This window comes from Neobacillus solisequens, assembly GCF_051233465.1.
In the GTDB taxonomy this organism is placed as follows: domain Bacteria; phylum Bacillota; class Bacilli; order Bacillales; family Cytobacillaceae; genus Neobacillus.
The window spans coordinates 1-57671 of record NZ_JBKFGJ010000011.1; the positions used below are offsets into that span (position 1 = coordinate 1).

Sequence of the window (57671 nt, forward strand, 5' to 3'; positions counted from 1 at the left end):
GTGTGGCCGATCACCCTCTCAGGTCGGCTACGCATCGTCGCCTTGGTGAGCCGTTACCTCACCAACTAGCTAATGCGCCGCGGGCCCATCTGTAAGTGTCAGCCGAAACCGACTTTCAATTTACCAACATGTGTTGGTAAGAGTTATCCGGTATTAGCACCGGTTTCCCGGTGTTATCCCAGTCTTACAGGCAGGTTGCCCACGTGTTACTCACCCGTCCGCCGCTAATCAACAGGAGCAAGCTCCTATTGATTCGCTCGACTTGCATGTATTAGGCACGCCGCCAGCGTTCGTCCTGAGCCAGGATCAAACTCTCCAAAAAGAGTGATTAGCTCATAAAATAAAACGTTGGCTTCATTTCGCTAGAAATGAATATTATTGTTTGTTGACGTTCTTGTTTGTTTAGTTTTCAAAGATCAATTGTTACCGCTTCTCAAAAGCGACTTTATTAATATAACATAAGGTATTTTCTCTGTCAACACCTTTTTTAAACCGTCACTTACGAACATTTAATGCTTTGTTTCGCAGCGACGGTTATAAATATAACAAGGATTAATAAAAAGGTCAATAGTTTTTTAAGATATTCTTTTATAAACCCGATAGCATCTATGAAAGATACCCTGTCCCTTTGTCTCTACATTCACTACTTCAATTAAATGTTTTTCAATTAAATACTCTAAAAGTATGGGCATATCAACAGAATATAAAGTAAGTTCTGTTTCCGACATAATCTCATTGAACTGCCAATATTCCTTGTCTTGAAGGATTTCTAATAAATGTGCGGAACCAATTTTCGTTCTTGAATAGATCATAAATTCACTGGCAAGGAATAAAAGTTCTAATCTTTTCTCTAAAGTTTCCTCACTGTTCACTAATTCTTCGTACAATTTATAAATTTCTGGTTCAATAAGTTTAACCTGCTGCCAAACTGTCAATTCCGGATGAAGACCATTGTCGATCACCGCAAGCCTTGCCAGATGATGGAGAGAATGAACCACGTGATTATAAGCATCCAAATATTGCTTTTGTTCAAATAATGCTTTTCCGTCTGTATATCTGCGAATTAGTTTTGCAAATTCGAGTCCCATTTTAATTTTCCGACCGTTAAATGGAAACTCTCTTAATTCTGTTTTCAAATGAGCAATATATTCATTCCGGTCAAAAATTATTTTTGCTTGGTGAAGCCACTCAAAAATTTTTCGGTTAGAACCAAATAAAATCCATTCCTGCAATTGGGCTTCTGTAACAATATGCATGGCTGCTTTTTTATTATCATATGAATAGTGTTTTATAAATACCGGCTGGTCTGCTTCCTTTACAATCACAAATAATACAACATCAAAAGAATCTGTAGTTTGATCTGTGTTTTGTTTTTTTTCAACCAATAAAATACCTAATGTATTTAATTGACTTGCCCTCTCTTGATATATAGGCCGAAGAATGTCTTCCATTCTCTTCCCTCCAATTTTCTCGATAGCAATAAAGTTCGACAGTAATGATAAATCTCCTTCTATATTTTGAGACAAAATTCGACATTCTTCCATTCCTCTTTTTTCTCAATTACGTAAAATTATGGTATAGTTGCTCTAGGAGGGAGTTTCATGGTGAAATATTCAAGTAAAATAAATAAAATTAGAACTTTTGCACTAACACTTATTTTCGTCGGTTTTATTGTGATGTATGGAGGAATTTACTTCCGGACTTCTCCGCTTATTATGACCATTTTTATGATTTTAGGTCTACTTTTTATTATAGCGAGTACTGTAGTTTATTTTTGGATTGGAATGTTATCGACGCGAACAGTCCAAGTAAAATGTCCAGGTTGTGGAAAAACAACTAAAATGCTTGGAAAAGTGGACATGTGTATGTATTGTAATGAACCGTTAACTCTAGATCCGAATCTTGAAGGTAAATTGTTCGATGAATCTTATAATAAAAAAATAAAAAAATAAAAAAAGATGGCTAAGCTTCTTGTAAGTACCAGAAGCAATTGCCATCTTTTTCATACAACCAAAGGGCTGATTTCTTCCTGAACTCAGCCTTTATCATTAATGAACCTGTTCTTTGTTTTCACAGTCCGGGCATGTACCATAGATTTCCATGCGATGGTTTGCGACTTTAAAACCAGTAACGTGTGTCGCCAGTTGTTCAACTTCATCCAAACCTGGATAATGGAAATCAACAATTTTACCACATTCTTCACAAATCACATGATAATGATGGGAGGTGAAGAAATCAAATCGACTTGATGCATCTCCATAAGTAAGCTCTTTAACGAGTCCAACTTCACGAAATACTCGTAAATTATTGTAAACTGTTGCCACACTCATATTCGGGAACTTTCCTTCTAATGCTTTATAAATTTCGTCTGCAGTAGGATGTGACATTGAGTTTATTAAATATTCAAGTATCGCATGACGTTGAGGAGTAATACGAACTCCCGTTTCCTTCAAAGTATCCAACGCTTCTTTTAATTGATTCATCGCCATGCACCTCTTTTCTAAAAAGAATTATTAAATTATAATTGTTATAATTAGTTTACTAGGTAATTTGTACTTTTGTCAATATTGTAATACCACTTACACCTATATTAGCTGTGTAATGTCTTTTCTGCGAATCCCAACTTGGCATTTACATATCTCGCCGTTACAAACAATAAATCAGAAAGCCGATTCAAATATACTAACACTAATGGATTAATCTCATCTCCCAATGCTACCGCACAACGTTCGGCCCTGCGAGTGATAGTTCGTGCTACATGAAACGCTGCTCCTGCAGGATGACCTCCCGGGAGGATAAAATTCTTTAATGGTTCTAGTGCTGCATCCCATTCATCAATATATTTTTCCATTTCCTCTATACCTTCTGACGCAAGTGACCACTTCACTTCCTTACCTTTAGGTGTGGCCAGTTCTGCACCGACATGAAAAAGATTTGTTTGTATTTTATGATATAACTCTTCAATTATTTCTTTCCCTTGAAAATTTTCCTTATTTAAATAACTAAGTGCTAAGCCGATCATGGAATTAGTTTCATCACAAGTTCCGTATGCTTCAACCCGCAAATCGTTTTTAGCAACTCTTTGTCCGTAAATTAAGGAAGTGGTTCCCTTATCACCGGTTTTTGTATATATTTTCATTTTTTAGCCCCCCCATTATTTATGATCGTAAAGAAAGTTTTATTTCATCATAACACCTTAGTAGATAGTAAGAATACTCAGGTCATAAAAAAAGGGACCGCGAACGGTCCAAAAAATTTATCTGAGGAGGTATGCCCTAATAAAATGATATTCATCTAAACCAGAATTGCATTGGACAAATGCCTTTACTCAGTAAAATAGGCGAAGAAGCTCCCTAAAGGTTTCCTTTAATAAAGTTTAATGCTTCTTCTACATGACCTTTAACTTGAACCTTTCTATATACCTTCACTATTTTTCCATTCTGATCAATAATGAATGTGGACCTTTCGATTCCCATATATTCTTTGCCAAAGTTTTTCTTAAGAGTCCAAACTCCATAATTCTCGGCTACCATGTGGTCGGCATCAGCTAGCAGCAAAAACGGCAAACCATATTTCTCTACAAATTTTTGATGGCGATCGACCGGGTCGGGACTAACACCTAAGATGACTGCATTCACATCACTAAACGCTTGATGCTGATCCCTAAAATCGCACGCTTCCGTAGTACACCCAGGTGTCATATCTTTTGGATAAAAATATAGAACCACATTTTTTCCTTTTAAAGCTGATAAAGTAATTTGCTCACCTGTTTGGGCCTCAAGGGTAAAATCAGGCGCCTGCATTCCTATTTCTACTGTCATTTTATTCACTCCACTTTGCAAAATATTCCTATTCATAGGGTAACCAAAGTTTCAGAACAAAACAACTTTCCTGCACATAAGATTATTTTTCACGATCAAACATAAACTTTGCTACGAAGGCGGCTGGCAAAGTGTAACCGATTAATGCTTCTGTAATAGCGATTAATCGACCAATTCCCAGCGGTATGACATCCCCATTTCCTACGGAGAAAAGCATCATCGCACTAAAATAAAAGCTTGTTTCAAAAATGTTGGTTTTGTGTTGATCGTTCACTTCTTTTAATAAGGAATAGCCCATTAATTCAAACAGCAAATATAGCAAACCAAATCCAATAATTACGGTCAAATAGCAAATTCCCAAATAAAAAAAATTATCAAATGACACTAATTTCCCTTTTATGGTATTAGGCATAAAAATAGTTCTGATGCTCATAAAAATACAAAAAACAACTACTGGCAATAAAAAATAGAACACCTAAAGGTCACCTCAAATTCAACGTTGAGTTATTCTATTTCTATGCTAGCTTGGCCAATTAAAGTATATAAAAAAACGGACGACACGCGTCCGGATTCATGCTGCTTCTTAATTTCCTGCCCCACGGTATTTCTTCACTCCTTGATTCCATAACAGTATGGCAAGTGAAAAAAAGACCACACCCATTATAGGTGTTAAAAACGAATACCAATACCATCCTCTTTTTTCAAGGAAAAAGGCAGCTGGATATACCCCGACAAATGCAAATGGTAATATCCAAGTTAATACAAAGCGAATTAACTTGTTATAAATATTAATTGGATAGCGGCCGTAGTTGCTAATATTATACATCATTGGCATGATTGATGTTCTCGCATCTGCCCAAAAGCTTATACAGGCGAGTAAAACAAAAACTCCTCCATAAACAAGGGCACCGCCTATAACAAAAATAATAAATAAAATGGGATCATACCAATCTACATCTAAACCAATCCTGCTCCCGGCATAAATCATGACAACCAGTCCAGTAATGGCTCCTAACAAAGATTCCAACTCAATCCGCTCCAAAATAATTTGAAACAGACTATGAATCGGCCGAGTTAAGATTCGATCGAGCTCCCCTTTTACAATATATCGTTCATTAAAATCCCATATATTAAAAAAGGCAGAAAACACAGCAAAAGGAATTAAAAAGAAGCCATAAATAAAAATGATTTCATCTCTGGTCCACCCACCTAGCAAATTTGTGTGACCAAATACTACTAAAATAAAGATTAAGTTAATACCCTGCGACATAAGATCGGAGAAAAATTCCACAAATAAATCGGCACGGTATTGCATTCTCGTTTTTAAATATTGTGACAGATATTGAAAAAACATAGAAACATAAAACAATGTGGTTATCCCCCTTGAATGATCAGCTGTTTTTTCGCCAAATACCATAGAAGTTGGATTGGCATAATTAGGAATATCACCCAAATCAACTGCTGACCAATGGCGGCAATTGCCTGCTGATGTGTAAAACCATTGGTAAAAATCATGCTTGGTACATAGCTAATTCCTTGGAATGGTAGGAATTTCATGATGTCCTGCGCCCAAACAGGAAAGAAACTGATTGGCAATAGCAAGCCTGAAAACAGATCAATTACGACTCGTTTTGCCCGAATCAGACCCGCATTATTATATAAGAAGAAAGTCGTAATTCCAGTTAACAAATTAAGTTCCGTATTAATGAAAAAACTAAGGAGAATGGAAATGGAAAATAACCCCCATACACTTAAATCCCATGCGAAATGAATAGGGAAAATAAAATAAACAATGATCAATCCTGGAGTCGAAAATAAAAATAAACGGAAGATCCCTTCACCCAACCCTTGCATTGTCTTCATTGCCAAGTAATTATAAGGACGGATTAATTCTACTGCCACTTTCCCTTCCATGATTTCCAAGGCCATTTCACGATCAAGATTATTGAAATAAAAAGCCCGCGCCATCCAGGAAATGGCTATATAGGTTGTCATTTGTGTAACGGAAAGCCCTTGGATATTCTCCTTTGCACCGTAGATCGCCTTCCACAAAAAATAATAAGCTCCAATATTAATACTATAAATGAGGATACCAGTATAGTAATTTGTTCGGTAGGCGAGCATCATTAAAAAACGGATTCGAATCATCTCCAAATATTTATCCAACCTCTACCGCACCCTTTTCATAGATATTTCGTACAATTTCTTCTGTAGAAATTTCGTTAATTTTTATATCCTTTATTTTATACGAAGCGATTACTCTAGCAATCAATTGGGAAATGAGCTCATCACTTTCATCAATATTGGCAATAAAAATTTGCTCCTTTTCATCCAATTCCCATTTCACCGGAAACTCCTTGGTTAACGCACGAACCGAAGTAAGATCGACGTTTTCCAAAAATTGAAACCTCAGTTCTTTGCCTTCTGCCCAGGTTTCTTTCAAATCATTTAGTGCTCCATCATATATAACTTTACCTTCATCAAGCATGATCACCCGCTCACATAATGCTTCGATATCAGCTAGATCATGTGTTGTCAGCAGGATGGTGGTATTATATTTTTCATTGATTTCTTTAAGAAATTCACGAATTTTTAGTTTGACCAGTACATCAAGACCAATTGTTGGCTCATCCAAAAATAATAATGGTGGATTGTGTATTAATGCTGCAGCCAACTCACATCTCATCCTCTGACCGAGCGATAACTTTCGAACCGGCTTATCTAAGAGTGGTTCAATATCTAATGTTCTAATTACATGATTCATATGATCGTCATATTGCTCATCCGTTACCTTGTAAACTTTTTTCAACAAACGAAATGACTCTTGAACAGCAATATCCCACCAAAGTTGAGAACGTTGACCAAACACCACTCCTATTGTGCGTACAAATCTCTCCCGCTCCTTGTGAGGATTCATCCCATTTACGGTAATTTGACCTGCCGTTGGCGTTAAAATTCCTGTCAGCATTTTAATGGTGGTTGATTTACCAGCCCCATTTTCGCCTATATATCCAACCATTTCACCTTGCTTAACAGTGAAACTAATATCATTTACAGCAGGCATGATTTTGTAATTTCGTGTAAATAAATCCCTAAATGCACCCTTTAGACCTGTACGGCTTGAATAGGCTTTAAATTCTTTACGTAAGTTGTTTACTTCTATTGCGTATTTCATCTATGTTCCCTCCCGAAGCTACCCTAATGGTTTAGTTTAGCCAAATAATCATTTTACCACAACTGTCCTGCATTTTTTCCTGACTTGAATTGTTTAAAAGGTTTATGATAGCAAAAAGTGGTAGAATAAAATGGATTACGTTTAAGGGGGAAAAAATAATGCAATTTACTAATTCAGAACGACTACATAATGAAGGGTTAGAACATATTGTCGGAGGAGTAAACAGCCCGTCCCGTTCTTATAAAGCGGTAGGCGGTGGTGCACCGGTTGTCATGGAGCGTGGTCAGGGTGCTTATTTTTGGGATGTGGATGGCAATCAATATATCGATTATTTAGCAGCATATGGACCGATTATTACAGGTCATGCCCATCCTCATATTACAGAAGCCATTATAAAAGCAGCTGAAACAGGCGTTTTATACGGAACTCCAACACCTCATGAGGTGAAGTTCGCCAAAATGTTAAAGGAAGCGATCCCATCTTTAGATAAGGTTCGCTTTGTAAACTCCGGCACCGAAGCTGTTATGACTACCATTCGGGTAGCCCGTGCTTATACTGGTCGTGACAAAATCATTAAATTTGCCGGATGCTACCACGGTCATTCTGACCTGGTCCTTGTTGCTGCTGGTTCCGGCCCATCAACCCTTGGCACACCCGATTCAGCTGGTGTTCCAAAAAGTATCGCTCAAGAAGTTATCACCGTTCCTTTTAATAATATCGGACCTTTTAAACAGGCATTAGAAAAATGGGGTGATCAAATTGCTGCTGTCCTTGTAGAGCCAATTGTCGGCAATTTTGGAATTGTGGAACCTAAACCTGGATTTCTGGAGCAGGTGAATGAATTAACTCACGCTGCCGGGGCTTTAGTTATTTACGATGAAGTCATTACAGCCTTCCGATTTATGTATGGCGGTGCTCAGAATTTATTAGGAATTAGTCCGGACTTAACCGCTATGGGAAAAATAATCGGTGGAGGTCTGCCTATCGGCGCCTATGGTGGCCGTAAAGAAATCATGGAAACAGTTGCTCCGCTTGGACCAGCATACCAAGCAGGGACAATGGCCGGTAACCCTGCCTCCATTCTTGCTGGAATTGCCTGCCTCGAGGTCTTAAAACAAGATGGCGTGTATGAATACTTAGATCGTTTAGGTGCTATGCTGGAAGAAGGAATATTATCCGCGGCAAAAGAGTATGATATTCAACTTACCATCAACCGATTAAAAGGTGCATTAACTGTGTACTTTACAAATGAAAAAATTGAAAACTATGAGCAAGCTGAATATACAAATGGAGAAATGTTTGCGAAATTTTTCAAATTGATGCTTCATCAAGGAATCAATCTTGCACCTTCTAAATATGAAGCATGGTTTCTCACGATCGCCCATACAACGGAAGATGTTGAGGCCACATTGCATGCAGTTAGAAATGCATTTTCGACACTAAAATCAGAATAATTATGCATTTTTTATGCAATAACGGGAGCATTTTGTGCTCCCGTTATTATTTAAATAATAATGAAAACGTTTACAGTTATGCTTTTACCCCCATTTTTTACCTTAATTTTCATATCCAGAAACTTGTATATTTATTTGATTTCTGAAAATTCTTATGATACTATTAGATTATTATTTTTGTTTTTCACCCTTTAACTAGATACCTCGTTAAAGCAAGAAAACATGCCATTCTTTCAATATTACGTTTCATAGGAGGTGAAGCGGCTTACTGAGGTTTTCCGAAGAAGCCCGACAAAAATGACTCAAAGATGGACCCCTTCCCAATTTAAAGATTTCCACAAACATGAACATGATGCTTGTGGTATAGTCGCTTGCCTTGAGAAGAAAAAAACCCCTACTAGAAAAAACATTTTTGATTGTATTAACGCATTAGTAACCATGAACCACCGTGCAGGTTTTATTAACGGTGAAGGAGATGGCGTTGGAATTCACTTAGATATTCCCGTTGAACTCTGGAAAGAAAAACTTACTAATGTCAATCTCGATCCTTCCCTTGTAGATAATGAGAGCTTTGCGGTTGGTCACCTTTTTATTAGTCAAAAGGTTAACTGGGAATCTACTAAGCTAGAAATTGCAGAGAAGCTGAAAAAACATGAGTTAGACCTGATTTTTGAAACCGATCAAGTAACTAACCCATCTGCTTTAGGCCCAATCGCCATCCAAGAAAACCCAGTTTTTTGGCAATTCGCTTGTATTTCCGATGAAAAAGGGTCAGAGCTTACTAAAGCTTTATTTAATGCACTAATCGATATTGAAAAAAATGAGCATATCCATGTTGCGTCCCTAAGTCAAAATCATGTTGTCTACAAAGTAATGGGTGCCGGAGATATTCTTCCCCGCTATTATCAAGATCTTGCCAACCCACTGGTTGCATCAACCATTACCCTTGGACATAACCGTTATTCTACCAATACACTTTCAAGCTTTTTCCGCGTTCAGCCTTTTAGTGTTCTCGGACATAATGGGGAGATTAATACCATTGCCAAACTTCGCGATGAAGCAAGAATGATTGGAGTACCACTTGTAAAAGACGGAAGTGATTCACAAGATTTAAGCAGAACCCTTGAAACACTTATATGTCGTGAAGGGTATTCTCTGTTTGAAGCGATGGATTTGTTATTCCCTCCTATTATTAATGAAATTAAAGCTTATCCTGAGCATTTACAGGACTTATATACTTATTTACGTGAAGGTTGGGGCCATTTCGCCCAAGGACCTGCTGGTATTATTTCACGTTACGGTGAGGAAGCAGTGTTTAGTGTTGACGCATTAGGACTTCGCCCGCTTTGGATGCTTGAAACAGAAAGTTCCTTTCATTTCTCTTCTGAGCCAGGGATTATTCCCGCAAGTGAATATGTTAACGACCCTAAACCTCTAGCACCAGGTGAAAAAGTAGGTTTTAAATGGAATGAAGATGTTTTAGATGTATACGAATCTAGCCGCTTCCAAAACGAAGTCTACAATCGTTTTTCAACTAGATTAAATTTAAGTGAAGCAAGATTCCGCCTCCAGCCACCTGTTTTCGGAAAAACTGTCACGATGAGTTATCCAGAAAAAATTCATAATGGGCAATATAAAGCGTTTGGTTGGGAACGTGACCATATCCAATTGATTGAACAAATGGCTGAAAAAGGAATTGAACCGATTCGTTCACTAGGTCATGACGCCCCGCTTGCGGCTTTAAATCCCGAGCGAGTAAACATTGCTGACTATATTAAGGAAAGTGTTGCGGTTGTAACGAATCCTGCCATCGACCGTGATCGTGAAACAGAGCATTTCTCTACCCGTGTCATTATCGGGAAACGCCCTAATTTATTTGCCAACAATGAAGCAGAGACCGTTATTGAATTAACGACCCCGCTATTATTGGAAGGAAAAGCCGGTTATACATGCTCTGAAAGCCTTGGTCAACCAAGCTTTGACCAAATTATACAGCATTTTCATGAACAAAAACTGGCAGCGTTTATATCTGCTACATTCCAAAAGAATGAAAATCTTGATCAGGCGCTGGAAAGATTAGCAAGTGAAGCTGTTGAGGCGGTTAAAGCCGGAAAAACTTTGCTTGTCCTAGATGATGCAAAAGCACACCAAGAAGATTCATACTGGATTGATCCGCATTTAGTCACTTCGGCGATTGATCAGGCTTTAGTTAAAGCAGAATTACGAAGAGATTGTTCATTGGTTTTACGTTCAGCAGCGATTCGATCCTTACATGATATCATTACTGTGTTTGGATTAGGTGCTGATTTAATCAGTCCATATTATATGTTCTTAACTGTACTTGGTGATTCAGCAACACCATTGCTTAACTTATACAGTGCTCTTACAAAAGGGTTAGAAAAAGTAATCTCTACAATTGGAATTCATGAGCTGCGTGGCTACGGTCGCTTGTTCTCCAGTATCGGTGTACATGAATCCGTTGCCGAAGTTTTGAATATCGTCAACTTCTTCGGATCTAAAGATATTGAATCTAATTTTGAAGCTTTAAAGCTTGATTCTTTTAAAAGAGCAGAAGATTATCAAAATGAAAAAGAAAGAGTAGGAAAAACATTCCACCTCTTCCCTCGGATTTGGAAATCCATTGGTGAAGTTGCGGCAACAGGTGACTACGGCGTTTACCGCGACAAAATTACTGAGCAGGAATCCGAGAACCCAACAACCATTCGCCATTTGGTCGATTTAAAGAAAAGCGATAAACCGGTATCTTCTACAGAAGTAGATCTTCGTGTTGGTGATCATGATTTACCGTTTGTCATTTCATCAATGTCATTTGGTTCACAAAACGAAATTGCCTTCCGAGCATATGCAGAAGGTGCTGATCGTTTAAATATGGTGAGTTTGAACGGTGAAGGTGGAGAAATCAAGGATATGCTTGGAAAATATCCAAAAACCCGCGGCCAGCAGATTGCATCAGGACGCTTCGGTGTCAATGCAGAGCTCTTAAACTCTTCTAATCTGTTAGAGATTAAAATCGGTCAAGGGGCAAAGCCTGGTGAAGGTGGTCACTTGCCGGGTTCAAAGGTCACGGCAAAAGTTGCTGCAGCACGTAATGCAACGCTCGGATCGGATTTAATCTCTCCATCCAATAACCATGACATCTATTCAATTGAAGACCTTGCCCAAATGATCCAAGAATTAAAGACAGCTAATGATCAGGCCAAAATCGCTGTAAAAGTTCCGGTTGTTCCAAATATCGGTACTATTGCAGTTGGAGTTGCCAAAGCTGGAGCAGATATTATTACCTTAAGTGGATTTGACGGTGGCACAGGTGCAGCCAGAATTCATGCCCTGCAATTCGTGGGTCTCCCAGTTGAAATTGGTGTAAAAGCAGCCCACAACGCATTGTTGGAAAGCGGTTTGCGTCATAAAGTGGAACTTTGGGCAGACGGCGGAATGAAGAGTGCAAAAGACGTCTTAAAAATCATGCTCCTCGGTGCAAACCGTGTCGGCTTTGGTACACTGGCCATGCTTTCCATTGGTTGTACTACTTGCCGTGGCTGTCATTTAGACACCTGCCATGTGGGAATTGCTACTCAAATTGAATCAGAAGCACAGGCAAAAGAACATGGTCTAAGACGCTTCGTACCACGCCAATTTGATTTAGCCGTTCAAGGAATCATGAATCTCTTCACTGCATTTGGAAGTGAGTTAAAGGAGCTTGCCGGCTCGTTAGGAATTCGTAATCTTCAAGATGCTGTAGGTCAATCTGAATTATTAGAGCAAGTAAAAGGTGAGAATCAACTTAATCTTTCTTACTTATTAAAAACGCTTGAAATCAGTCAATTTGCTAAAGTTGAGGCTTCTAAATCAATAGAAGATGTTCAAATGCAAGTTGCTGCTGGAGCGGAATACCTGGATGCAAGTGTTGATCAATTGCATTCTTCAAGGGAATTTGTTAGCGTCACATCTGAACAGCGAGTATTAGGAAGTCGTGTTTCCTGCCATCGTGTTCGCGGACGCCTTGACGGCTCTTACAAGCAACTACCACCAGTTCAGCTTAAATATAAGGAAGGCTCTATCCCTGGTAACGGGTTAGGTGCTTATAACAGTGAAGGTATTGAAATTACTGTAAACGGCGGCGGTCAAGACGGGGTTGGTAAAACTTCCTTTGGTGGAAATATCCTTGTGCTTAAGTCAAAAGGGAAAAATGGCAAATTTGTAAATGGTTCTGTTGGTAAAGGCTTTGGCTACGGAGCTCAGAAAGGTCTTCTTGTTGCTCAAGGAAACGCTGATGCCCGTGCCGGAATCCGACTCTCCGGGGCAGATTTAATTATTGGCGGGCAAGTGAAAAAGCCAATCCCTGTAACTGAAAACGGCAATATTGGCTCTAATGCTAATATTAAAGGCTTTGCCTTCGAATACATGACAAACGGCCGTGGCCTTGTTCTTGGTGACCCAGGTCCATGGATTTGTGCCGGTATGACTGGGGGCGTAATCTATGTTCGCCATCAACCAGAAATCGGTCTAACCAAAGAAGCCATTCAACGCCGTGTCGCAAAAGGTGCGAAGGTTACAGTTACTGCTTTAAATGAAAAAGGCAAACAAGATGTAAATGAGCTTTTAGCAAAATACACAGACATCTTGGAGCAAAACGGTCAAGCGGAGGAAGCTAACCAACTCCGTGAGCTATTAGCTAAGCCAGAACAAAACTTTGTACAGATAGTACCTGTTAAAGAACAGGCAGATCCTTCTGTATCAACTGAATAAAACTTATTAATAAGGGCATCCGCTACTGTTAGCGGGTGCTGTTTTTTTTGTTCATTTTGTGAGAAGGGATCGGCTATATATGGTCTATTACACTGAAATTAAAAAAGTAACTATCAAACCAAATAGGTCGCCAATTATACTTCATAACGAACATCGAACATCACCTCCTCCTTCTTATCCATACAGTCGTTATGAACCTCTCTTAACGACCGACAACCCTTACTTCTCTTCCAAACAGTCGTTATGAACCTCTCTTAACGACCTCCGCCCCTTACTCCTCTTCCAAACAGTCGTTATGAACCTCACTTAACGACCGCTTCCCCTTTCTTCTCACCCAAACGGTCGTTATGAACCTCTCTTAACGACTCCCACCCCCTTCTTTTTATCCATACAATCTTTATGAACATCACTTAACTACCTGTCCACCTTTTTCATTCACATAAAGGCTTTATGAATCGTTCCCCAAAGCAAACCCGCCAAATCAAATTCCATAACAATTCGCATAACTACCATTCTTTTTAGCAACAAATTGTAAAGAAAATCATATACTTTCTCTTGATTAAATGTTTTAATCCATGTATAGTACAATATTGTTTATATGGGAAGTTACAGAAATAGACTATTATTTTTGAGAGGAATCTAAAACAAATGAAGTTAGGTGCCCGCATTTTAAAAACGGGAATTGCTATTGTTTTATCACTATACTTAGCGCAAATTTTACATTCACCTTCTCCGGTGTTTGCGGCGATTGCGGCGATTTTTGCAATCCAGCCAACCATCTATCGTTCCTATCTGACAATTATTGAACAAGTACAGGGGAATATTATTGGAGCAGTTTTCGCCGTTATTTTTGTTCTGCTGCTGGGGAATCATTTTATCGTCATTGGAATGGCTGCCATTATGGTTATTCTGTTAAATTTAAAACTTAAGCTTGAAAATACAATAGGACTTTCGCTTGTAACACTGATTTCCATTATGGAAACTCCAAGCGGTAACTTTATTCAGTTTGCAGGAATACGTTTTTCAACAATCATGATCGGTGTTTTTTCGGCTTTCATTGTTAACCTCGTGTTTATGCCACCAAAGTATGAAAATAAGCTTTATAACAAAATTGCCGGAACCACAGAAGAAATTATCAGATGGATTCGTTTAAGCTCCCGCCATGACTATGATCATCAACAACTTAAAACAGATATTGAAAAGTTAAAAAACAACATTAAAGCAATGGAACAGTTTTTTTCCATGTATAAGGAAGAGCGAAGTTATTTTAAAAAGAACCTTTTGGAAAAAACTCGTAAGCTGGTGATTTATCGACAAATGAATGTCACTGCTAAAAAAGGGCTCGATACATTAAAAAGGCTTCATCGGTTTGAAAATGAATTACTTCAGCTGCCCGAGGATTTTATACAAGCCATCCAAGAGCATCTCGATTACCTGATTTATCGTCATGAGCAGCTCATGCTCCGCTTTATCGGGAAAGTACCGACTCCGGATTCAGAGACTGAAAATGATGTTGAAGCCAATAATAAGCAACTATTTCAGCTCTTTTTAGCACATCAGAGGGAATCTACTGAAGATACGAACATGCATCTCTACCACACCATGCAAATAGTCGCAACGATTATTGATTATAGTGAACAGGTGGAGCATCTTGATATTCTCATTACCAGCTTTCATGCCTTTCACGATAATGAGGTTCAAATTGAAGATACGAACAATAATTATTAGAAAACTCGCCGACTGACAAGTCTTTAGGCGAAGACAGAGGCGTAGTTACACTTATGCCTGAGTATATACTTTATATCGGCAAAAAGGCCGGAGCAGCTATGAATCTGCTTCGGCCTCTGTTTTTTCGAGTTGTTGGACTTGAAATAATTTATAATAATTTCCCTGTTTTCTCATTAACTCATCATGTGTACCAATTTCTACAATTTTTCCATGTTCGATTAAAATAATTCTGTCAGCATGTGTAATCGTTGATAAACGATGGGCAACGATAAAGGTGGTTCGATCCTTTGCCAACTCATTCAGCGACTCTTGGATTAAGTGCTCGCTTTCTAGATCTAGGGCAGAGGTGGCCTCATCTAGAATCAAGATTGGCGGATTCTTCAAAAAGACCCTGGCGATCGCAATCCGCTGCTTCTGCCCACCGGATAGTTTGACGCCTCTTTCTCCAACCTTTGTGTCATATCCTTCAGTTAAATGCTCGATAAAGTCATGGGCATTTGCCGCTTTTGCAGCAGCAAAAACCTCTTCTTCAGTGGCAAATGGTTTCCCCAATAGAATATTATCCTTGACTGATTCACTAAATAAGATATTATCCTGAAATACGACTCCGATTTTATCCCGCAACGATTGAACCTTAAATTTGCGAATATCCGTACCATCAAGGGTAATCCTGCCTTCACTAACATCATAGAAGCGTGGAATCAGACTGACCAGTGTAGATTTCCCACCACCGCTCATGCCAACTAGGGCAATGGTCTCGCCTTTTTTCACATCAAGACAAATGTTTTTTAACACATATTCATCGTCGTCATGATAGGAGAAAGAAACGTTTTCAAAGGAAATATCCCCTTTTACCTCCTCACATAGCAATGCATCCGGTTCATCCACAATATCGTACTTCTCGTCCAAAAATTCAAATACCCGATCCATGGAAGCAAACGATTGGGTTACCGTCGTAGAGGAATTTACCAATCTCCGTAAAGGATTATAGAGTTTATCAATGTAAGCAAAGAAAGCTACCATCGTCCCTAATGAGAGTTGGTTTTCAATCACGAGGTAGGCTGAATAACCGATTACGATTAACGGGGCAATATCCGTGATCGTATTTACGACAGAATACGATTTTGCATTCCAGCTTGTATGTTTTAAGGCCTTGTCTAAAAAATTGGCATTTTGCCGGTTAAACTGGGTTTGCTCAAATTCTTCAATGGCAAAACTCTTGATGACCGGCATGCCTTGCACCCGTTCGTGCAAATAGCTTTGAACCTCTGCAAGGGCTTGGGATCTCATTCTTGTTAAGTTTCGTAATTGGCCAAAAAAGTATTTAATGGAGAAAGCATAAAGTGGAAACATCAAAACAGATATTATGGTTAGTTTAGCACTCATAGAGAACATAAGAACGATTGCGATGATAATAGTGGCAATATCGAGCCAAATATTCATTAAACCGGTCATAACGAAGGTTTTGGTTTGCTCGACATCGTTAATAACCCGTGAAATAATTTCACCGGCACGGTTATTCGTATAATATTTAAAGCTTAGCTTTTGAATATGCTGATACATCGAATCCCGTAAATCAAATAAAATTTTATTTGACGTCCATTGCGCAAAATATTGGCGGTAATATTCAACAGGGGGTCTTAACACGACAAAAATAATGATCATCACCGATAATATAAACAGGAGTTTGTGAATTTTGACAACATTGGTCAAATGAGTATTGCCCACAATATCATCGACCACATATTTAATTAACATTGGAATAACGAGAGGAATCGAAAATTTAATGATTCCAATAAAAATGGTAGCAATAATTTGCCATTTATATGGTTTAACAAATTGCAGGTATCTGATAATACTATTCAAACCCGCTCCCCCTTTAATTAGGACTACAGATAAAAACCTGTTGATTACTCAACAGGCGTTCTCTTACAAACTCCATTTAACGTCTGTATGTTAAATAACGTTCATACCAAATATCAATAAAATCGGGGGCAAATGGACCGCTTCGCTGTCTAATCCATTGAATGAGCTTATCGACATTTCTTTTTAAAATTTGATCTATGACATCTGGATAATTCATTTCCCTGCGATGACGCTCATACTCATCTTCATCAAGCAAATTAAAGGTCATATCTGGGTACACCTTGATATCTAAATCATAATCAATGTATTTTAGTGCTTCGCCATCAAAAATAAATGGGGAACTGATATTGCAGTAATAATAAATCCCGTCTTCACGAATCATCCCAATCACATTAAACCAGTATTGAGAATGAAAATAACAAATTGCTGGTTCTCTTGTAATCCATGTTCTGCCATCTGATTCTGTTACAAGTGTTCGATCATTGCCGCCAATGACCAGGTTCTGTGACCCTTTTAAAACAGTTGTCTCTTCCCAGACGCGATGGATGTGCCCATTGTGTTTATAGCTATGTATTTGTATTGGTTCACCTTCGATGGGTACGCCCAAGTTTCTCCCCTACTTTCATTTCCGAACGCTTTGTTGGTCTGATCATTCACATCTAGAAGACGACAAAAGACAACAAAGTTAATTCCTGTTTTCTATTATTATAACGGTTGAGAGCAGAATTTAAAACAAAAGAGCCATATTTCCCATGGCTCTTTGTAAAAAATTGCGTATTTTTTTATAAAGTTGGGGTCAAATTTGTAGCCCGATAAGAATTAATAACCTCTTCGGTTTGTTTTTCAAATACCAATTGAATCTCCTTCAATTCCTTTTTCATGAGGTGTATATCGGTTTGGATGCTCTCCAGGTCTGTTTCTTTTTGCAGAGCCAGTAGTTCTGCTTCAATTTCCTGACATCTTTCCAGTTCAGCTTGCAGGTATAGCAATTTATCCATGGTTGCCATTTGTTCGGAAACTAATCTGTTAAACTGATCCATTTCCCTCACCGCCTTAAAATTAATACTTACTATGTATTCTGTAGAAATCCCCTTTTCCCTTTGACAAGTTATGTTGACAGATTGGAACTTTTGTCGATTCCATGGAAGAAGGCACTCTCAGCGATTAGAGAGTGCCTTCTTCGTTAAGTATTTTTTAGCTTTGGCCAAATGAGCCTTGGTTTTTACGAGCTTGAGATTGTTGGTTTTGTTGTCTTACTTCTTGTGCATTTGTTTCGCTTGCAAATTCAGATCCAAATGAACCTGCAGCTCCTGCACTAGCAGATTGAGCATTTTGGCGTCTTACTTCTTGTGCATTTGTTTCGCTTGCAAATTCAGTTCCAAAAGAACCTGCAGCTCCTGCACCAGCAGACTGCGCATTTTGTTGTTTCACTTCCTGGATGTTAGTTCCAGCAGAAGTTTTGTTTGGTTGTTGATTGAAGTTTGCCATTGTTATCACCTCCACAAAGATTAATTTACCCAGCTTTGTGGAGATTATCCGAAAAAAATTAAACGAGTAATGAAATTCCTCCATCAACAATAATCGTTTGTCCTCTGATCATGCTGGAATCACCGGAAATCAAGAACATCACACAATTGACAATATCCTCAATTTCAACCATCTTTCCGGCAGGGGTTTTTTCAGCTGCCTCCCGCAGCATCTCCTCACGATTTGGAAAATGCTTTAATGCTTCTGTGTCAACCGCTCCACCAGAAACAGCATTCACAATAATATTTTTAGGAGCTAACTCAACAGCTAGATATCTGGTTAAAGCCTCAAGTGCCGCCTTTGATACCCCTACTGCCGTATAATTTTCTAAATAGCGGATGGATCCAAGGGAACTAATGCTGACAATTTTACCGCCGCCGTTTTTTTCCATTAATTTTGCCGCTTCCTGTGCACAAAACAATAATGCTTTACTGTTAATATTTAAAGTCCAATCCCAATGTGACTCCTCGAGCTCCATTGCTGGCCGTTGTACTCCTGACGCCGCGTTATTAACAAACACATCTAATCGTCCAAATTCCTGTTCAATTTGTAAAAACATATCCTTGATTTTGCTTACATCACCAACGTTAGCTTTCACTACTAGGGCTTTTCGACCTAACGCTTCTACCTGCTCAGCCGTTTCCAATGCACCCTTTTTGGATCTTGCATAATTGATAACAATATCGTAACCTGCCTCTGCAAGTCTGACGGCCGTCGCTTTACCAATTCCTTTGCTACTGCCGGTAATTAGTGCTACTTTTTGAATCATAATCTTTTACCATCCTATCTTTGTAACTTTATTATTTTATTTTAGCTTTTCCATGATGGGAAGACAATGAATAAGGGCAAAATAGAAAAGAAAGGAGTGAATCTATATGTATAATGGAAGAGATATGACTGAGCTTACCATGATGGCAAAATCGGATTGGAATAATGAAGAACTTACCTTTTTCCATCACGCCCTGCAGCAAATGACCCCTTACCTAAATAGCGAAGGACAATCCATACACCGACAAATCATCGAAGAAATTGAGCACCGCGGTGGTTTGAAACCGTAGTGTAAAAAGAACGCCGCTAAAACGGCGTTCCATTCTCCTTATATAGCTTCATAGTCTTTTGGTATGGAACTGGAAAGGCATACTCCGCCATTTCCTCAAAAGAAACCAACTTCCATTCTTCATTCTCTTCTATTTCCGAATTGATTGTACCGGCATACACTTTTATATTCCAGATTAAATGAGAAAAAACATGCTCAATTTGCCCGATTAATTTATCTAACTGAACCTGTAACTGTAATGTTTCATGAATTAAGTCTTCTAGCCTTTCCCGTTCAAACTGTATAGGATGCCCAATTTCTATATTAGGGAATTCCCAAAGGTTAGCCAACAATCCGTTTGCGGGGCGTTTATGAATTAAAATTTTCCCGTTGTGATCCTTCAAGACAGCGGCTACTAGTTCCACACTGCGGGTCTTTGTTTTTTTCGTCTTTATGGGAAGGTCCTGTTGTACACCCTCTTCAAAGGCATGACAATGATCACGAACAGGACATAACAAACAGGACGGTGAAGTAGGAGTACAAATAAGGGCTCCCAGTTCCATTAATGCCTGATTAAAAGCGGATGGGTCTTCGTGTGAAATCAGCTCTCTAACTGCAGCTTCAAATACCTTGCGAGTTGAAGGCTTGGCTATATCCTCCCAAATGGAAAGGATCCTAGATAAAACCCTCATCACATTGCCATCTACTGCCGGTTCAGGTTTTCCGTAAGCAATGCTTAAAATAGCCCCAGCCGTATACGGTCCTACCCCCCTCAAAAGGGAAATTTCTTCAGGAGTATTGGGAACTTTACCATTATATTTTTCCTTCACTTCTCTGACAGCTGATTGCAGATTTCTCACTCTGGAATAATACCCCAAACCTTCCCAGGCTTTCAGCACTTTTTCCTCATCTGCATCGGCTAAATCTCCAATAGTCGGAAACCATTCAATAAAGCGATTAAAATACGGAATAACAGTATCTACTCTAGTTTGCTGCAACATAATCTCCGAGACCCAAACCTTATAAGGATCCCTATCCTTTCTCCAAGGAAGATTACGCTGTTCAGCGTAGAACCATGAAATTAAATCATTTTGGAAATCATATATGTTGATTTTTTCGATATTTTTTAGTTCAATGAACATAACCTATTTTCCTCCTGCTAGTAAACAACACATAAAAAGGGAATAGTATAATAAGACAGTCTTGTTTTACGATAATTCAATTGGATGTGTTTTTCAAGAAATAATTTAAAGGAGGAGCTTCCTTGTGGATACAGGAACTCACGTTGTGATGGGCATTGCATTAGGTGGCCTGGCAACATTGGACCCCGTTGTAGCAGCTGATCATGCTACTGCGACTAGTGTGTTAATAGGAACCATTGCAGGTTCGCAAATTCCAGATATTGACACAGTTTTAAAACTAAGAAATAACGCGATTTATATCCGTAATCATCGTGGAGTTACTCACTCCATTCCAGCTGTTTTATTATGGCCGATTGCACTATTGGCGGTTATTTACCCATTTTTCACCAATGCTAATTTACTTCATTTATGGGCCTGGACTTTTGCAGCTGTTTTTATCCATGTTTTTGTTGATATTTTTAATGCCTATGGAACTCAAGCGCTTAGACCGTTTTCGACTAAATGGGTTGCACTTGGAGTAATTAATACATTTGACCCGTACATTTTTGGAATTCACGTAGTGGGGATATTTATATGGATTGCGGGGGCCAACCCTGGAGTAACCTTCCTAACTATGTACGGAATTATCATTGGTTATTATTTCTTACGCTATGCAGCGAAAAAGCGGGTACTGGTTAAAGTAAGGACCCTCATACCGGATGCAACTGAAATTATCATCGCTCCGACGATGAGATTCCATCAATGGCGTATAGCAGCGATGAATAATGAATTATTTTTCGTTGGCCGTGGGAACGATGGAAAGGTTGAAATTTTAGATCGTTTCAAACGGATCCCCGTTCCAAATACTCCGGTTATTGAAGCCGCTAAAAAAGATTCTAACATCTCTGCATTCCTGTCGTTTTCACCGGTATATCGCTGGGAAGTGGATGAGTTTGATGATTATTATGAAGTACGATTTATAGATTTACGTTACCGCAGCAATGGTCACTATCCTTTTGTTGCCGTGGTACAGCTAGATCAACAATTAAAACCAATCACGTCTTACACCGGCTGGGTATTTAGCGAAAAAAAACTGCGAAAAAAATTGGGAGTCATCCCAAGTTAAAAAGCGGTGACTTTTGGTCACCGCTTTTTTTAATGCAACGTATGCTTAGATTGCTGTAAATATTTATCATATTTAGGATTAGTGCCCGCAAATTCATGTAACTTATCCCCATAATTTTCAATCCACTGTTTGACAATCCGCTCGGTCATTTCACTCCCCATATAGCCTTGTCCAGCTTTGGCATAAGATGTTTCAAAATCCTCCCATAGTAATTCAATCCAAGTTCTCGCTTGATTATAGGATAGGTATTCATTTATTTCCAATAATAACTTTGTTAATTTTTCATGATAGTCATTCATACATGCTCACCCTTTGGCAATTTCTTATAAACATAACTGAAAATATATAAGTTCATACTATGATTACGTGATCAGCATTGCATAAAAATCTTTGCTTTTCATGTTTCTCATTCCCTTTACTATGGAGGTATACCATGAGAAATAAAGCACGCAATTTCCCAAATCAAAATAACAACAAACTTGAGGGCGAGCCGCGGGCAAAAGCCGAATATGCTTCAAGAAGAGCAGACGGCACCATTAATACCCACCCTCAAGAACGAATGAGAGCTTCCGGACAACGCGATGACGAATCACCTAATGTATGGAAATAAAGATGGTGACACAAACCAGAGATGCCCTCTGGTTTGTGTTTATTTTAACCACTTTAATAACGCGATGGGCAGGGCTTCCTCTTCACCGTTTCCTTTCAGACGGTACCCCCAAGCAAATACACCGTTCATATAGTCAATTTTAAAATACTCACCAGGAGATCCTTCCAGTTCATAAATTTCTCCTGGTTGGAACACAGTCGGGTCCATTAGATACGAACGGGCCATTTGCACCTTCCTTTCTAACACTGCAAACTCATTTACCATTCCTAGTTGTTCCGCTTTTCTTGCTTTCTCCTGGAGTGTTGAAATTTCTTGCCTTAATTCATACTCAGTCATTTGGCTGTATCGTTTCTCCTGCTCCATTTTTTTCCTCCCATGTTCCTTTTTATTTTAGTATAGTTATTATGTTGTAAATAATAAAGGTAAAACTATTGAGTTGGAGGTAAATTCAATGAAAACCATATTAATCACAGGCGCAGGATCTGGATTAGGAAAAGAATTAGCTTTCCTTTTTTCCAAAAAGGGTTATCACATTTTACTATCTGGGAGATCAGCAGAAAAATTATTGTCGGTTAAAAACGAAATTGAAGAAGCTGGTGGAAAAGCCGATACCCTACCATTAGATATTCGAAATCCTGAAGAGATTTCAAAAAAAATCGAAGAAATAAGCAAAAACTTTCAAATTTATGGGTTGGTGAATAATGCAGGCGTTGGCCATTTTGGTCCGTTCCTTGAAACGTCAGTAGCACAAATCCTAGAAATGTGTGAGACAAATATTCTCGGTACACTCTTCATAACTAAGGCCATTTTGCCGATCTTGCAATCTAATGGGGAAGGGCAGATCATGAATATCATTTCGACTGCCGGTTTACGTGGCAAGGTCAATGAAAGTGTATACGCGGCTAGTAAATTTGCTATTCGAGGCTTTACAGAGAGCCTTCAAAAAGAATTAGAAGGTAGTGGCATTAAAATCAATGCAGTTTACATGGGTGGTATGAATACCCCCTTCTGGGAAGGAAGTGACCATATAAAAGATTTCTCCCGATTCCGTTCAGCACAAGAGGTTGCCGAAACCATTATGGATCAAATAGATCAGGATTCTATCATCATTGGAAGTAAAAAATCATGACAATTTCGTCATGATTCTTTACTTTCAGATAAATACCGCTCGATTAGTTCAATTGGAAAGCCTTTTCGGTATAAGGCTTGTTTGACCTTTTGCTCGTATTCAAATCCACTGTACCCCGAATATTTTCTTTGGATTTTTTCTCCTTGATACCTAATTGCTTCAAATTCTTCATCCTTATTCGAGTCTTCCGTTTCCCTCAAGGCCAGTTGGATGACTTCAAAAGAATAACCCTTTCTTAACAGCATCTGTTCAAACTTTTGTTTCTGGATTCTAAAAGAATCCTTGGAATTTTTGTTAAAAAACTTTTGACTGAGCTTCATTGCTTTTTCAATCTGCTGTTCAATAGAATATTCCTCTAAAGCCAAAGAGCCGATTTTTTCAGCAATTCCTTTCTCCTTCAACTCCTGCTTAATGACCCCAGGACCTTTATCCGTTGTATTAGCTTGTGTTCTAACATACGCAAAGGCGTATTCTTCATCATTAATGTATTTTTGCTCGGTTAATTTATGTAAGACTTCATTAATTACGGGTTCTTCCATTTCTTTTTTCAAAAGATAGTCCTTGATTTCTTTTTCCGATCTGATTCTTCTAGCCAAAAAATGAACAGCTAGGTTATAGGCTTTACGTATGTCATCTTGATATTGAATCTCTAAAAGTGAAAACTCATCAAGTTCCATGCCTTTTTTTAGCTGAAATTTTATTAAAACATCACTATCGACACTAAAGGCAAATTCCTCGCCTTTCCCCTTGTCCATAAAAATATTAAACCGATCAGCGTTGTTTTTTTGCGTGGTGATTTTTGTTATAATGGCCATTTTCTTCACCTCTCCCTTACTTTACCATAACTTGATTTGAAAAATATATTTAAAAAATCCGTATCAATCCCCCCTTTAAAGGTAAAAATGGAAGTGGGTACAAATTGTACCACTTTTACATAAAACTACAGTTAAGTTTGAAAGGAATGAGAAAAATGGGAGATAAGAAAAAGGATAAAAATCGCTTCAAGTATACTTTATCAAGCACACAGGAAGTTCTGTATCAACGTGAATTTAAAATGGCTGATAAGGCTGGAGGATTTACTGACCGGAAAACTAAATTATAAGCATTAAATTTTTTTCCATTAATGACCCCCTTCGCTTTTGTAAAAGCTAGTAAAGGGAGCTGATGATGCTCCCACCACTGCTTACAATTGAAAGGGGTTTTTATAATGGGTCGCGCACATGGACATAAAACTCGCGATAAAAACAAAGCATCACTTCCACAGGTGCCAAAAAACATGAAATCTGACGGCAATGACGTAGAATTTTCAAAAGAAATGGCTGATGGAGCAGATCTAGAAGCACTTGCTCGGGCTAATGCAGCTAACCAACGTGTTCAAAATCGCGGTCGAAAGTAAAAAAATAGAAGCAGGCACGCCCTGCTTCTTTCCAATTATTTATAAGGGGGAATAAATGTTATTTCAACAGGTTCCAAGGGGGAGGTAGTTTAGAACCTGGTAAAACCGTTAGTGTGTGTTACCATTTTTAACTGGTTCCTTTTTTAATACATTTTTAACATATGGTACGGCGAATCGGTCAAGACCGAAGTAATAAGCTCCCGCGCCTGCGAATAATAGAATCATGGCTGCTGTATAAAGAATAGGATTAGTGCTAGTTGTTCCGGCTAACATAAAGTTTAAGTTCATGAATGCACCTGCGATTAAAGCTGGAATAGTTGCCAAACCTACGACTAAGCCAATACCTACAAGTAACTCACCCCATGGAATTAATACGTTGAAGATATGCACATTTGGAATGGCAAAGCTTTGTAAGAAGTCAGCATACCAAGCTTGAACGGCTGGGTGTTCACCTGTTGCATTTGCTAGTGCCCCTTTTAAGAAGCCTCCAGCATCAAATCCACCTACTAGTTTATGATAACCAGCCTCGATCCATTGGAATCCAAGCCAAATCCTTAACACTGTCCAAACAACTGCTGCGATAGGGGTTTTATACCATCTCATCACAATCATCTCCTATTAACTTTTGAGTTCATACCCAATTTTTGTAAATCAAATGATAGGAAGTATTCAGCTAGCTGTCGACTGTAGTGGAGTTTGTGATTGCTTTCACTATCTCCTCTACACTTTTAATATACTCTGCAGCTACTAAAATGACAACGGTTTTCACAGTTTCTTAACATATTTATAGTGTATATATGAATACACTGTGAACTAGATTACCTTCCTGTTATCAATCATAACTGTGGATAATGTTGATAATGTGGATATCGATCGAAATGTATTGTCAAGCCTGATTATCGGGGAATTCTAATTTGTGAATAGTTAAATACTGAACCTGAACCTATTTTTTGTGGATAATGTGGATAATCTTGTGGAACACTCTCCTCGCAGGACTCCTGCTGTGGATAAATCCCTGGATAATTAAACGGGAGCACCTTTTCTATTTCGGTGCTCCTGCTTATAAGACTTTTACTGGTTTTTTTATTGGCTCATATTCTCCAAGAATGGTGAAATAACGTAGGGATTGTTCCTGTTGATTCAACTGATCGACATCACGTTTTGTAGCTTCAACTATAAAAGTTGTCTCGTTAATTTGCTCTAACCATGTAATCGAAGGGTGGATATAATTTTTCACATGACCATGAATCAACCACTGTTGTTTCGTTTCATTATTTTTATCTGAAATGGTGGCAGTGCCAGATTTTTCAGGTCGAGGTCCAGATGAGTTCGTTTGACAAACATATACTAAATCCTCAATCATGGCACTGGCGGTAGGAAACATTCCAGCTCCAGGGCCCTGCAATGTAATCCTGCCGACGATATCTGAATGGACATTAACTGCATTTTCCACCCCTTCCACATGGTAAAAAGGATGTTCTTTCCCAACAACAACTGGTTTTACAATGGCAGTTAGATTATCTCCCGCCTTATGAATGCTGGCAACATGTTTAAACCTTAATCCTGCAAGTTCAGCTGTTTCAATTAACTCACTCGTAATCGAAGTAATCCCTTCCCGTTCCACTTCCTGCCAATTCGGCTGCTCGCCAAATGCAATTCTGCTAAGAATCATGCTTTTATAGAAGGCATCGAAGCCTTCGACATCATTGGTAGGGTCTGCTTCTGCATAACCATTTTCTTGTGCTTGAGTCAGTGCCTCTTGGAAGGACAGCTTTTTCTCACGCATTTCCGTTAAGATAAAATTGGATGTACCATTTAATATGCCCTGAATATACTGTACACGATTAATCTTTAATAACTGACCCAGTGTTTGAATCACCGGTATCCCACCGGCCACTGTAGCTTCAAATCCAACTGATACGTGATGTTCCTCTGCTAATTTCAACAGCTCTTCTCCGTGGTGGGCAAACATTTCTTTATTGGCTGTAATGATGTGGCAGCCCTTTTGAATGGCTTGTTTTAAATAAGTGAAAGTCGGTTCCTTTTCAACGATTGCTTCAAACACAATATCTAACTGCGGAAACTGCAGGATTTCTTCAAAGTCTGTCGTTACCAGAACCTCTTCTCTAATATCCCTTGACTTCTGTTTATTGCGGACGAGTATGGAAGCAACTTCTACGCGTTTTCCCAATGTAGCCTGCAACTCATCCCCATGTGTTTGAATTGTCCGATATACCCCTTCCCCTACCGTTCCAAAACCTAGTATCGCCACCTTAATAACATCCATTTTCTGTTCACCCTTTCCACGTATTTTTTTTAAAGAAGACTCGGTTAAACTTGTCTGTTGATTTCCACTCTAGATGCAAGCGGTTCGTGGGCGTTTCGGCGAGCCTCCTCGGCGTTTGCACCTGTGGGGTCTCTCCAGTACCGTACTCCCACAGGACATTGAATTTCTTCCTTGAATCTGCCCACGCACGAAGGAAATGCGATAGCGTTTTCGAGGAGTCTTCGCATCTTCCGCTACAATCAACAGAGTGTAAAAAATCAACACTGACCTTTAACACAGCCTAAAAGAAAAGCCCTCTTCATAAGAAGAGGGCTAGTTCCTCCTCTTATCTTTCAGGTAATAATACCTGCAGGAATTAGCACCTTTTCAAGGAATACCTTGAAGGTTGCCGGGCTTCATAGGGCCTAGTCCCTCCGCCGCTCTGGATAAGAGATATGTATTTGACTTTTCACTAAATTTCCAATATTTAAATGAAATATTATCTGAATTTACTTGAAATGTCAATATTAAAGTGATTTATGATCAACCATTCTTTTCCTTCCAATTGATGAACCTGTTTTGTGCCCCTGTGGTTTAGTGTTAAGAACTTCAGTTATTCGCCTAAAAAAATATGAACCTATCGTATATTTCCTTCTTTATATTGATAGACCCCCATTCTCGTTGATAAGATCCTCTTTTGCGTTGATATAGCCCAATTCTCGTTGATAAGACCTTCTTTTACTTTGATATACTTCGTTTTCAAGTCGATAAAGTTATGCACTTATGAGTTTAGGATAATATTCACATTTCAAGTAGATAAAACGGCTATATTATAAAAAAAACACCACCCGCATCACACAAGCGGGTGGCATTCTTTCAACTTATTTTTCCAATTTCGCCTCGGCCAGTTTAATTTGCTCAAGTACCTGGGACGGCGAGGTTCCGCCAAAGCTATTACGGACAGCTACAACATGCTCTGGAGCAAGAACCTCGTATATGTCTGATTCAAACAACGGACTAAATTGTTCGTATTCTTCCATGCTTAAGTCCAGCAAAAACTTGCCAGATTGAATGGCATATAAAACAATTTTCCCAATTACTTCATGTGCGTCGCGGAACGGAAGCCCTTTGCGAACCAAATAATCGGCGATATCGGTCGCATTGGAGAAATCATTATTGATCGCTTTGCGCATCACGTCTTTTTTCACAGTCATCGTTTCAATCATCGGAGCAAGCAGCTTCAAAGAGCCTTCTAGTGTTTCTACCGTATCAAACATGCCCTCTTTGTCTTCCTGTAAATCCTTATTATAAGCTAGCGGCAAGCCTTTCAATACCGTCAATAACCCAATCAAATTGCCATATGCACGGCCTGTTTTCCCACGCAGTAATTCTGGCACATCCGGGTTCTTTTTCTGCGGCATGATACTTGAACCGGTACAAAAGGAATCATCCAGTTCGACAAATTGAAACTCTTGGCTTGACCAAATGACCAATTCCTCCGACAGGCGGGAAATATGGGTCATGATAATCGAGCCGATGGACAGAAATTCCAGAATAAAGTCACGGTCGCTTACGGCATCCATGCTATTGGGATAAATCGTTTCAAATCCTAGTAATCCCGCAACGAGTTCTCGGTCGATCGGGAAGGTGGTGCCTGCTAATGCCCCTGAACCAAGCGGAAGCCAGTTAATCCGTTTCAAGGAATCTGTCAATCTTTCTTTATCACGTTCAAACATCCAGAAATAAGCCATTAAATGATGGGCAAATGAAACTGGCTGCGCCCGTTGCAAATGTGTATAGCCTGGAATCAACGTTTCGATATGTTCCTTTGCCTGATTGAGAATGGCTCCCTGCACTTCCTCCATTAAGGTGATCAATTCTAGCGTTTTTGTGCGCAGATACAGATGCATATCAGTGGCAACCTGATCATTCCGGCTTCGACCAGTATGCAATTTTCCACCGACAGGGCCAATTTTTTCTATCAATAGCTTTTCAATATTCATATGAATATCTTCATCTTCTACCAAAAATTCAACCTCGTTACGGTCGACCATTTCTTTAATAGACAGTAAGCCTTGCTTAATTTTTTCAACATCGTCCAACGGGATAATACCACATTGGCCCAGCATTTGCACATGTGCCAGGCTTCCGGCGATATCCTCCTTGGCCAGCTTCTGGTCAAAGGATATCGAAGCAGTGAATTCTTCGACGAGCTTGTTCGTTTCTTTGGTAAAGCGTCCGCCCCATAGCTTAGACATGATTACTCCTCCTAATACTAAGAAGACTGCCCTCGAATCAATTTTCGAGGGCACTCCGACTTTATTTTAAAATAGATTCTTTATTATTTACCTCAGCATACACTTTGGTTGGCAGACCCCATAATTTGATAAAACCAACAGCCGCATTATGATCAAATGCGTCACCTTTTGTATAAGTCGCCAGTTCCTCATTATATAAACTGTGGACGGATTGACGGCCGACAACAGTATGATTCCCTTTATGAAGCTTAACACGAATTGTACCAGATACTACCTTTTGTGTTTCCTCAATAAAGGCATCAAGAGCAGCCTTTAATGGAGAAAACCAAAGGCCTTCATAAATGATTTTTGCCATTTGCTGCTCCACCTGGGTTTTGAATTGAGTGACTTCGCGAGGCAAAGTTAAAAATTCTAATTCCTTGTGGGCATTAATTAAAATAAGGGCAGCTGGATTTTCATAGACTTCACGGGATTTAATTCCTACTAATCTATTTTCGATATGGTCAATACGGCCGACACCATGCTTGCCGCCAAGTTCGTTTAACGTTTCAATTAATTGAACAAGAGGGAGCTTTTCACCATTTAAGGCCACTGGCACGCCTTGTTCGAATTCAATCTCAAGATATTCAGGTGCATCTGGTGTTAATTCAATTGGATTGGTCCAATCAAATGCAGCTTCAGGTGGCTCTGCCCAAGGGTTTTCCAGCACACCTGCCTCACAGGCACGTCCCCAAATATTTGCATCAATGGAGAATGGATTGTCTAAATCAACCGGAATTGGAATCCCATTCTTTTGGGCGTATTTAATTTCCTCATCACGTGTCATGCCCCACTCACGAACAGGAGCTACCACTTTAAGTTTTGGATTTAACGCTTGAACAGAGACTTCAAAGCGCACCTGGTCATTTCCTTTACCCGTACAGCCATGCGCAACTGCCTGGGCTCCTTCTTTTTCCGCTACCTCCACGAGTAGTTTTGAAATAAGTGGGCGGGAAAGCGCAGAGGATAATGGATATTTTCCTTCGTATAAACAATTAGCCTTTAAAGCTGGTAAAATATATTCCTTCGCCAACAATTCTTTGGCATCCACAATATAGGCTTTAACGGCGCCTACATTTAACGCCTTGTTCTTGATCGCTTCTAAATCTTTGCCTTCGCCGACATCAAGTCCTAACGCGATAACATCATAGCCATATTTTTCTTGAATCCATTTAACTGAAACAGAAGTATCTAAACCGCCTGAGTAGGCTAATACAATTTTTTCCTTTGTCATGATAACGCTCCTTATTACTAGAAATGAATTAAAATACATTTGATAGTATTATTATACATAAATTCTCGAAAAAATAAAGTCTATTAACCTAATAATAATTTTAAAATTGCCTTTTGAGCGTGTAAGCGGTTTTCCGCCTCATCGAATACAACTGAATGAATACCGTCAATAATCTTTGTGGTAACCTCTTCACCACGATGGGCAGGGAGACAATGAAGGAATATAAAATCTTCTTTTGCATATTTGCATAATTCTTCATTAACCTGAAAGTCTTTTAAATCGTTTAGGCGCTTTTCGGTTTCCTTTTCCTGGCCCATACTGGTCCAAACATCTGTTACAATAACATCTGCATCTTTAATGGCTTCAAGTGGATCATTAGAAATAACGACCTTGCTGCCAGTTTGTTCACCTATTTTAATCGCATTTTCCGTAATCGCTCCATCAGGCAAATATCCTGGAGGGCTGGCAATACTAATATTCATGCCCACTTTTGCCGCACCTTCCATTAAGGAGTGCGCTACATTATTATTTCCATCTCCTACATAAGCAAGCTTTAAACCTGCTAGCTTGCCTTTATGCTCCAGAATCGTTAAAAGATCAGCTAAAACCTGAGCAGGGTGCTGCAGGTCTGTTAATCCATTAATAACAGGAATTGTCGCATGTTCTGCCAATTCTTCAACAGATTCATGTGAAAAGGTACGGATCATGATGCCGTCCACATATCTTGAAAGCACCTTTGCGGTATCAGATATACTCTCGCCTCTGCCGAGCTGTATATCCTTTGAACTTAGGAAAATCGCATGTCCTCCAAGCTGAAGCATGCCAACTTCAAAAGAAACCCTTGTACGGGTTGAGGATTTTTCAAAAATCATCCCCAACACTTTACCATTTAATACAGGCAGTGATTTACCTTGCTTTTGTTGTCCTTTCATTTCTAAAGCAACTTCTAACATATAGAGAATTTCTTCTGTACTGAAATCGGAAAGCTGTAAAAAGTCTTTCCCTTTAAAATTGAATTGCTCTGTTATATTTTTTTCCTGCAGATTAATGGATTCTAGCATTTACGACACCTCTTTCGGATAAATGGTAAAATTCGCTTACCGAATAAACGTTTATAGATGAAAGGGAAGTTGGTTTCAAATCCTTTATGGCTTGAACCGTGTCTAGGTGAGTATAAACCGGTACCTTAAAACGGATGGCCTGCTCACGGATTTGGAATCCAAACTTCAATTTGTTTCGTCCCTGGTTTGGTGTATTTATGACAGCCTGTATCGCTTGATTTCGGAAAAGCTCTTGTACATCCTGTTCATCTTTTACAATTTTTTCGACAGGGATGCCCTTACTTTGAAAATAGGCAGCTGTCCCTTCTGTTGCGGCTAGCTTAAAGCTTTTGGCAAGCCCTTGAAATATAGGCAGGCTGATTGGCTTTTCACGATCTGAAATAGAGCAAAGTAAATAATTCTCTGACGGCTCTTTACTCATAGGTGGCATCGCTTTATAAAGGGCTTCCTGGTAATTGAGTGCCATACCCAACACTTCTCCAGTTGACTTCATTTCCGGCCCAAGTACATGGTCAACACCCTTTAGCTTTCCTGCTGAAAAGATCGGAGCCTTAACAGAAAAATATTCTGGTTCTGGAAGTAATCCTACATACTTTGATAAATCTGAAAGGGTCTCTCCAAGTTGAATTCGGGTTGCCCATTCAATCATCGGAATTCCTGTCACCTTACTGATGATGGGCACCGTTCTTGAAGATCGTGGATTAACCTCTAGGACATAAACTGTGTTTTCATAAACAACAAATTGGATATTCATGATTCCAATAACGGGAGCTGTGATGGCAATCTTTTCCGAATAATCGATCAACATCTCTTTTAGTTCATCGGTAAGAGAAATCGGAGGAAACACTGAAATGCTGTCACCCGAGTGCACACCCGCTTTTTCAATATGTTCAAAGATTCCCGGGATAACGATTTGCTTTCCATCACTGATGACGTCAACCTCACATTCAAGACCAGGAATATATTTATCTACTAATAAAGGCCACATTTTTTCATGAGCGTTTTTCTCAAGCTGTTGACAATAGCTAGTCAATTCCTCTTCAGAAAAAATCGTAAACATGGACTGACCGCCAATAACGTAGGATGGTCTTACTAATACTGGATAGCCTAAGCTGGAAGCAGCTTCAACCAGTTCCTCTGGATGGGAGGCGGTTTTTCCTTCAATATGAGGAATGTTCAAATCCTCAAGCAACTGATAAAATTCTTTCCGGTCCTCTAATCGGTCTACATTTTCAACCGTTGTACCGAGAATCTTAATCCCTTCCTCTTGCAAGTCACGGGCTAGGTTAATCGCCGTTTGACCGCCAAATTGAATCAGTACTCCTTCTACCTGTTCCTTTTCGATTACATGAAGTACATCCTCAGCAGCCAGTGGCTCAAAGTACAAGCTATCTGCTACAGAATAATCCGTACTGACTGTTTCTGGGTTATTATTGATGACAACTGCTTCATAGCCTTTTTTCTTAAGGGATTTTGCGGCATGAACGGAACAATAGTCAAATTCAATTCCTTGACCAATACGGATTGGACCGGAACCGATTACGAGAACCTTTTTCTTGTTAGTCGTTTCCACCTCATCGAATCCGTGCCATGTTGAGTAATAATAGGGTGTAGCAGCATCGAATTCTGCTGAGCAGGTGTCAACCATCTTATATCCCGGCAGCAAGCCAAGTTCCTTTCGCTTCGTTCGAATTTGTTTTTCCGGAACCTCATAAATTTGTGATAGCAGCTTGTCGGCTATGTTATTTCGTTTAGCTTCTTTCAGTAGAGAAGCTGGGACAGTGGTCCATTGATACGAAGCCAATTCCGTTTCCAAAGCAACGATTGAACTAATTTTGTGTAAAAACCATGGATCAATTTCGGTTAATTGCTGAACTCTCTCCAGGCTGATCCCGCGTCTGAACGCTTCGGCAATGATAAAGAGCCGTTGGTCATTGGCTATTTCAAGAAGTCCAAACAATTCTTTTTCTGATAAAGAATGGTTGATTTCCCTGCAAAGACCATATACGTTCATTTCCATGGAGCGGATCGCCTTGTTTAACGCACCTTCAAAGGTCCGATCAATGGCCATTACTTCCCCGGTTGCTTTCATTTGCGTACCTAGAGTGCGGTCAGCTTCAGGAAATTTATCAAACGGGAACCGCGGCAGTTTTACCACAATATAATCAATCGCCGGCTCAAAGGAGGCAAAAGTAGTGCCAGTTATTGGATTCACAATTTCATCAAGGTGATATCCAACCGCGCATTTTGCAGCCATCCTGGCAATCGGATAGCCTGTGGCCTTTGAGGCAAGGGCTGATGAACGGCTGACCCTTGGGTTGACTTCAATGATGTAATATTGATTGGATTCAGGATGCAAAGCAAACTGAATGTTACAGCCACCGATAATTTCAAGCTCTCTGATGACTTTAATGGATACATCACGAAGCATTTGATATTGTACATCAGTCAAAGTTTGTGAAGGGGCAACCACGATGGAATCCCCCGTATGGACACCGACTGGGTCCATGTTCTCCATATTGCAAACAATGATGCAAGTATCATTAGCATCTCTCATTACTTCATATTCAATTTCTTTCCAGCCTTTGATGCTTTTTTCCACCAATACCTGGTGAATCGGACTTGCAGCAAGCCCCTTTTTCAAAACCACCTCTAGTTCTTCGTGGTTGTTGGCAAAACCGCCGCCTTCCCCGCCAAGGGTGTAGGCAGGACGAATAATAACTGGAAATCCAATTTCATTAACGAATTGTACGCCTTCTTCAAACGTATGAATAATGGCTGATTCAGGAATTGGTTCACCAATTTTTAGCATCAGATTGCGGAATCGTTCGCGATCTTCACCGTTTTTAATGGACTCAACTGAAGTGCCTAAAAGAGCAACATCGTATTTTTCAAGTATATTTTGTTCATACAGTTGAACGGTTAAATTCAGGCCAGTTTGACCGCCCAATGTCCCAATAATGCCATCAGGCTTTTCTTTTTGGATGATTTTTTCAATAACGGCTGTCGTTAACGGCTCGATATAGACCTTATCAGCGATTGCTTCATCAGTCATAATCGTGGCCGGGTTATTGTTGATTAAAATGACCTCAATGCCCTCTTCTTTAAGAGCGATGCAGGCTTGAGTTCCGGCATAATCAAATTCTGCCGCCTGCCCAATCACGATGGGTCCTGATCCTATTACTAGTACTTTTTTTAGCATCTTATTTAACGGCATAACGTGTCTCTCCTAATGAAGCGATCTGAGCTACAAATTCTTTTAAAATATATTCGGTATCACTTGGCCCTGGATGGGCTTCGGGATGGAATTGCACAGTTCGAATCGGATAATATTTATGCTTCAGGCCCTCAATCGAACGATCATTCACATTCCGATACGTCACATCAAACACTTTCTCGTCAATGCTTTCATCCTTAACAACATAACCATGGTTTTGGGCGGTAATTTTTACTTTACCGGTCTCAAGTTCTTTTACCGGATGATTGCCGCCGCGGTGCCCGTAGGCTAATTTTTCTGTTTTTGCTCCGAAAGCAAGTGCGATTAGCTGATGTCCTAGGCAGATTCCTAATGATGGAAAGTGTTGGCTGATTTTTTGAATCTCCGGAAACCATTTTTTCAATTCCATAGGATCACCAGGACCATTACTAAAGAGAACACCGTCCGGATTGATCGATTTCATTTTTTCAAATGTTGTATTATACGGTACAATAGTGACCGCACATCCTTCTGCCTGGAGAGCGGTTAGGATGGATTTTTTATAACCAAAATCCATTAACACGACATGCGGTCCATTATTTTTGAAATATTGAATCTTTTTTGTGGATACCTGATCCACCCATAACGGTTCTTTACTATCCCCAGTAAAATTAAACTGTTTTGTTTTGCTTAGATAGCCTTTAACCGTACCTCGGCTGCGAATGGTTTTCACAAGCTTCCTAGTATCTACTCCTGCAATTCCCGGTACAGCAGCGGCTTTTAGCTTATCGGAAAATTTTTGAATGGACTGGAAATGGCTTGGAGTTTCACATAAATCCCCAATGATTACCCCGGATAAAGCTGGGGAAATACTTTCATCGTCCAGTGTATTGACCCCGTAATTACCAATGATTGGGTAACAAAATGTAATAATTTGTCCTGCGTACGAAGGATCCGTAATAATTTCTTGATATCCGGTCATGCTTGTATTAAATACTACTTCTCCAAGAGAATCCTGGTCGGCGCCAATTAGCACCCCTTCAAATACCTCTCCCGTTTCCAAAGTAAGATATCCCTGATTCAACATTCTCACTCGCCTTTCTCTATACTTTGGAATGTTTTTTCCAACGATTTAGTAAATTCATCTATTTCTTCTTTGGTTACTGTTAATGGCGGCAGAATCCGAATTACATTTGGACCAGCTGTTAAAATTAACAAATTGTTTCCGATGGCTTTTTGAACAATGTTCAAGGCATCAAGTTCAACGACCAATCCTTTAAGAAGGCCTTTGCCGCGGATTTCTTTTATAAAAGTAAAGGTATTTTTCATATGTTGAAGCTGTTGGTCTAGATACTCTGACATGGTATTTGCATTTTCCAAGGTATCACTTTCTACCATGTAGGTGATGGTTGCCAGTCCGGCAGCAGTAGCAAGCGGGTTTCCTCCAAAAGTACTTCCATGGCTTCCAGGTTCAAAACCTTTGGCCGCTTTTTCTTTGGCGATCATCGCACCGATAGGAAATCCTGAACCAAGCCCCTTTGCAATGCTGATGACATCTGGCTCGATGCCGAACTGCTCGTATGCAAATAATGTCCCTGTCCGGCCAATCCCGGTTTGAATTTCATCAACCATTAGTAAAATATCATGTTGTTTGCAAAGTAGGTCGAGCTTTTTTACCCAGTCAGAATTTGCAGGGATGACACCGCCTTCACCTTGGACAAGTTCGAGCAGAACGGCTGCTGGCTTCAACTCAATGAGCTCATCAAGGGCATTCGTGTCATTATATGGCAGGTAGTGAAATCCAGGCGCAAGCGGTGAAAACCCTTGTTGGATTTTTTCCTGGCCGGTCGCAGTTAAAGTGGCAATGGTTCTTCCGTGAAATGATTGTTGGAAGGTGACCACAACCGGTGAACCTGTACCTTTTACTTTATTAGCATAACGTCTTGCTAATTTAATTCCCGCCTCATTGGCTTCGGCACCGCTATTGCAAAAAAAGACCTGGTCACCGCAGCTATTTTCAACTAGCATTGCCGCAAGCTGCTCCTGATTTGGAATATGATATAGATTGGAGCAATGCCAAAGATTTTGTAGCTGCTCTTCCACTTTTTCTTTTATAACATCTGGGATATGGCCTAAATTACATGTCGCAATTCCAGAAGTAAAATCCAAAAATTTCGTTCCATTGTCATCCCATACATAGCTTCCTTTTCCCTTTACCAGTGTGACAGGAAACCGACCATATGTTGACATGACCGGAGAGATTTGGGAGATAGTATTATTGACTGTCATTACGCGATCCCCTCTTCTAACACAATTTTGGTTCCAACTGTTTTACCTTTTGAGTAGTCTATTAAGCTATTTTTTTCAAATCCGTTAATGATTCCAACTTCCGGGATATTATGAACAAGACCATCAATTGCCGCCTTTACCTTTGGAATCATTCCTCCATATATCGTTTGATCTTCAATCATTTCTTCAATGATGGTCTTGGAAACTTTATCGAGCTTCGTTTTCATCCCATCTTTTTCGACCAAAATTCCTGGGATATCACTGATAAAGCATAGTTTTGCTCCTAATGCTTTTGCTACTGCGGAAGCTGCGATATCGCCGTTAATATTATAGCGTTGACCAAAGTCATCGATTCCTATTGGGGATATTACAGGAATATGCCCATGCTGAATGATACCTTCAATGATCGTTTGATTTACTTCAACGACTTCTCCTACAAATCCAAGTGTTTGTGCGTCAGCAGTTGGTACCGCCTTTAGAAGGCCGCCATCCACCCCGCTGACCCCCACAGCACTGCCGCCTACTTCGACAAGATTTCTAACCACTTGTTTATTGACTGAACCACTTAGGACCATTTCCACAATATCGAGAACCTGGTGGTCCGTTACCCTTAGTCCGTTCACAAACTGTGTTTCTACGTTTAAATTTTTTAATAAAGAAGTAATCAGAGGACCTCCGCCATGAACGATTACCGGTGTCCACTCTCCGATTTCCTGTATTTTTACAATATCCTCGTAAAACGATCTTGGCAGATGATCTAACACGCTTCCTCCACACTTAATCACTAAGTAGTTCATGCTGAGTTCCTCCTTAGGTGCGATAAGATGCATTAATTTTTATATAGTCATAAGTTAAGTCGCATCCCCAAGCTGTTGCTGTATATTTACCTTGGTTTAATTCAACCACAATCGTTATTATTTCAGAGTCTAGATATTTCTTTATTTCCTCTTCATCCATTGGAATTGGCAAACCATTTTCAAAAACACGGAATGCTCCCAAAGACACATTTACCAAGTTGGGCACAACAGGAACCCCACTATAGCCAATCGCAGTTACGATCCTTCCCCAGTTAGGATCTTTCCCATAAATCGCCGTTTTAACAAGATTGGAGGATATGATTGATTTACCGATCGCTCTGGCATCTTCATTACTTAGGGCCCCTGTTACTTGAACTTCGATTAACTTAGTTGCCCCTTCACCGTCTCTGGCAATTTTCTTTGCTAGTGACGCGCAAACGATTGTTAAACCTTCTTCGAAAATCACCCAGTCAGGATGGTTTTTAGTTAGAAGATCATTTTCAGCCAGACCGTTGGCCATCACCAGGACCATGTCATTCGTACTTGTATCTCCATCAACGGTGATCATATTAAAGGTTTGATTGGTAATATTTCTTAATGCTGCTAATAAATCTTCTTGGGCGATATTTGCATCGGTAGTGACAAATCCAAGCATGGTTGCCATGTTCGGATGAATCATTCCTGATCCCTTGGCAGCTCCGCCAATGGTTACTGTCTTGCCACCGATTTTTATTTGAACAGCAATTTGTTTCACATCTGTATCTGTAGTTAAGATCGCCTGGAGAAAATTTTCCTTAGCTTCGTGTTCTACATCGAGAATTTGCTGCAAACCAGTATTAATTTGCTCCATTGGGAGTAATTCACCAATAACCCCTGTAGATGTTACGGCCACCAAATGACTGTCAATACCAAGTTTCTCGGCAAGAGTCTGTTGCATAGCATAAGCATCCTTTACCCCCTGCTCACCGGTACAGGCATTGGCATTTCCTGAGTTTACGAGGATCGCCTGGATTTTATTTTCTTTAGCGATGCTCTCCTGTGTTACAAGCAATGGTGCAGCTTGAAAAATATTCGTGGTATAGACACCTGCAACAACAGCAGGAACCTCTGATACGATATAACCAAGATCTAATTTTTTTCGTTTAATCCCGCAATGCATACCTCCTGCTTTGTACCCTTTCGGTAAAGTAACACTTTCATCTTTTAAAATAACGATTTCTTTGCTGGTCGTTGCTTGTGTCAATTTTATTTCCCCCTATTCAAACCCCTTGTTTATTAAAAATCTAAACGTCATTCGCTCGTACCTATGGATATAATGGAATATCGATTAAACCAGTTCCTTCATCCCAGCCGTTGATTATATTTGCGTTTTGAATCGCCTGACCTGCAGCCCCTTTCACAAGGTTGTCAATTACAGAAATAATCGTTAACCTATTAGTCCGTTCATCAACATGCAGACCAATATCACAGAAATTACTGCTAAGGACCTCTTTTGTAGCTGGTACAATTCCTTCCGGCCTGATCCTAACAAACGGCTTATTTTTATAAAATTCAGTATATATTTGATGGACCTTACTTGTTATTACTTTTTCTGTCAGTTTTACGTAAATGGTACACATGATTCCCCGTGTCATTGGAACTAAATGAGTGGTGAATGTAACCGTAATCGGTTCTCCCTTTTCGTCTGAAAGAACCTGCTCAATTTCCGGAATATGCTGATGTGCTCCTAGCTTATATGCTTTTATGTTTTCGTTTATTTCCGCATAATGGGCAGCCAGCGAAAGACCTCTTCCAGCACCGGACACTCCTGATTTTGCATCAATAATGATAGATTCATAATCTGCCAGGTTTGAGTTGATGATAGGTAAAAGCCCTAAGAGTGTGGCTGTCGGATAACAACCGGGATTTGCAATCAAGTTAGCGTTTTTAATTTTCTCAGGGTAAATCTCACTTAAACCATAAACCGCATTGTTTAAATACGGTTCGGCTGCAGCCGTGTGTTTATACCAAGTTTCATAGACTTCTGGTGACCTAAGCCGGAGATCACCGGATAAATCGATGCATGTAATTCCGCGGTCAATTAACTGTGGAGTTAGGGTGCTGCTCACACCCGAAGGAGTGGCCAAAAATACGATTGAATTTTCCTCACATAATTGATCTGGATTAAATGCTTCAAGTGGCTGCTCAACAACGGTTGAAAGATGAGGATAAATTTCACTGAAGCTTGCCCCTGCTTGAGAATTAGAAACCACCGTTCCGATTTCTAATAACGGATGCTTTTGGATTAACCTAATTAATTCAACGGAGCCGTAACCTGTTCCACCAATAATTGCCGCTTTCACATTGTTCATCTCCTACATTGCTTACTTAATGAATTATTATACATACATGTATATAATTATTCAATTATAAATCACAATATTTTTGATTTTTTTTTGCTTAAATTAAGGTTATTTCTTTTGGTAACGCTTTCATCTTCATGTGTCAGATTATACATATTTTATGCATATTTGCATAAATCATATCTCTCTATTCAATAACTGAATTTAGGTAAAAGGCTGCCCTCCTATTTTTTATGATTTCAGTAGTGTCAAAGCCGAATGTAGAAAAAAAAGACACCCTTCAATATAAAGAAGAGCGTCTTCAATGGAATATTTCTAAAATTTCCTTTAATTTACCCACTGGGATTTGACCGGGTGCAGAGACATTTTTCGCTGCGGCAAACGTCATGGCTACTCCAAACATTCCTCCCGCAGCACGACTGATGATCCCATGCTTACCCATAGAAATTGTAATGAACGGGCGGTCAGAATATTGTTCATTAAATATATTAGTGGCCTCTAATAAAGACAAAACGTCAGCGGCGTCTGAAGGCATCAAGGCAATCTTCGGAATGTCCGCGCCGAACTCCTGTGCTTTGCAAAGCCGTTCGATAATTTCTTCTTTCGGAGGTGTTTTTGAGAAGTCATGGTTAGAAATGATGACAAATACACCATTTGAATGTGCAATATCAGTTAATGTCTTAACGGTTTTTTCATCATTATATAACTCAATATCAATGAAATCTACCTGACACGTTTCCACTATTGTTGTATTTAACTCCAGATAATATTGCGACGTAATTTCCTTTTCTCCACCTTCTTTCTTGCTCCTAAATGTAAAGATAAGAGGCAGATTGGATAGGATTATTCGAATTTCCTGAAGTGTTTCCCTAACCTTGATCAAATCCTCGACCTGTTCAAAAAAGTCTACCCTCCATTCCACCAAATCTAAATCAAGTGTTTTAAAATATTCAGCTTCTTGAATTAATTCTGATTGACTTTTCCCTGTCATGGACACGCATACTTTTGGTCGTCCTTCACCAAGCGTTACATTCTTTACGGTTATTGTTTTTTTTATCATAAATGACTCCTTGATGAATGTAATAGATCGTAGATTTGATTGGTAACTTCTTCAGGTGATTGATCATCTGTATTTATTTTCAGATGATGATTCGCGTAAATTTCTTGCCGAAAATGATAGAGCTCTTCCATTTCAGTAATTGTCTTATTTTGTAGAATAGGACGGCTATCTATAATTAAGTCTAATCTATCTTTCCAATTTTCGAAGGAAATTTCCAGAAAAATAACAGTCGTTGTTGAAAGGCAAACCCTTCTTATGTCTTCTTGCAGAAAAGCTCCACCACCTAAGGAGAGCACCTTATTGTTTTCTTTACATAAGTTTGAGATAAGACTTTTTTCACGTTCTCTAAAAGTCTTCTCTCCAAATGTTTTAAAAATCTCCGATACTGGCAGTTTGAATTCCTCTGCAATTATTTCATCTGTATCTATAAAATCGTAATTGAGCCGCTCGGCTACTAATTTTCCTATGGTAGTTTTCCCCACTCCCATAAACCCGATTAGTACTATACTTTTTTCCACCTGTTATGTCCCCCTTGAGCAACTAGAAACCTTTAGGTAATTATAAATCTTCTTTTAATATTATGACAATTACTTTTGTTGGGGGATTGATTCACTTCATGAAAGACAGTCCTTACCACCTGCTGCCCCTTTTTGTCTTTCATCCCCTTTATGAAAGACATTTCTCTCTGCTTGCTAGCCCCTATTGTCTTTCATCCACCCTATGAAAGACATTTCTCTCTACATGCTGCTCCTCTTTGTCTTTCATCCGCCTTATGAAAGACATTTCTCTCTACATGCTGCTCCTATTGTCTTTCATCCACCCTATGAAAGATATTTCTCTCTGCCTACTAACCCCTATCATCTTTTCATTCATAAGGCTGCAACCTTAGCCCTATAAAAAACAAGGGCGGCGCCTGGCACCGCCCATTAGTTTTTCATTTTTGGATCTAGCACGTCACGCAGCCCGTCTCCCATCAGGTTAAAGCCTAAAACCGTAAGCATGATGGCTATACCTGGGAAGAAAAGGGTCCATGGTGCTTGGGTGATATAGTTTTTTGAGTCGGCAAGCATTTTTCCCCATTCAGGTGTTGGGGCTTGGGCGCCCATTCCCAAGAATCCGAGAGCCGCCGCCTCAATGATTGCAGTCGCAATTGCCAGGGTAGCCTGGACAATGACCGGCGAGATGCTGTTCGGTAGAATATGTTTTAACAGAATACGAGTGTCTCTCATGCCAATAGCCCTAGCCGCCATAATATACTCTTCCTGTTTGACACTTAACACCTTTGACCTCACCAATCGGCCAAAATTCGGAATATTGATTACAGCAATGGCAATTAAAGCATTCTGCAAGGAAGGACCTAAGATGGATACAACGGCAATCGCTAATAGAATACTAGGAAAGGCTAGCATAATATCAAAAATTCGTGAAATAATCGTATCGACCCAGCGCCCATAATATCCAGCGATGATGCCTAATAATGTCCCTATTACCACTGAACCCAATACTGAGAAAAATCCTACCCATAGTGAAATTCTTGCACCATAAACAATTCTTGAATAAATGTCGCGGCCAAAATCATCGGTGCCAAACCAATGCTTACTGGAAGGTGCCTGCATGCGATCTGTCAAAACCTGTTCCTTAAAGCTGTATGGTGCTATAACAGGAGCAATTATTGCTAGAATGATAAAAAAGAGTACGATGATCAGTCCAACGAGGGCTAATCTGTTTTTATAAAAGGATTGAACGGCCTCCTTCCAAGGAGGTGTGTATTTTTCTTCGACAGTACGTATTGAAATATCTGCCGCATTTTTTGCTAATTCGGCCACGGCTGATTCCTCCTCCTTTATTTCGAATATTTAATCCTTGGGTCGACAAATACATATAACAGGTCTACCACCAAGTTGATCAATACGAAAATTCCGGCAATGATTAAAATTCCTGATTGGATGACAGGGTAATCGCGATATGAAATCGCGTCATATAAATATCTTCCAATTCCCGGCCAGCCGAAAATCGTTTCTGTTAGGATCGCTCCTCCTAAGAGAAGACCCGTTTGTAAGCCGATTACTGTTAAAACTGGGATAACGGCATTTTTTAAAGAGTGCTTGTACACAACCCAGAACATGCGAAGACCTTTCGCTCTCGCTGTACGAATATAATCTGACTTCATCACCTCAAGCATCGTTGCCCGGGTCATTCTGGCAATGATCGCCATTGGGATGGTTGCTAGTGCTAAACTTGGCAAAATTAAATGCTGAACGACTGTCCAAAATTGATCCATTCGTCCTTGCAGCAGAGTGTCAATTAAATAGAAATTGGTGATGGCAGCGACTGGATCCCTGACGTTTTCCCGTCCGGTTGTCGGCAGCCAGCCCAATTCGATCGAAAAAGCCCACTGTTCCATTAAGCCTAACCAAAAAATCGGTAAGGACACACCAACTAAGGCTAGGACCATCGCAATATAATCAAACCAGGATTTGGAGAACCAAGCACTGATAATCCCTGCATTTACCCCTATGATGACAGCAATGATCATGGCTACGACGGTTAACTCAGCAGTCGCTGCCAGGAAAGGCCAAATCTCTTGGTTAATCGGTCCTCTTGTTCGAAGAGAAACTCCCAAATCACCATGGAGTAGCGATTGAATATAATCAAAATATTGTATGTACCACGGCCGATTCAATCCTAATTCCTGAGTTAGCTTGGCAATCGAATCAGCGGTAGCGCGTTGACCTAATATCACCTGGGCCGGATCACCCGGGATTGCATGAATAATAGCAAAAACAACCAGCGTCATACCAAATAATACGGGAATTAAGGATAGGATACGGCGAATTGAATAAGTGAACAATGGTTTTCACCTCTTTGTTAAAAGCATTAAGGTAACAAAAGGGGAGGCAAAGTAACCCTCCCCTTTCATTAAAAAATTATTTGAATTCTACTTTTGTCAACGGTTCAGAGCCAGTTGGGTGCGGCAAGTAGTTCATTACATCTTTAGAGGCTGCAAGTAATGGTACAGAGTGAACGAGTGGAACCCACGGAGCATCATCATGGATGATTACCTGAGCTTTTTTGTAAAGATCATTCCGCTTAGCTTGGTCTGTTTCTGTTTGCGCTTGGATTAAAAGGTTATGAAGCTCGTCATTGCTATAGTAAGAGTAGTTGTTGCTGCCAATGCTGTCTATATCAAGCAATGTGTATAAGAAGTTATCAGGGTCTCCGTTGTCACCTGTCCAACCTAGCATAAACATGCCAAATTCGCCTTTTCTGGCTTTTTCTAAATAAGTAGCCCAGTCAACAGATTGGATTTTTGCTTTAATGCCGATTTTGCTTAAGCTTTCTTGGATGACCTCAGCTACTTTTTGTGCTTCTGGCATGTATGGACGTGCTACAGGCATTGCCCATAAATCAATGTCAAAGCCTTTCTCATAGCCAGCTTCTTTCAATAATTCTTTTGCCTTATCAAGATCATATTCATAAGGTTTGATTGCATCGTTATAGCCTTCGATGGATGGAGGCATAGGGTTAACTGCAGCTTCTGCCTTTCCACCGTAGAACGCTTTAATGATTGATTTTTTATCAATCGCATGGTTAATCGCTTGACGAACCAGTTTGTTATCAAGTGGCTTATGAGTGGTTGTTAAACCAATATAACCAACATTCATAGATGGGCGCTCAATGACTTGAAGTTGATCGTTAGCCTTAACTGTTGCTTCATCTGAGTTATTTAAGCCATCCATAACGTCAATTTCCCCGTTAGAAAGAGCATTAAGACGTGCTGTATTTTCCGGAATTACACGGAAAATTACTTTGTTTAGCTTGGGTAGACCTTTTTGCCAGTAATCAGGGTTCTTTTCAAGCGTAATGGTATCGTTTTGTTTCCACTCAACAAATTTGAATGGTCCCGTTCCAACTGGATGACTTCTGAAATCATCACCATATTTTTTTACCGCATCCGGGCTGGCAATTCCAAATGGCGACATGGCCAAGTTTTTCAAGAATGGTGCTTGTGGTCTTTTTAAAGTAAATTGAACGGTGTAGTCATCTATTGCTTTTACTTCTTTAATGACATGTCCTTCATCGTTTACATATCCACCAAACATGGTGTAGTAAGGGAATTTGTCTTCGTTGCCGTTCATCCAACGGTTAAAGTTGAAAACAACCGCTTCCGCATTAAAGGCAGTACCATCATGGAATTTAACACCCTGACGAAGCTTGAAGGTATAGGTTAAGCTATCTGCGGATACCTCCCAAGATTCTGCAAGACCTGGATGAATTGTCGTATCTTGATCACCGTAGTTTACTAGGTTCTCAAAAATATTATCTGTTACTTTAAAGGTTTCGCCTTCGGTTGTGGTGATTGGGTCTAAGGAAGTGGAATCACCTCCACGTCCATATACAAGAGTATCCTTTTTAGATCCGCCACCTGAGGCATTATCCTTTTTGCCTCCTGTTTCTTGGTTAGATTTGCTGCAGCCTACCAAGAACATGCTGATTGCTAATAAGGCAATCAATAGTACTTTTATTGATTTTTTCATATCCTTCTTTTTACCCCCTATGTTTCATTTTTTATCATAATTGCTGCAAGTTAGTTGTCATATAGATGACATGCAACATAATGACCATTTAGGTTTTGTTCCACTGGACGGACAGTCTTACAAATGTCCAAGCATTCCCCGCATCTAGTATGGAAGGCACAGCCTGAAGGAGGATTTGCCGGGTTTGGCAATTCTCCATCTATTAAAATCGTATTCTTTTTTATATCTGGATCAGGAATTGGTACCGCTGACAAAAGTGCTTTTGTGTATGGGTGTTTAGGATTTTCATAGAGTTCTTCACTCTCGGCTAATTCTATTAATCTGCCTAAATACATAACGCCGACACGATCACTGATATGTCTGACCACACCCAGGTCATGGGCAATAAAGATGTATGTTAGTTGAAATTCTTTTTGAATATCCTTCATTAAATTTAGAACTTGTGCCTGAATCGAGACGTCTAGGGCAGAAACTGGTTCATCGGCAATGATTAGCTTTGGCTTGGTCATTAAAGCTCTTGCGATACCGATCCGCTGACGTTGGCCGCCACTAAATTGGTGCGGATAGCGCTTAGCGTGATAGCTGCTTAAACAGACAACCTCCAGCATTTCCTTTACCCGCTTTTGCCGCTCCTCCTTTGTTCCAATTCCATGAACAATCAACGGCTCTTCCAGGATTTTTTCTACGGAATGTCTCGGATTTAAAGATGCATATGGGTCTTGAAAGACCATTTGAATGTCCCTGCGAATTTTACGTAATTCCGTTTTGGACATTTTTGTTATCTCTTTGTCTTCAAACATGATTTTCCCGTCACTAGCTTCAATCAGCCGCATTAACAGCCTGCCTGTCGTTGATTTCCCGCAACCGCTTTCACCAACGATTCCAAGAGTCTCTCCTTTTTTAACATGGAAAGAAACATCATCGACTGCTTTTACCTCACCTTGTTTTTTCCCTAGAAGGCCTCCGGTGATCGGAAAGTATTTCTTTAGTCCATTTACTTCAAGTAGTAGCTCCGACATGCTTGTCGATTCCCCCCTTCAATGTATGCAGGAAGCAGCGCACTTCATGTCCATCTTGTTCCGATGAATAAATTTCTGGTGATTCGTGATGACATTTTTCAAATGCTTCCGCACATCTTGCGGCAAATTTACATCCCTGCTTTACTGCTCCTGGTGCTGGCACTGTTCCCGGAATACTATAGAGGCGGTCTTTTTTCTCACTTAGGACCGGAACAGATTTTAGTAAACCTTTCGTATAGGGGTGCTGTGGATTCTTTAATATCGTTCTTACTTCTCCCTGCTCTACAATTTGCCCTGCATACATAACAATCACACGCTGGCAGATTTCAGCTACCACGCCAAGGTCATGTGTGATGAGGATGATAGAAGTATTGGTTTTTTGATTTAAATCTTTCATTAATGCTAAGATTTGGGCTTGGATGGTGACGTCAAGTGCTGTGGTAGGCTCGTCTGCAATTAATACCCGAGGATTACAGGCCATAGCCATGGCAATCATGACGCGCTGTCTCATTCCGCCAGACAGCTGATGAGGATGTTCTTTAAGAATCCCCTCTGCTCTAGGAATTCCTACTAGTTTAAGTAATTCAATACTCCGAACCTTTGCTTCTGCTTTTGAAAGGTTGGTATGTAAGCGAATTCCTTCCATTAATTGATTACCTATGGAAAAAAGCGGGTTTAATGATGTCATGGGCTCCTGGAATATCATTGAAATTTGGTTCCCCCGGATTTTGCGCCAATCTTTTTCAGATAAATGGGTTATATTTCTACTATTAAAAATAATGTCCCCTTGTTCAATTTTTCCTGGGGGTGAAGGAATAAGACCCATCATGGCTAAAGAAGTAACACTTTTGCCGCTTCCGGATTCACCAACTATACCAAGGATTTCTCCATCCTTCAGTTCAAAGCTAACCCCATCCACGGCAGGCAGAAACTTTTTTCCGGTTTGAAACGAAACTCTTAAATCGTTGATCCGCAATATAGGTTCTTTTCTCACATTTACACCTACTTTTAACAATTCTATTGATTTCATTAAATTAGTTGTAAATTATTATTCTAATTTAATCAATATTATGACTATTATGACATATGACTCATTTGAAATAATGTCAAAAGTTGTCGCACAAATAAAAAAATTTAGAAAATAAAATACACCTCTACCTTCTTTAGTACGTTAAAGTAACAAAAAAGGCACGTACAGCCCCAAGGGTGAAAGTGCCTTTTTCATCATTTTACTCTTTAATAAACAGTTTTTTTAATAAAATAATCCTTCAATATAATAGTTTTAGAATGCTACTTTTTAAGCCCAGTATAGATTTGAATAGCATCTCTAAGAAATTCCGCAGTTCCTGGTTGTTCCTTATCGTAGTAGGCCTTAAACCTTTCGTCATCGACATACATTTGGGCAAGCCCTGCGTGTGCTTCCTTGCTGTACTCACTCCAATAAAAGGTTAGCCATTTTTTGTGGAGCTCCGCAGTCTTCTGAGCCAATTCACCAGCTGGATCGCCTGTTTTGAAAGCTTCAGCTAACGTTTTCGATACTCTGTCAGCAAGTGCAGTTGCCTCATCATATTGCTCTTGGGTCATGTTCATAACTTTGGCATTGGATTTCTCTACTGTCTCTTCTCCGTATCTTTCACGGATTTCTTTCCCATATTTTCTCTCATTTTCATCTATCATTATTTTCTTAAAACCTTCGAATTTCTCTTGATTAGACATGTTCATTCTCCCTTCAGTCATTGCAATTGTTTTTTCTACATTTGCAATGAGCAGATTTAATTGTTCTCTTTTTTCGAGGAGTTTTTGGCGATGCTCTTTTAGGGCCGTTGAACCATCAAAAGAAGGATCCGTGATGATGTCTTTTATGCTTTCCAAGTTAACCCCTAATTCGCGATAGAAAAGAATTTGCTGCAAGCGATCCACCTCTGATTGACCATAAATCCGATACCCCGATGAACTGATTCTCGCCGGCTTAAGAATCCCAATTTCATCATAATACCTTAACGTCCTGGCACTAACCCCTGCCAAACTCGCCAACTTTTGAACTGTATATTCCATCCGTTCACCTCCTCAAAATCAACAATACACCTTTACGCAACGTCAAAGTCAATAACTATTAAGCCTAAATTTCATTGAATTATAAACAGCTTTGTCCACTCCACACGTACAATTGTACACGAGTGGTGCCTGTCACCTTTTGCTTTTTTATTTTTATTCTTTTACTATGTTATACTTTAAAAAGTCTGTTTATAAAAGGAGAGTATTTTAGTGGAATCGCAGAAGTCACGTGCTGAAGTAAAGTCAGCCTATTTATATTTGTTAATTACGGGGATTGTCCTTGTAGCGTTTAATTTGCGCCCGGCCATTACTTCAATCGGACCGCTTATTGGTGATATACAAGAGGATGTGGGCCTTGCTCATTGGAGTGCAGGATTATTGATGAGTATGCCTCTGATTGTTTTTGCGTTTATGTCGCCGCTTGTACCGAAAATAGCCATAAGGTTATCAAATGAAGTAACTTTGTTGTTTGGGCTGTTCCTGTTAATGATCGGGATTGTCATTCGTTCCGTTCCTGTAACAATCTCCTTATTCATAGGAACACTTGCGATTGGGATAGGGATTGCAATTGGCAATGTACTGTTACCTGCGATCGTAAAGGATAAATTCCCGAAAAAGTTCGGACTCATGACAAGTGTGTATTCTACTTCAATGGCATTGGTGGCATCTTTGGCATCAGGCTTGAGTGTTCCTCTGGCACATGAAGTAAACCTTGGTTGGCAGGGTGCCTTAATTGTATGGGGAATTCCAGCCATTGCAGCCTTCGTTATTTGGATCTACCTTCTCAAAGCTAATCGTGGAGTTCAATCTGAAGTAAAAAAAGTGAAGATTGGTTCCCATAATATTTGGTGTTCTTTTCTCGCCTGGCAAATTGCCATCTTTATGGGGTTTCAGTCATTTTTGTTTTATGTTACGGTATCCTGGCTGCCGGAAATCTTACACAGTCATGGAATGAGCACGGGAACGGCTGGTTGGATGCTTTCCTTTAGTCAATTGGTGGGCTTGCCTGCCAGTTTCTTGATTCCCGTATTTGCAGGTCGGTTTAAATCCCAATTCTGGCTGGCATTTATCTTAAGCCTTTTAACCTTTCTAGGTTTTGTTGGTTTATTATGGGGGGGCCCATCGTACTTTATTCTAATTGTTAGCATTATTCTTATTGGAATTGGCTTAGGCGGAAATTTCCCATTGGCGTTGACTTATATTGGACTTCGTGCCCGCAACGCCGCACAAGCTGCAGAATTATCGGGAATGGCCCAATCGTCAGGCTATATTATCGCAGCGGCAGGACCTTTATTTATTGGATATTTATTTGACCAGACCCATCAATGGACCGTTCCATTGATCACACTCATTATTGTGTCCCTAATTGTAATGGTATTTGGCATGCTCTCAGGTCGCAATCGATATGTATAAAAAAAGCGAACAGTATCGTTCGCTTTTTTCTATAATTATCCATCATGATAATTCTTTAATTTTTCCTATCCAATCTTTAAAGCTCCCAAATTCTTCAGGATTAAAACCAAAATGTCCTTTTATAAAGCTAATGGTTTCGCTCTCTTGATCATGAAAAACCCCGTCCGAATAGATTAATTGAAACAATTCAACCAAAACAATATTTTTGGAGCGTTCCGTACTAAAACTACTCAGAATGTCCTCAATATCCATCCCTTTTACTTGATAATTCTCCAATTCCATTTCTCGTTGATACCTTTTAATAATTGAATTTTCGAAAACAGACAGATTTCCATCAATTGCAGCAATTCGGTTTGCCAGTTCAAGAAAAGCCTCTCTCTCTTTCAGGGAAAGTTCTTCCAGAAACAATACACACACAACTCCTTAAGTTCGTTTACTATTTATACGCTTTACAATTGGCTAAAGTTTCATCCAAACACAATTTTGTTGGATTGTCCTTTTTTTCAGGTTTTTATATTCCTTGGATTAACAAAACTATTAATAACCACCTATGGTAAAATAGTTTAAAAAAACAGGGAGATTCCAGTCATGAAAGAAAAATTAAAAAACCTACCTACTTCTCCCGGAGTTTACTTGATGAAAGATTCTCATGGAGAGATTATGTATGTCGGAAAAGCAAAAAATCTTAACAGAAGAGTGCGCTCCTACTTTCAAAACTCCAAATCCCATTCACAAAAGATCAAAAAGATGGTCTCATCTATCAGGGATTTTGATTATCTCCTTACCGATACAGAATTCGAGGCTTTTCTCCTTGAATGTCACTACATCCAAGAATTAAAACCCATTTTTAATAAACAAATGAAGAGTCCTGAATCCTATACGTATATTCTTATTCTAATCGATGAAAATGGAGAGCCGACTGGATTAAAAACCACCTATCAACGAAATGAACAAGACGGCAATATCTATTTTGGACCCTATTCTAGTAAATCTGCAGTGGATAAAGCTATTCAGGGATTAAAAGAATTTTATAAAATTGATTGTAAAAACTATTCAAAACGAAAAAGCCCATGTATTAATTTTTCCCTTGGATTATGTTTGGGAGTTTGCCTTGGCGGCCTTTATCTAAAAGAATATCAAGCAAGACTTAAAAAAATAATTACATTAATAAATGGTTCCGACTCAAGTATTCTCGAAGATCTTCAACAAAAAATGATGGCAGCTGCCGAACATTATCACTTTGAAGCAGCGGCAAAATACAAAGAATATGGAGAAGCCATCCGCTATCTTATTAATAAGGAAAAAGTAATCGACTTTGCTTTTGAAAATAGGTTATTTGTTGTTGTTGAATATCTAAATGATGAAGCGTTCAAATTATTCCTTATTAAAGCCAACACCGTACTTTTCAGTGCGATGTATAGAATTCAAGATAATATAGATCAGTTAGTTGAATCAATTAAACAATCCATTTTAACGACTTTGAAAAACAGTCAGCAAACAAACGTAAAAGTATTAAAAAGTGATGAAGTGGATCAAGCCCAAATTATCTATCGCTATGTAACTAGCAAGCAATGCAAATCTATCTCAATTGGAGATAATGAAAAATTGGAAGATAAGTTCATCCATAAACTATTAAGCCCTCATGAATAAGGGCTTTTTTGTATTTTATAAAATTAAATACCAAAAAAACAATCATACTAGCGTGAAGAATCACTATATTTGGAATTGAATTATTATTTTCAAAAAACTTTCTTTTTAATTTTTCACTTATTAAAATACAATAATATCAACGTTTTCAACAATATGTAACTTGATTTCCAAAAAAAAGTTTTTGACGATTCAAAAATATATAAAGTATTATAGAATAACAAAAGGAGGGTAAAAGTTAATGTCAAACGTAAATAGACAGAAAATTGTGGACAGTGTACCTCAGAAAGGATTTTTCGGACATCCTAAAGGGTTATTCACATTGTTCTTTACTGAGTTCTGGGAGCGATTCTCTTATTATGGAATGCGTGCAATCCTAGTATTCTACATGTATTATGAAGTATCCAAGGGCGGCTTGGGTATGGATCAAACCCTAGCACTTTCTATCATGTCCATCTATGGTTCACTCGTATATATGTCAGGTATCATCGGGGGCTGGCTTGCTGATCGCGTGTTCGGTACATCAAGAGCGGTATTCTATGGTGGTATATTAATCATGCTTGGTCATATTGCCCTTGCCATTCCGGGAAGTGTTGCTTTCTTCTTTGTTTCCATGGTGCTGATCGTTATCGGTACAGGTTTATTAAAGCCGAACGTTTCCACTGTAGTAGGTGAAATGTACAGTGAAAATGATAACCGTCGTGATGCTGGTTTCAGTATTTTCTATATGGGAATTAACATGGGTGCGTTCCTGTCTCCACTGATCGTTGGTTCAAAAGCAATTATGAATACAAGCTTCCACCTTGGATTTGGTATTGCTGCAATTGGTATGTTCCTCGGCTTGATCGTCTTCACCATGACAAAGAAGAAAAGTCTTGGACTTGCTGGAACAGCTGTTCCAAACCCATTATCATCAGCAGATAAGAAGAAAGTATTTACTATGTTTGGTTTAGCAGTTGTCGTAATTGCCATTATTCTTGCTATTACCATACCAAAAGGTTTGTTAACATTTAAATCCTTTATTAACATTGTTAGTTTCCTTGGTATTTTAATTCCAACGATCTATTTTATTCGTATGTATCGCAGTCCTAAAACAACTGCTGTTGAACGTTCAAGGGTTCTAGCCTATATTCCATTGTTTATCGCAGCTGTTATGTTCTGGGCCATTCAAGAGCAAGGCTCTACTATTCTTGCAAGCTATGCTGATAAGCGTACACAGCTTGACTTCGCCGGCATTCATATTTCTCCGGCCTGGTTCCAGTCATTAAATCCATTATTTATTATCACACTTGCCCCTGTGTTTGCAGGATTGTGGGTAAAATTAGGAAAACGTGAACCTTCTATTCCACAAAAGTTTGCATTGGGAATTTTATTCTCAGGTTTATCCTTTATTGTCATTCTATTGCCTGCGCAATTAGGTGGAACTCATTCATTAGTAAATCCATTATGGCTTGTACTTAGTATTTTAGTTTGTGTACTTGGGGAATTGTGCTTATCACCTGTTGGTTTATCAGCTACAACAAAACTGGCACCTGCTGCTTTCTCAGCACAAACAATGAGCTTATGGTTCTTAGCAAGTGCCGCTGCTCAAGCTGTTAACGCACAAATTGTTAGGTTCTACACCCCTGAAACAGAAACGGCTTATTTCGGTATCATCGGTGGAGCTTCAATCGTACTAGGAATTATCCTATTAATCATTGCACCGAAAATTCAAAGTGCTATGAAAGGCATTCGCTAATATCAGAAAAGCCTAGCTACATGAAGTAGCCAGGCTTTTTTATTATCTGTTCAATAGATGCTTTACTGTATAGATTGGGTGATGCAGCAGCATCCTAGGACCGGCGTAGCGCATAACTGCCTTCATCTTCTGTCTGTACTTTAGTTTGTAGCAATGAATCTTGCAATTAGAGCACGCTGTCTTTTCTTCCCCAAAACGACAGAAGGAAAGCCGTAAAAGGGCATAGTTTTTTAGATCTTGACATTCTTTGCAAAGCTCATCACGATGATGTTTCCTTTTGCAATACATCCCAATCATTTCCTTAACTATTTCTTTTTCCTTTTGAATATTCGGGCCTATGTTTGGTTCAATCAATCGTGCTCCCATGCCAGTAAACCTCCCTTTTCGATTTACTTTAGGATTTCTTAATTTAACCATACCACAGATTCTTTTATTTCAGATGGAAAAATATTAACAATTTACCAACACTTTTGTTGGAATAAAAAAGACCTAGCTTAGATTATGCTTTACTAGTTTCTGTAAGATTTCTTCACACATTTCATGAGTTTCTAAGGCATCCCAGGCTGTGATTTCCGGCTCGGTATTGGTCCTTACAGCTTGAATGAAATCAAGGACCATTTGCTCAAAACCGCGTTTCACCAAAGTCGGTTCCCAATCACTACTTCTAACTTCCATACTCTCCATATTCTTTGAAATGATCATCTGAGAGACATTATAGACCGTTCTCTTTTCAAACGGCCCCATCACCTGTGCAATCTCTTCTGTTGTTCCGTTATCCCTGTTCATAATACCAATCGCAGTCGCACCTTGGGAAATAAATTGGATCACCACATGGTATAATGTGTCATTCTCCATTTTCCCATTGACATGGAGGTCCTCTATCGGATGCGGAAATAAATATCGCATCGTATCCACTACATGGATAAAATCATCAAAAATAAAGGTTCTCGGTTCGCCCGGGAGATTCCTGCGATTTTTCTGGACAATAACCATGTTTGGATTTACTACCTCTTTTAATTTAATGTAAGAAGGTGCATACCTGCGATTAAAACCTGCCATTAAAGTTAGCCCTTTTTCCTCAGCTAACTCTACCAGCCTTTTTGACCCTTCATAATCATCTGTAATGGGTTTATCAACAAATACATGGATGTTTCGATTTAACAACGTTTGCACAATTTCCGCATGGGAAGCAGTAGCAGCATGCACGAATGCTGCAGTAATTCCACTTTCCATTAATGATTCAAGGTCACTGTGAATATGCTCAAAGCGATACTTACTGCTAATATGTTTGAGCTTCTCCTGATTTCTGGTGTAAATATGGATCTCAACGTCCTTCAAACTACTGTAAATCGGTAAGTATGCCTTCTGTGCAATATCACCAAGTCCTATTACCCCTATTTTCATAACGCACATCCCCCGTTTCACTTATTTGATTTCACCATACACTTTCCGGTTACGTGAAACAAGCCTTATTTTTCAAAAAAATAAACCGAACATGACATGATCATACAATGTCTCTTTCGGTTTATGTTTATTACATTTATATTATTTGTCCAATGTTTTGATTTGGAAAGAGAAAAATTTGTTCGATTTCACTTGCAGGTATAGGACGGCTAAAATAGTAGCCCTGTAATTTTGCACTAAATTGCGAATGAATAAACTCACTTTGCTCTTTGGTTTCAATTCCTTCGACAATCACATCAAGCTGAAGGTCATGGATAATTTCAAGAATACCCGAAAGTAGTGTCGTATCAAAAGGCTCTAAAGGAACATCTCTTATAAAACTGCGATCAATCTTGATTACATCAATCGGCAGTTCTTTTAGATAGATTAAGGAAGAGGTGCCAACGCCGAAATCATCCAAAGCTATTTTAATATTCCGCTTTTTTAACTCAATGGTAAAATCCTTAATTTCCTTCAAATAATGGTTAATATCACTCTCAGTTATTTCTATTTGCAGCTTTGATGGCGGAAAATCATATTCTTCTAAAACCTTATCCAACTTATTAATAAAACTGTGATCCTTCATCTGTGATTTTGAAATATTGACAGAAATGGAAAGGTAATCATGGCCTTGAAGATGCCATTTCTTAGCCTGCTTAACCGCATCTTCTAAAATCCATAATCCAATGTAAGGCATTATTCCTGTTTCCTCTGCAATTGGTATAAACTTTGCCGGAGGAATTACACCTTTTGTTGGATGATTCCACCTCAACAGAGCCTCCACTCCTGTTATTTGATGATGTTCTGAATCCACAATAATTTGGTAATAGGATTCTAACTGTTTTTGGATGAGGGCATATTTTAAATCTTTTTCTAATTCTAACAGGTTTTTATAATTATTCGTATTATTTAAATCATGATAAAAGATATATTGATTTTTTCCCTTCCTTTTAGCTTCATACATGGCAATATCCGCTTTTTGCAATAACGGTTCAATGGTCGTGCTGTCTTGAGGATAGGAGCTTATACCAATACTGGCAGTAACTGAGATTTTAAAAGAATGAATTTGAAACACTCTGTTTATCTCTAACATAATATTTTCGGCGATTCTCTCTATCTCTGCCCTTCCTGTATTCGGAAGTAAGATAACAAATTCATCCCCACCATACCTAGCAAGCATTCCATCTTGTTCTTCTACAACTGGACTAACGCGTTTACACACATTTACTAGTAACATATCACCGATCGTATGGCCCATGGAATCATTGACCCATTTAAACCCGTCTAAATCAAAGAAAAAGATGACAAGCTCCTCTTTTTTTCCAATGGTTCGATCAAAAAATTCTTTAAATAATTTATAGCGGTTTGGAAGCATGGTTAATTGATCATAAAAGGCCAATTGAGTGACACTTTCATGTTTTTCTTCCAAAGAAGCCAGCATGTTGTTAATCGAATTTTCCAGACTGGACAATTCATCTTTTCCCTTACTAATTCTTACTCTTGTTTTAATATCTTTATTTGTTTGAATTTCTCCTAATTGTAGAGACAAGTCTCGGACACGAGAGGTAACCAAACGACTTAGAAGAATATTCATTAACACAATAAGGGTCAGTGTAGAAATAATTAAATAAATGGTGATTTGCTTAATATTTGCCATCTTTTGAAGGTAAAAACTTCGCTTATTTAAAATACTAATTTCATAATATTTTTGTTCAGAATATTCTTTAATAGAAAGAGAGCCCTTTATATTGGACTCACTCACAGGTTGAACCTGTATCTGCATATGTTTATTGGTTAGATTGGATTGTTTAAAATAAAGGTTTAAAGACAGTTTCTTCCCCAAATCATCTACAGCACGTTCGTTAAACCATTTCCCCATAATCAACCAACCAGGTGAGGTTCCTTCACGGTCGCTTTGATATACAGGTTGAATGGAGGTCATCGTCATACGATCATCTACTTTAAGGAAAAATGCCCTATTGAGGTCATTTGTATCATGCACTGCAGGTAAAAACGCTTTATAAAAATCTATATCAATATCAATTGATTTTTTTCTGTTTAAATCATAAGCCCTTTGATAAATCACTTCATGGTTTTTATTAATAAAAACCATGAAGTTAATTCCAATATTCTCCATGGTAGCATTACTGATATTTTTTCTTAAGTAATCCGGATATTGATTATCTAAAAATAAATATGTATCATCCCATATCGCCCAATCTCGATTAATACTATTCAGATGTGCAAGATCAGACTCCAAGTCATTTTTTACTCTTTTTACATCAGCATATGTGCTGTTTTGGTCTAGTTTATTCGAATCTCTTAGTAAAAAGGGGCGAATAGCAAGAATAAGTAGGGTTAGAAATAGAAGCATGGTTACACTAACAACTAAAAACGTTTTCAATTTTAGCTTCACTTTAATCCCCCCACCCCGATGTAATCTATTATAAATATGTATGTATGCTCGGAAATTGTCGATATTACTAGTTTTATTGTATCATGAAATATTAGTATCTTTTA

53 protein-coding genes, 1 rRNA gene and 1 riboswitch are annotated in these 57671 nt (G+C 39.1%); of the genes, 13 read left to right on the forward strand and 41 right to left on the reverse strand.

What is annotated here, in order from left to right; all coding sequences use genetic code 11:
- A 16S ribosomal RNA gene (locus tag ACI3K6_RS11510) occupies positions 1 to 322 on the reverse strand; the annotation flags it as partial.
- 253 nt (positions 323 to 575) lie between these two features.
- The gene (locus tag ACI3K6_RS11515; RefSeq protein WP_335476787.1) at positions 576 to 1451 is read right to left on the reverse strand and encodes a nucleotidyltransferase-like protein; all 876 of its coding nucleotides are present in this window, start codon (positions 1449 to 1451) and stop codon (positions 576 to 578) included.
- Between the two features lie 150 nt (positions 1452 to 1601).
- Here ACI3K6_RS11515 and ACI3K6_RS11520 point away from each other — a divergent pair, with 150 nt between their 5' ends.
- Positions 1602 to 1952: a YgzB family protein gene (locus tag ACI3K6_RS11520; RefSeq protein ID WP_335476786.1), complete on the forward strand. Its 351-nt coding sequence runs from the start codon at positions 1602 to 1604 to the stop codon at positions 1950 to 1952.
- Between the two features lie 96 nt (positions 1953 to 2048).
- Here the strand turns inward: ACI3K6_RS11520 and perR are convergent, their stop codons facing one another.
- The 7 genes from perR to ACI3K6_RS11555 all read right to left on the reverse strand — a co-directional run bounded on the left by perR (position 2049) and on the right by ACI3K6_RS11555 (position 6996).
- Positions 2049 to 2489, reverse strand: a complete 441-nt coding sequence (gene perR, locus ACI3K6_RS11525; RefSeq protein ID WP_335476785.1) for a peroxide-responsive transcriptional repressor PerR — start codon at positions 2487 to 2489, stop codon at positions 2049 to 2051.
- A 101-nt stretch (positions 2490 to 2590) separates the two neighbouring features.
- Positions 2591 to 3139, reverse strand: coding sequence for a cob(I)yrinic acid a,c-diamide adenosyltransferase (locus tag ACI3K6_RS11530; RefSeq protein ID WP_435554939.1), 549 nt, complete (start codon positions 3137 to 3139; stop codon positions 2591 to 2593).
- 214 nt (positions 3140 to 3353) lie between these two features.
- The gene (gene bcp / locus ACI3K6_RS11535) at positions 3354 to 3821 is read right to left on the reverse strand and encodes a thioredoxin-dependent thiol peroxidase (RefSeq protein WP_335476783.1); all 468 of its coding nucleotides are present in this window, start codon (positions 3819 to 3821) and stop codon (positions 3354 to 3356) included.
- An 82-nt stretch (positions 3822 to 3903) separates the two neighbouring features.
- A complete protein-coding gene (locus tag ACI3K6_RS11540; RefSeq protein ID WP_335476782.1) occupies positions 3904 to 4167 on the reverse strand; it encodes an ion channel in 264 nt (87 codons plus the stop codon).
- Between the two features lie 237 nt (positions 4168 to 4404).
- Positions 4405 to 5190 (reverse strand): ABC transporter permease, encoded by a 786-nt coding sequence (locus ACI3K6_RS11545; protein WP_335476781.1) that lies wholly within the window; start codon positions 5188 to 5190, stop codon positions 4405 to 4407.
- Between the two features lie 5 nt (positions 5191 to 5195).
- Positions 5196 to 5987 carry an ABC transporter permease gene (locus tag ACI3K6_RS11550; protein WP_435554940.1) on the reverse strand — a complete coding sequence of 264 codons (792 nt, stop codon included), beginning with the start codon at positions 5985 to 5987 and terminating at the stop codon, positions 5196 to 5198.
- Positions 5980 to 6996 (reverse strand): ABC transporter ATP-binding protein, encoded by a 1017-nt coding sequence (locus ACI3K6_RS11555; protein ID WP_335476779.1) that lies wholly within the window; start codon positions 6994 to 6996, stop codon positions 5980 to 5982. Before ACI3K6_RS11555 ends, ACI3K6_RS11550 begins: the two co-directional genes overlap by 8 nt.
- A gap of 158 nt (positions 6997 to 7154) precedes the next feature.
- Here ACI3K6_RS11555 and ACI3K6_RS11560 point away from each other — a divergent pair, with 158 nt between their 5' ends.
- From ACI3K6_RS11560 to ACI3K6_RS11570, 3 genes are all read left to right on the forward strand, one after another.
- Entirely contained in the window at positions 7155 to 8450 is a 1296-nt protein-coding gene (locus ACI3K6_RS11560; RefSeq protein WP_435554941.1) for a glutamate-1-semialdehyde 2,1-aminomutase, read from the forward strand.
- A 297-nt stretch (positions 8451 to 8747) separates the two neighbouring features.
- The gene (locus ACI3K6_RS11565) at positions 8748 to 13217 is read left to right on the forward strand and encodes a glutamate synthase-related protein (protein WP_435554942.1); all 4470 of its coding nucleotides are present in this window, start codon (positions 8748 to 8750) and stop codon (positions 13215 to 13217) included.
- Positions 13218 to 13865: 648 nt separating this feature from the next.
- The gene (locus ACI3K6_RS11570) at positions 13866 to 14945 is read left to right on the forward strand and encodes an FUSC family protein (protein WP_435554943.1); all 1080 of its coding nucleotides are present in this window, start codon (positions 13866 to 13868) and stop codon (positions 14943 to 14945) included.
- A gap of 96 nt (positions 14946 to 15041) precedes the next feature.
- Here the strand turns inward: ACI3K6_RS11570 and ACI3K6_RS11575 are convergent, their stop codons facing one another.
- The 5 genes from ACI3K6_RS11575 to fabL all read right to left on the reverse strand — a co-directional run bounded on the left by ACI3K6_RS11575 (position 15042) and on the right by fabL (position 19107).
- Complete coding sequence (locus tag ACI3K6_RS11575) at positions 15042 to 16811, reverse strand: ABC transporter ATP-binding protein (protein WP_435554944.1); 1770 nt, start codon at positions 16809 to 16811, stop codon at positions 15042 to 15044.
- A gap of 76 nt (positions 16812 to 16887) precedes the next feature.
- Positions 16888 to 17418 (reverse strand): nucleoside tri-diphosphate phosphatase, encoded by a 531-nt coding sequence (gene ntdP / locus ACI3K6_RS11580; protein WP_335476774.1) that lies wholly within the window; start codon positions 17416 to 17418, stop codon positions 16888 to 16890.
- A 175-nt stretch (positions 17419 to 17593) separates the two neighbouring features.
- Positions 17594 to 17851, reverse strand: coding sequence for a YgaB family protein (locus ACI3K6_RS11585; protein WP_335476773.1), 258 nt, complete (start codon positions 17849 to 17851; stop codon positions 17594 to 17596).
- A 154-nt stretch (positions 17852 to 18005) separates the two neighbouring features.
- Entirely contained in the window at positions 18006 to 18299 is a 294-nt protein-coding gene (locus ACI3K6_RS11590; RefSeq protein ID WP_435554945.1) for a gamma-type small acid-soluble spore protein, read from the reverse strand.
- 58 nt (positions 18300 to 18357) lie between these two features.
- Positions 18358 to 19107: an enoyl-[acyl-carrier-protein] reductase FabL gene (fabL, locus tag ACI3K6_RS11595; protein WP_435554946.1), complete on the reverse strand. Its 750-nt coding sequence runs from the start codon at positions 19105 to 19107 to the stop codon at positions 18358 to 18360.
- A 106-nt stretch (positions 19108 to 19213) separates the two neighbouring features.
- On the opposite strand from fabL, the gene ACI3K6_RS11600 reads away from it, so the two are divergent.
- The gene (locus ACI3K6_RS11600; protein WP_435554947.1) at positions 19214 to 19396 is read left to right on the forward strand and encodes a hypothetical protein; all 183 of its coding nucleotides are present in this window, start codon (positions 19214 to 19216) and stop codon (positions 19394 to 19396) included.
- 16 nt (positions 19397 to 19412) lie between these two features.
- Here the strand turns inward: ACI3K6_RS11600 and mutY are convergent, their stop codons facing one another.
- Positions 19413 to 20516 (reverse strand): A/G-specific adenine glycosylase, encoded by a 1104-nt coding sequence (gene mutY / locus ACI3K6_RS11605; protein ID WP_435554948.1) that lies wholly within the window; start codon positions 20514 to 20516, stop codon positions 19413 to 19415.
- Positions 20517 to 20640: 124 nt separating this feature from the next.
- On the opposite strand from mutY, the gene ACI3K6_RS11610 reads away from it, so the two are divergent.
- The gene (locus ACI3K6_RS11610) at positions 20641 to 21621 is read left to right on the forward strand and encodes a metal-dependent hydrolase (RefSeq protein ID WP_435554949.1); all 981 of its coding nucleotides are present in this window, start codon (positions 20641 to 20643) and stop codon (positions 21619 to 21621) included.
- A gap of 29 nt (positions 21622 to 21650) precedes the next feature.
- On the opposite strand, the gene ACI3K6_RS11615 is transcribed toward ACI3K6_RS11610, so the two are convergent.
- A complete protein-coding gene (locus ACI3K6_RS11615; protein WP_435554950.1) occupies positions 21651 to 21920 on the reverse strand; it encodes a YfhJ family protein in 270 nt (89 codons plus the stop codon).
- Positions 21921 to 22054: 134 nt separating this feature from the next.
- Here ACI3K6_RS11615 and ACI3K6_RS11620 point away from each other — a divergent pair, with 134 nt between their 5' ends.
- Positions 22055 to 22231, forward strand: a complete 177-nt coding sequence (locus ACI3K6_RS11620; protein WP_435554951.1) for a small, acid-soluble spore protein K — start codon at positions 22055 to 22057, stop codon at positions 22229 to 22231.
- A 39-nt stretch (positions 22232 to 22270) separates the two neighbouring features.
- Here the strand turns inward: ACI3K6_RS11620 and ACI3K6_RS11625 are convergent, their stop codons facing one another.
- Positions 22271 to 22594 carry a YfhH family protein gene (locus tag ACI3K6_RS11625; RefSeq protein ID WP_335476767.1) on the reverse strand — a complete coding sequence of 108 codons (324 nt, stop codon included), beginning with the start codon at positions 22592 to 22594 and terminating at the stop codon, positions 22271 to 22273.
- Between the two features lie 88 nt (positions 22595 to 22682).
- Between ACI3K6_RS11625 and ACI3K6_RS11630 the strand changes: the two genes are divergently transcribed.
- Positions 22683 to 23360 carry an SDR family NAD(P)-dependent oxidoreductase gene (locus ACI3K6_RS11630; RefSeq protein ID WP_435554952.1) on the forward strand — a complete coding sequence of 226 codons (678 nt, stop codon included), beginning with the start codon at positions 22683 to 22685 and terminating at the stop codon, positions 23358 to 23360.
- Between the two features lie 8 nt (positions 23361 to 23368).
- Here the strand turns inward: ACI3K6_RS11630 and recX are convergent, their stop codons facing one another.
- On the reverse strand, positions 23369 to 24175 hold the full coding sequence (recX, locus tag ACI3K6_RS11635) for a recombination regulator RecX (protein ID WP_435554953.1): 807 nt from the start codon (positions 24173 to 24175) through the stop codon (positions 23369 to 23371).
- 155 nt (positions 24176 to 24330) lie between these two features.
- Here recX and ACI3K6_RS11640 point away from each other — a divergent pair, with 155 nt between their 5' ends.
- Together ACI3K6_RS11640 and ACI3K6_RS11645 are read left to right on the forward strand one after the other, a co-directional pair.
- Positions 24331 to 24462: a YfhE family protein gene (locus ACI3K6_RS11640; protein ID WP_335476764.1), complete on the forward strand. Its 132-nt coding sequence runs from the start codon at positions 24331 to 24333 to the stop codon at positions 24460 to 24462.
- A 105-nt stretch (positions 24463 to 24567) separates the two neighbouring features.
- Positions 24568 to 24756: a YfhD family protein gene (locus ACI3K6_RS11645; protein ID WP_335476763.1), complete on the forward strand. Its 189-nt coding sequence runs from the start codon at positions 24568 to 24570 to the stop codon at positions 24754 to 24756.
- Positions 24757 to 24864: 108 nt separating this feature from the next.
- Here ACI3K6_RS11645 and ACI3K6_RS11650 read toward each other — a convergent pair whose 3' ends face one another.
- The 19 genes from ACI3K6_RS11650 to ACI3K6_RS11740 all read right to left on the reverse strand — a co-directional run bounded on the left by ACI3K6_RS11650 (position 24865) and on the right by ACI3K6_RS11740 (position 48910).
- Positions 24865 to 25359: a DoxX family protein gene (locus tag ACI3K6_RS11650; protein ID WP_335476762.1), complete on the reverse strand. Its 495-nt coding sequence runs from the start codon at positions 25357 to 25359 to the stop codon at positions 24865 to 24867.
- Positions 25360 to 25816: 457 nt separating this feature from the next.
- Positions 25817 to 27043 carry a homoserine dehydrogenase gene (locus ACI3K6_RS11655; RefSeq protein WP_435554954.1) on the reverse strand — a complete coding sequence of 409 codons (1227 nt, stop codon included), beginning with the start codon at positions 27041 to 27043 and terminating at the stop codon, positions 25817 to 25819.
- Between the two features lie 322 nt (positions 27044 to 27365).
- Positions 27366 to 27475: riboswitch (SAM riboswitch) on the reverse strand.
- Positions 27476 to 27903: 428 nt separating this feature from the next.
- Positions 27904 to 29280, reverse strand: coding sequence for an argininosuccinate lyase (gene argH, locus ACI3K6_RS11660; protein ID WP_435554955.1), 1377 nt, complete (start codon positions 29278 to 29280; stop codon positions 27904 to 27906).
- Between the two features lie 61 nt (positions 29281 to 29341).
- The gene (locus tag ACI3K6_RS11665; RefSeq protein WP_435554956.1) at positions 29342 to 30553 is read right to left on the reverse strand and encodes an argininosuccinate synthase; all 1212 of its coding nucleotides are present in this window, start codon (positions 30551 to 30553) and stop codon (positions 29342 to 29344) included.
- Between the two features lie 83 nt (positions 30554 to 30636).
- A complete protein-coding gene (gene argF, locus ACI3K6_RS11670) occupies positions 30637 to 31614 on the reverse strand; it encodes an ornithine carbamoyltransferase (RefSeq protein WP_335479662.1) in 978 nt (325 codons plus the stop codon).
- Positions 31598 to 34831: a carbamoyl-phosphate synthase (glutamine-hydrolyzing) large subunit gene (gene carB / locus ACI3K6_RS11675; RefSeq protein ID WP_435554957.1), complete on the reverse strand. Its 3234-nt coding sequence runs from the start codon at positions 34829 to 34831 to the stop codon at positions 31598 to 31600. Before carB ends, argF begins: the two co-directional genes overlap by 17 nt.
- On the reverse strand, positions 34818 to 35894 hold the full coding sequence (locus tag ACI3K6_RS11680; RefSeq protein ID WP_435555235.1) for a carbamoyl phosphate synthase small subunit: 1077 nt from the start codon (positions 35892 to 35894) through the stop codon (positions 34818 to 34820). The genes carB and ACI3K6_RS11680 overlap by 14 nt, the downstream gene beginning before the upstream one ends.
- 5 nt (positions 35895 to 35899) lie before the next feature.
- A complete protein-coding gene (locus ACI3K6_RS11685; protein WP_435554958.1) occupies positions 35900 to 37099 on the reverse strand; it encodes an acetylornithine transaminase in 1200 nt (399 codons plus the stop codon).
- Complete coding sequence (gene argB, locus ACI3K6_RS11690) at positions 37099 to 37896, reverse strand: acetylglutamate kinase (RefSeq protein WP_435554959.1); 798 nt, start codon at positions 37894 to 37896, stop codon at positions 37099 to 37101. The genes ACI3K6_RS11685 and argB overlap by 1 nt, the downstream gene beginning before the upstream one ends.
- 13 nt (positions 37897 to 37909) lie before the next feature.
- Positions 37910 to 39139 carry a bifunctional ornithine acetyltransferase/N-acetylglutamate synthase gene (gene argJ / locus ACI3K6_RS11695; RefSeq protein ID WP_435554960.1) on the reverse strand — a complete coding sequence of 410 codons (1230 nt, stop codon included), beginning with the start codon at positions 39137 to 39139 and terminating at the stop codon, positions 37910 to 37912.
- A gap of 61 nt (positions 39140 to 39200) precedes the next feature.
- Entirely contained in the window at positions 39201 to 40247 is a 1047-nt protein-coding gene (argC, locus tag ACI3K6_RS11700) for an N-acetyl-gamma-glutamyl-phosphate reductase (protein WP_435554961.1), read from the reverse strand.
- 292 nt (positions 40248 to 40539) lie between these two features.
- Complete coding sequence (gene aroD, locus ACI3K6_RS11705; protein WP_435555236.1) at positions 40540 to 41295, reverse strand: type I 3-dehydroquinate dehydratase; 756 nt, start codon at positions 41293 to 41295, stop codon at positions 40540 to 40542.
- Positions 41295 to 41816 (reverse strand): shikimate kinase, encoded by a 522-nt coding sequence (locus ACI3K6_RS11710; RefSeq protein ID WP_435554962.1) that lies wholly within the window; start codon positions 41814 to 41816, stop codon positions 41295 to 41297. The genes aroD and ACI3K6_RS11710 overlap by 1 nt, the downstream gene beginning before the upstream one ends.
- A 408-nt stretch (positions 41817 to 42224) precedes the next feature.
- On the reverse strand, positions 42225 to 43124 hold the full coding sequence (gene nikC, locus ACI3K6_RS11715) for a nickel transporter permease (protein ID WP_435554963.1): 900 nt from the start codon (positions 43122 to 43124) through the stop codon (positions 42225 to 42227).
- Positions 43125 to 43141: 17 nt separating this feature from the next.
- Positions 43142 to 44149, reverse strand: a complete 1008-nt coding sequence (locus tag ACI3K6_RS11720; protein WP_435554964.1) for an ABC transporter permease — start codon at positions 44147 to 44149, stop codon at positions 43142 to 43144.
- Between the two features lie 76 nt (positions 44150 to 44225).
- Complete coding sequence (locus tag ACI3K6_RS11725; RefSeq protein ID WP_435554965.1) at positions 44226 to 45836, reverse strand: ABC transporter substrate-binding protein; 1611 nt, start codon at positions 45834 to 45836, stop codon at positions 44226 to 44228.
- 50 nt (positions 45837 to 45886) lie between these two features.
- Positions 45887 to 46855, reverse strand: a complete 969-nt coding sequence (locus ACI3K6_RS11730) for an ABC transporter ATP-binding protein (RefSeq protein ID WP_435554966.1) — start codon at positions 46853 to 46855, stop codon at positions 45887 to 45889.
- The gene (locus ACI3K6_RS11735; protein ID WP_435554967.1) at positions 46836 to 47849 is read right to left on the reverse strand and encodes an ABC transporter ATP-binding protein; all 1014 of its coding nucleotides are present in this window, start codon (positions 47847 to 47849) and stop codon (positions 46836 to 46838) included. The genes ACI3K6_RS11730 and ACI3K6_RS11735 overlap by 20 nt, the downstream gene beginning before the upstream one ends.
- A gap of 296 nt (positions 47850 to 48145) precedes the next feature.
- A complete protein-coding gene (locus ACI3K6_RS11740) occupies positions 48146 to 48910 on the reverse strand; it encodes a MerR family transcriptional regulator (RefSeq protein WP_435554968.1) in 765 nt (254 codons plus the stop codon).
- A gap of 210 nt (positions 48911 to 49120) precedes the next feature.
- Here ACI3K6_RS11740 and ACI3K6_RS11745 point away from each other — a divergent pair, with 210 nt between their 5' ends.
- Entirely contained in the window at positions 49121 to 50323 is a 1203-nt protein-coding gene (locus ACI3K6_RS11745) for a CynX/NimT family MFS transporter (protein WP_435554969.1), read from the forward strand.
- 42 nt (positions 50324 to 50365) lie between these two features.
- On the opposite strand, the gene ACI3K6_RS11750 is transcribed toward ACI3K6_RS11745, so the two are convergent.
- Positions 50366 to 50731 carry a hypothetical protein gene (locus ACI3K6_RS11750; protein WP_335478426.1) on the reverse strand — a complete coding sequence of 122 codons (366 nt, stop codon included), beginning with the start codon at positions 50729 to 50731 and terminating at the stop codon, positions 50366 to 50368.
- A 180-nt stretch (positions 50732 to 50911) separates the two neighbouring features.
- Here ACI3K6_RS11750 and ACI3K6_RS11755 point away from each other — a divergent pair, with 180 nt between their 5' ends.
- Positions 50912 to 51973: a GIY-YIG nuclease family protein gene (locus ACI3K6_RS11755; RefSeq protein ID WP_435554970.1), complete on the forward strand. Its 1062-nt coding sequence runs from the start codon at positions 50912 to 50914 to the stop codon at positions 51971 to 51973.
- A gap of 238 nt (positions 51974 to 52211) precedes the next feature.
- A complete protein-coding gene (locus tag ACI3K6_RS11760) occupies positions 52212 to 53708 on the forward strand; it encodes a peptide MFS transporter (protein ID WP_435554971.1) in 1497 nt (498 codons plus the stop codon).
- 42 nt (positions 53709 to 53750) lie between these two features.
- On the opposite strand, the gene ACI3K6_RS11765 is transcribed toward ACI3K6_RS11760, so the two are convergent.
- From ACI3K6_RS11765 to ACI3K6_RS11775, 3 genes are all read right to left on the reverse strand, one after another.
- Positions 53751 to 54074, reverse strand: a complete 324-nt coding sequence (locus ACI3K6_RS11765) for a nitrous oxide-stimulated promoter family protein (RefSeq protein WP_335478431.1) — start codon at positions 54072 to 54074, stop codon at positions 53751 to 53753.
- 123 nt (positions 54075 to 54197) lie between these two features.
- Positions 54198 to 55112, reverse strand: coding sequence for a Gfo/Idh/MocA family protein (locus ACI3K6_RS11770; RefSeq protein ID WP_435554972.1), 915 nt, complete (start codon positions 55110 to 55112; stop codon positions 54198 to 54200).
- A gap of 136 nt (positions 55113 to 55248) precedes the next feature.
- A complete protein-coding gene (locus ACI3K6_RS11775; RefSeq protein WP_435554973.1) occupies positions 55249 to 57567 on the reverse strand; it encodes an EAL domain-containing protein in 2319 nt (772 codons plus the stop codon).
- Between the last annotated feature and the right edge of the window lie 104 nt (positions 57568 to 57671).

Coding starts and splice junctions, on each gene's coding strand:
- ACI3K6_RS11650 (WP_335476762.1), bottom strand. CDS start 25,359: ATGAGATGGTATAAAACCCCTATCGCAGCAGTTGTTTGGACAGTGTTA.
- fabL (WP_435554946.1), bottom strand. CDS start 19,107: ATGATTCAAAAAGTAGCACTAATTACCGGCAGTAGCAAAGGAATTGGT.
- ACI3K6_RS11765 (WP_335478431.1), bottom strand. CDS start 54,074: ATGGGAGCACGATTGATTGAACCAAACATAGGCCCGAATATTCAAAAG.
- ACI3K6_RS11755 (WP_435554970.1), top strand. CDS start 50,912: ATGAAAGAAAAATTAAAAAACCTACCTACTTCTCCCGGAGTTTACTTG.
- argH (WP_435554955.1), bottom strand. CDS start 29,280: ATGTCTAAGCTATGGGGCGGACGCTTTACCAAAGAAACGAACAAGCTC.
- recX (WP_435554953.1), bottom strand. CDS start 24,175: ATGGCCATTATAACAAAAATCACCACGCAAAAAAACAACGCTGATCGG.
- ACI3K6_RS11645 (WP_335476763.1), top strand. CDS start 24,568: ATGGGTCGCGCACATGGACATAAAACTCGCGATAAAAACAAAGCATCA.
- mutY (WP_435554948.1), bottom strand. CDS start 20,516: ATGTTCATTGAACTAAAAAATATCGAAAAAATCAACATATATGATTTC.
- ACI3K6_RS11565 (WP_435554942.1), top strand. CDS start 8,748: ATGACTCAAAGATGGACCCCTTCCCAATTTAAAGATTTCCACAAACAT.
- ACI3K6_RS11620 (WP_435554951.1), top strand. CDS start 22,055: ATGAGAAATAAAGCACGCAATTTCCCAAATCAAAATAACAACAAACTT.
- ACI3K6_RS11560 (WP_435554941.1), top strand. CDS start 7,155: ATGCAATTTACTAATTCAGAACGACTACATAATGAAGGGTTAGAACAT.
- ACI3K6_RS11615 (WP_435554950.1), bottom strand. CDS start 21,920: ATGAATGACTATCATGAAAAATTAACAAAGTTATTATTGGAAATAAAT.
- ACI3K6_RS11570 (WP_435554943.1), top strand. CDS start 13,866: ATGAAGTTAGGTGCCCGCATTTTAAAAACGGGAATTGCTATTGTTTTA.
- ACI3K6_RS11530 (WP_435554939.1), bottom strand. CDS start 3,139: ATGAAAATATATACAAAAACCGGTGATAAGGGAACCACTTCCTTAATT.
- ACI3K6_RS11600 (WP_435554947.1), top strand. CDS start 19,214: ATGTATAATGGAAGAGATATGACTGAGCTTACCATGATGGCAAAATCG.
- ACI3K6_RS11640 (WP_335476764.1), top strand. CDS start 24,331: ATGGGAGATAAGAAAAAGGATAAAAATCGCTTCAAGTATACTTTATCA.
- carB (WP_435554957.1), bottom strand. CDS start 34,831: ATGCCGTTAAATAAGATGCTAAAAAAAGTACTAGTAATAGGATCAGGA.
- ACI3K6_RS11725 (WP_435554965.1), bottom strand. CDS start 45,836: ATGAAAAAATCAATAAAAGTACTATTGATTGCCTTATTAGCAATCAGC.
- ACI3K6_RS11590 (WP_435554945.1), bottom strand. CDS start 18,299: ATGGCAAACTTCAATCAACAACCAAACAAAACTTCTGCTGGAACTAAC.
- ACI3K6_RS11630 (WP_435554952.1), top strand. CDS start 22,683: ATGAAAACCATATTAATCACAGGCGCAGGATCTGGATTAGGAAAAGAA.
- argB (WP_435554959.1), bottom strand. CDS start 37,896: ATGAACTACTTAGTGATTAAGTGTGGAGGAAGCGTGTTAGATCATCTG.
- ACI3K6_RS11665 (WP_435554956.1), bottom strand. CDS start 30,553: ATGACAAAGGAAAAAATTGTATTAGCCTACTCAGGCGGTTTAGATACT.
- ACI3K6_RS11655 (WP_435554954.1), bottom strand. CDS start 27,043: ATGGATGTTATTAAGGTGGCGATACTAGGTTTTGGAACGGTAGGGGAA.
- ACI3K6_RS11625 (WP_335476767.1), bottom strand. CDS start 22,594: ATGGAGCAGGAGAAACGATACAGCCAAATGACTGAGTATGAATTAAGG.
- ACI3K6_RS11520 (WP_335476786.1), top strand. CDS start 1,602: ATGGTGAAATATTCAAGTAAAATAAATAAAATTAGAACTTTTGCACTA.
- ACI3K6_RS11760 (WP_435554971.1), top strand. CDS start 52,212: ATGTCAAACGTAAATAGACAGAAAATTGTGGACAGTGTACCTCAGAAA.
- ACI3K6_RS11730 (WP_435554966.1), bottom strand. CDS start 46,855: ATGTCGGAGCTACTACTTGAAGTAAATGGACTAAAGAAATACTTTCCG.
- argC (WP_435554961.1), bottom strand. CDS start 40,247: ATGAACAATGTGAAAGCGGCAATTATTGGTGGAACAGGTTACGGCTCC.
- perR (WP_335476785.1), bottom strand. CDS start 2,489: ATGGCGATGAATCAATTAAAAGAAGCGTTGGATACTTTGAAGGAAACG.
- ACI3K6_RS11555 (WP_335476779.1), bottom strand. CDS start 6,996: ATGAAATACGCAATAGAAGTAAACAACTTACGTAAAGAATTTAAAGCC.
- ACI3K6_RS11685 (WP_435554958.1), bottom strand. CDS start 37,099: ATGACAGTCAATAATACTATCTCCCAAATCTCTCCGGTCATGTCAACA.
- ACI3K6_RS11515 (WP_335476787.1), bottom strand. CDS start 1,451: ATGGAAGACATTCTTCGGCCTATATATCAAGAGAGGGCAAGTCAATTA.
- ACI3K6_RS11770 (WP_435554972.1), bottom strand. CDS start 55,112: ATGAAAATAGGGGTAATAGGACTTGGTGATATTGCACAGAAGGCATAC.
- argF (WP_335479662.1), bottom strand. CDS start 31,614: ATGCTAGAATCCATTAATCTGCAGGAAAAAAATATAACAGAGCAATTC.
- bcp (WP_335476783.1), bottom strand. CDS start 3,821: ATGACAGTAGAAATAGGAATGCAGGCGCCTGATTTTACCCTTGAGGCC.
- ACI3K6_RS11740 (WP_435554968.1), bottom strand. CDS start 48,910: ATGGAATATACAGTTCAAAAGTTGGCGAGTTTGGCAGGGGTTAGTGCC.
- ACI3K6_RS11585 (WP_335476773.1), bottom strand. CDS start 17,851: ATGGATCAGTTTAACAGATTAGTTTCCGAACAAATGGCAACCATGGAT.